Genomic DNA, 49,603 nt, shown 5'->3' with positions numbered 1-49,603 from the left:
ACGGGCTTCAAAGCCCTTGGATGAAGCGGTCTCCCGTCCGTTACCGCACCGGACACTCTAGCCGATCCGGCGCAATCTGACTTACAAGGATGACGGATCTGGCGCGAGCTCGTCTGGGCGTGTGGAGAGAGTTCACCCCTCGCCCGCCAGCTCGAACGTCCCTTCCATCATCTGCACGCAATTGCCGCCGACATAGGCATCGAGAAGGGCGCCGCCCTCCTTTTCCACTGTCGTCCGCAGGATGCTCGGCCGGCCCATGTCAAAACCCTGGCCGATAATGAGCTTCAGCTCGCCGTCGCGAAGCGGATCGAGGGTGGCGAGCAGCGCGGCGGCGGCGACCGTTGCGCTGCCGGTGGCGGGATCCTCGGCGAAACCGCTGGTACCGCGCATGAACATCCGCGCCTGGAGGTCGCAAGGCGCCTGCGCCGCCGGGATATCGCGCGTGTAGAAATAGATCGCGAACGCGCCATCGCGCGGGAGCGTCCGGGCGAACGCCGCAGCGTCGGGCGTCGCCCGCCGCAGCGCGTCGCGCGAATGCAATTCCGCGACCACGAACGGCGTGCCGACGCCGACGACTTCCGGCACATGGCGATCGGTCCTGACGTCGTCCGCGCTCAATGAAAGGCACGCGGCGACCTCGGCGGCGGACAGCTTTGCAAGACGCGCCAGCGGCTGCGGCGCGGTCAGCTCGGCACCGACGACCTTGCCCTGCTCCCGCCAGATCTCGACCGGCACGATTCCGGCTTTCTCTTCGAACAACAATCGCGGCCAGGGCTCATTGCTGCGCCGGGCCAGCACGAAAGCAGTCCCGACATTGGGATGACCCGCGAAGGGAAGCTCCCTCACCGGCGTGAAGATGCGGACCTCCGCGTCGTGGCCGGGGTTGCGCGGCGGCAGCACGAAGGTCGTCTCGGAATAGTTGAACTCGGTCGCGATCGCCTGCATCTGCTGCGTCGACAGCCCGACGGCATCCAATACCACGGCGAGCTGGTTGCCGCCGAAGGCGCGGTCGGTGAAAACGTCGACGGTGATGTAGCGGCGCTGCATCGTCACTTCCTCATGCCAGTCGCGGCCGCGACCGGCCGCATCGCGCGGCAGTCTACAGGCCGGCAATATCGCTCGTCATTCCCCAAAATTCGGAGCACTCGGAGCAATCGCAGAAAGCGAGTCAGAAGCGGAAGAGCTGTCGCGGCGATGCGAGCACCTGTGCGCGCTCGCGTTCATCGACGATGAGTGTTTCGAGAAACCGCCTGTTTTTCGCGCTTCGAAGGCCCTACCCCAGTTGAAACACCGCTACCTTCTGCTCGTAGCCGCGTACCGCGACCTCGCCGAGCGCGACTGCGTCCTCACCGTCGTCGCCGAGCGCCTCGCGGACGGACGCGGAGATCAGGAGCTGCGAGCCGAACTCCTTGTTGAGTGCCTCCAGCCGCGAGGCGAAGTTCACGGTGTCGCCGATCACCGTGTACTCCTTGCGCCGGGGCGAGCCGATATTGCCGGCGACGACCTCGCCGAAATGGATGCCGATGCCGATCCGCAGCGGCCAGCTCGTTTGCGCGTTGATGCGGTCCATCGCGGTCAGCATCTCGCGGCCCGCGGCAACCGCGCGATGCGCGGCATCCGAGGCCTCCAGCGGCGCACCGAACAGGGCGAGGAAGCCATCGCCCAAAAACTTGTTCACGATGCCGCCCTGACGGTCGAGGATGTCGACCAGCACGGCGAAGGCGCCGTCGAGCCGATTGACCACCTCCTGCGGTGTGCGCGTCTGCGCGCCGGCGGTGAAGCCGCGGAAATCGACGAACATCACCGCGACGCGGCGTAGGTCGCCGCCCGCGCTGGGTCCCGCCGCCATCAACCGTTCCACCACCTGCGGGGAGACGTGCTGGCCGAACAGGTTGGTGACGCGATCACGCGCAGTGGCGGCCGCGATGCTCGCGGCAAATTGCCGCCGCAGCCGCGCGCCGACGGAGCCGGCGAGCACGCCGCAGATCAGGATGACGGTGCTGCGTACGGCGTGAAAGTAGATCAGCGGTTCGCCAGCTTCGCTGGCCGAATTGTAGTACAGCGCGACGGCCAGGAGTTCGGCTGCGGCCACAAACCCCGTGAAGGTGGACAGCCAGAAATCGAGCCGCAGCGTCGAAAGAATGATGAAGATGAAATAGGCCAGTGGCAGCACGAAACCGAGCGCGGGCCCAGCGCCCATGCTGCGAATCTGGAGGATCAGGATGATCGTCGGCAGCGACGTTTCGATGAGGGCGCTGATGTATCGCCTGATCACCGGCAGGTCGCGATCGAGCTTGAGGTTTCGCCTGATCTGTCTGTGGACCCAGACCTCGAAGAGGATGAAGCCCGCCAAGAGGATGTATTCCCGAACCAGGCCCCCGGTCCCGCGCCAGACCCGGTTCACGATGGCAGGGTCGATCAGGTAGGTTGCCGTGAGGAACAGGATCATGACGCAGCCCGTCGTGATCAGCGCCCTCACCCGCAATAGCTCGGTGCGCAGCACTTCTCGAGTCAGCTCGCGCTCGAACTGCTCCGACATCCCGGCATGCTGCCGGGCCTTCCTGCTGGCAAACCTGACCATTTCTCCCCTCGATTCCGGGGGCAGTCTGCCTCAATCCAGCGTGCGGCGGAAGCGCGTCACGGCAATGGTCATGGCAAGCAGCATCAGGACCGCCAGCGCCAGCGCGTCGAAGCGCAGATTCTGCATGGTCGCGCCCTTCAGCATGATGGCGCGGACGATGCGCAAATAATGGGTCAGCGGCAGGCATTCGCCGAAATATTGCGCCCAGGCCGGCATGCCCGCGAACGGAAACATGAAGCCGGAGAGAAGGATGCTCGGCAGGAAGAACATCATCGACATCTGCATGGCCTGGAGCTGGTTCTGCACCAGCGTCGAGATCGTGTAGCCGATCGACAGATTGGTGGTGATGAACAGGGTCGAGAGCAGCGCCAGCAGGAACAGATTGCCGAGCACCGGCACGCCGAACAAGCCGACACCGATGCCGATGATGAGGAAGGCCTGGACGAAGCCAACCAGCACGTAAGGGATGATCTTGCCGAACATCACCTCGACCGGCTTGATCGGCATCGACAGCAGGCTCTCCATGGTACCCCGCTCGACCTCGCGCGTGACCGAGAGCGCGGTGAAGATCAGCATGGTCATGGTGAGGATGGTGCCGACGAGGCCCGGCACGATATTGAGGCTGGAGGCGGCGGCCGGGTTGTAGCGGGCATGCGCGCGGATTTCGAACGGCATCTCCGGGGGATCGCCGATGTAGAGATCGTGCTTGAGCGCTGTCTGCACGACCATGCCGAGCGAGCCGATCGCGGCGCTCGCCGCGACCGGATCGGTGGCGTCGGCCGCAACCAGCAGCGCCGGCCTGTCGCCGCGCCGCACCGCCCGTTCGAAGCCGCGCGGGATCTCGACACCGAACAGCACCTTGCCGGATTTCAGGAGATTGTCGAAATCATCGACGTCGTGCACTTCGTAGAGGAAACGGAAATAGGCGGTGTTCTCCAGCGCCTTCAGGATCGAGCGGGCGAGATCGGAGTCCTCCTGGAGCAGCACGGCGCTCGGCAAATTGTGCGGCGTGGTGTTGATGGCATAGCCGAACAGCATGAGCTGCATCACCGGCAGCATCACGATCATCGCGAACGAGACGCGATCGCGCTTGAGCTGGATGAACTCCTTGATCAGCATCGCGTACGAGCGCTTCCAGAAGCCGAAGCGCTCGCGGATCTCCTGGAATGGCGCGAGACGATCGACGGTGCTCATTGGAAATTATCCTTGGAGCGGCTCATCAGCTCGATGAACACGTCTTCCAGCGACGGCGACGATTTGTGCCACTGCAGGCCGCTCTTGTCGCGCCACGGCGCGATGCTGGCTTCGAGCGCGGCGACGTCGCGCCCCGAAACGTGCAGCGAAGTGCCGAACGGCGCGACCATGTCAATGCCAGGCTTGCCGGTGAGCGCGGCCGTGAGCTCGTTCAGGTCGTCGCCAGTCACGGTGTAGGTCGACAGCGCGGATCCCGCGATCACCTCCTCCACCGTGCCATGCGTCAGCAAATGGCCGTAGGCGATGTAGGCGATCTCGTGACAGCGCTCGGCTTCGTCCATGTAGTGGGTGGACACAAGCACAGTGAGACCATCAGCCGCGAGCGCGTGGATCTCGTTCCAGAAATCGCGCCGCGCCTTCGGGTCGACGCCCGCGGTGGGCTCGTCCAGCAGCAGCAGTTTTGGACTGGGCAGCGTGCAGGCCCCCAACGCAAGGCGCTGCTTCCAGCCACCGGAGAGCTCGCCCGCAAGCTGCTCCTCGCGTCCCGACAGGCCGAGCCGCTTGATCATGTCGCGCGCGGCCCCGCGCGCGTCGGCCAAGCCATAGAGCCGCGCGACGAATTCGAGGTTCTCGCGCACCGACAGATCCTGGTAGAGGCTGAAGCGCTGGGTCATGTAGCCGACCTGGCGCTTGATCTTTTCGGCATCGCGCCGGATGTCGAAGCCGAGGCAGGTGCCCTCGCCGCTGTCGGGTGTGAGCAGGCCGCAGAGGATGCGGATGGTGGTGGTCTTGCCCGAGCCGTTGGGCCCGAGGAAGCCGTAGATCGAGCCGCGTTTCACCTGCATCGACAGATCGTGCACGACCTCGCGGCCGCCGAACGATTTCGTCAGGCCCTTGACGTCGATCGCGATGCCGTTGCCGCCGTTCATCGCTTGTCTGCCACCGGTGTTTTTGGATTGAGATAGACGTCGATCGGCTGCCCGACCCGCAAAGCGTCGGGCCGCGATGGCCGCGCCTGGATCAAATAGACGAGCTTGTTGCGCTCATCGAGACTGTAGATGACAGGCGGGGTGTATTCGGCCGAGGTCGCGATGAAATAGATCTTTGCGGTGAGATCGGCAGCGCAATTGTCGCAGGCGACCCGCACCGTGTCGCCGATCGCGAGCTTCGGCAGCTCGGTCTCGGGCACGAAGAAGCGCAGCTTCATGTTGCCGGGCGGCATGATCGAGAGCACCGGCCGCTGCGCCGCCACCATCTCGCCCTCGCGGAAGTAGATCTGCTGGATGGTGCCGGCAACCGGCGCAAAGCCCTTGCGCCGCGCCATCCGCGTCTCCGACGTCGCCAACCGCGCCTCGGCAACGCGCAAGGCCGACACAGCGGAGTCGAGATTGGCCTGCGTGCCCGAGCCGGTCTTGTTCAGCGAGGCCGCGCGATCATAGGTCTGCTGCGCGTTCGCCAGCGTCGCCTTGTTCTGGTTGAGATCGGCGAGCTGGAGATCGTCGTCGACGGAATAGAGGGCATCGCCGACCTTCACCTCGTCGCCTTCACGGACGTTGAGCTTCGTCACCCTGCCCGCTTCGTCGGGGCTGACGAAGATCATGTCGGCCTCGACCCAGCCCTGGAAGCCGGGATCGCGCTTCTCGTTGCAGCCGGCAAGGCCAGTTGCGAGTACAGCGATCAATGCAAATACAGAAATTGCTTGCGACGACCTCATGTCGTCCTCCGTTCACCAAAAATCAAATCGAGATGAACGCGCAGCATCTCCTGCGCATCCAGCGGCGCGTGCCGCGCAAACAGGCTCTGCCAGATCACCGCGATCATCGCGGGCGCAACCAGGATCTGGGGAAAGCGCGCGAGGTTCTTCTGGTGGATTTCGCCGCGGGCGATGCCGAGCTCGATCAGCGCGCGCATGCCGGCGATCCCGCGCGAGACGACCTCGCGATAGTAGAAGTCAGCCACGGCGGGGAAGCGCGGCCCCTCCGCTACGATCAGGCGCACGAGATCGCCGCGCCTCGTGTTCGCGACCTCCTTGAGGAAGTTGCTGGCAAAGGCCTCGACCAGATCGCGCACCGAGCCGGTCGGCGGCGGCAGCGCCGTGAGCTTCTCCACTACCGGCACGATCACGATGCGGACCAGCTCCTCGAACATCGATTCCTTGTCCTTGAAGTGCAGGTAGATCGTGCCCTTGGCGACGCCCGCGCGCTTGGCGATGTCGTCGAGCCGCGTCGCTGCGAAGCCGCGCGCGATGAATTCCTCCAGCGCCGCCTCCACGATCGCCGCGCGGCGCTCCGCCGCGCGCGCCGCGCGGTTCGAAGCGGCAGCGACGGGGTCTCCGCCTCCTGCGAGCGCACGGCCTTTTGCAGTCGAGCGGATGTCCGGCGGCGCAGAAATGTTGATTGGCTTCTTCGTCATGGGGCAATTATGACTGACTGGTCAGTCATAGTCAAATGAAAGCGTGAACGACCCGACAGACCAAAATAAATTAGCCTTGACTAATGCATTAGTATTTACTAATTGATCTACCATGATCGAAGCCGCCCAAAACCCCGTCACTACCGTGATGCGCGCCCTCGCCGATCCGACCCGCCGCGCCGTGTTCGAGCGCGTGTTCGAGAGCAAGGAGATCAGCGTCGCCGAGCTGACCCGCGGCAGTGGCGTCACCCAGGGCGCGATCTCGCAGCACCTCAAATCCCTCAAGCAGGCCGGCCTCGTCGCCGAGCGCGCCGAGGGCCGCAACGTCTACTACCGCGCCGCGCCTGAAGGCCTCGAGCCGCTGGTCACCTGGATGGACCATTACGGCGTGTTCTGGCGGGAGCGCTTCCAGAACCTGCGTGACCTCTTGAAGGAGATCGATCCGTGAGTGCAGCCGAGTTGAAAGCCGAGACAAAAGACATCGTCATCGACGAGGTCTTCCCTCACGCGCCCGAGACGATCTGGAAGGCGCTGACCAGCGCGCAACTGATCGCGCGCTGGCTGATGCAGCCGACTGGCTTCGAAGCCGTCGAAGGCAGGGCCTTCACGTTCCAGACTACCCCGGGCGGCAACTGGGACGGCGTGATCCATTGCCGGGTTCTGGAGGTCGTGGCTAACCGGCGCCTCGTCTACGCCTGGAAGGGCGGCGATGAGCGCAACACCGGTTACGGCGCGCCGCTCGACACCGTCGTGACGTGGTCACTCACCGCGGTCGAAGCCGGCACGCGGATCCGCCTCGTTCATGCGGGCTTCGTCCTGCCAAGGAACGAGTCGGCCTACACGGTCATGAGCGGCGGCTGGAAGAAGGTCGTCAGACAGCTCGACGAAATCAGTGGCGAAGAGTGAGGAGATATCGCGATGACCAGGCCCTTTACCGGCGGCTGCGCCTGCGGCGCGATCCGCTATTCGATTGCCGATGAGCCCCTGTTCAGCAATCACTGCCAGTGCCGGGACTGTCAGCGTGAAAGCGGCAGCGGCCACGGCTCGTACATGACCTTCGCGCGCGCCGGCGTCACGGTGACTGGCGAAGCAAAACACTGGGACATGGTCGGCGACAGCGGCAATGTGAAGACGCGCGGTTTCTGCACGCAGTGCGGTTTGCCGGTTTACATGACCTTCGCAGCGATGCCCGACATCTTCACCATCCGCGCAGCAAGCCTCGACGAGCCCGCCCGCTACAAGCCGCAGGTGGTGACTTACGCCGCGCGCGGGCATGACTGGGATCGTCTCGATCCCGACCTGCCGAAATTCGCGGGCATGCCGCCGGCGTGAAGCGCTAGCCAAAGTCCAGCACCATGCGGCCGTCGATCTTGCCGGCCTTCATCCGGTCGAAGACGTCGTTGATTTGCGCGAGCGGCACCTTGGCGACTTCGGCCTTCACCTTGCCGTCCGCGGCGAAGGCGATGGCTTCAGCGAGATCGCGTCGTGTGCCGACGATGGAGCCACGCACGGTGATGCGCTTGAGCACGACATCGAAGATCGGCGTCGGGAATTCACCCGGCGGCAGGCCGACGAGACTGACGGTGCCCTTCCGGCGCACCATCTTCAGGGCCTGCGCGAACGCGGCGGTCGACACCGCCGTCACCAGCACGCCATGCGCCCCGCCTCCGGTCGCCGCCAAGACCTTCTCCACCGCATCGGCCGCGAGCGCATTGACCGCGAGATCGGCACCGGTCTCGCTTGCGAGCGCAAGCTTGTCCTCAGCGATATCGATCGCCGCGACCTTGAACCCCATCGCCTTGGCGTACTGGATCGCGACATGGCCGAGGCCGCCGACGCCTGAGATCGCGACCCACTCGCCGGGCCGCGCGTCGGTCTCCTTCAATCCCTTGTAGGTGGTGACGCCCGCACACAGGATCGGCGCAATGGCGGCGAAATCGATCGTCGCCGGCAGTTTTGCCGCGAAGGCGGCCGAGGCGACGACATATTCGGCAAAGCCGCCGTTCACGCTGTAGCCGGTGTTGTGCTGGTGCTCGCACAGCGTCTCCCAGCCGGTCTCGCAATATTCGCAAGCCATGCACGCATCGTGCAGCCAGGCGACGCCGACGGCATCGCCCACCTTCAGGTTCTTCACGCCGGGCCCGAGCGCGGCGACGATGCCGGCAGCCTCGTGACCGGGAATGAAGGGCGGAACCGGCTTCACCGGCCAATCGCCGGAAGCTGCGTGCAGATCGGTGTGGCAGACACCGCAGGCTTTCACCTTGACCAGGACCTCGCCGGAACCGGGCTGCGGCACCGGCACGTCCTCGATCACCAGCGGCTTGCCGAATTGTCTGACGACGGCGGCTTTCATTGTCGGCATGTGTCTGCTCCATTGCAATACGCAGAGCAGACTAACGACGCCGGGCGGCGCTCCCTTGATCGGCGTCAAGGAATGCAAATCTATCGATGGCGGGAACCATCACGACGCGACGATGACGGGCGCACCTCAGCCATGGAACTTGAGGCCGTCGACGATCTTGTCGATCACCTTGCGCTCGGCGCGCATCGCGATGCCCACCAGATTGAGATCGTTGCGCGCGACCACCCTCACCGCTTCGCGATTGGCGGCATCGTGCGTGGTCTTGAACATGTCCTCGGTATAGACCGCCGGCTTCACGTTGCGCGTCAGCGCACGATCGAGCGCGCGTGACAGCGCCGGACCATCGGCGCCGTAGATCAGGATCGGCTGGCCGATCAGCGCGTGATATGTCGTGCCCGAGGCGTCTTCATAGGCTTCGCCGATGCATTCGGGAAAGGCCGCGGCAATGCCGCTGGTGAGAAAGGACGCGACGTTGAGCTTCTGCCAGGCCTGAAGGTCAGTACGGATCACGACGGCGATCTTGGTGTCGAACTGCATGCAACTCCCCAACTGTCATTCCGGGGCGCGCCACTTGGCGCGAGCCCCGATGCGCAATTGCGCATCGAGATTTCATACTCCCGATGGTGGTTATGGATTCCGGGCTCGATGCTACGCATCGCCCCGGAATGACAGCAAGAGGAAACAACGCCCGAAAATTCAGCCCTTGGCGTCGCAGGCCCAGGCGCGGATCACGCATTCCTTGCCGCCGTACTTGTAGCACTCGCGCGTGGCGGCATTGAGCGAGGCGGCGATCTTCGGCTTGACGGCATAGCCATAGGCGCCGCAAGGGTTCGACAGATCGACCGACATCGCAGCGCAGGCGCGCTTCATCGTCACCGTCGTGCAATCGCCCTTGCACTGCTTCTGCGCTGCGGCGCGGGCCTCGTGCTCCGCGCCGTAATCAAAAGCCTGGCCATAGGCGCCGCACTTGCCGACCGCAAACGCGCCGGCGGCATGGGCTTCAGTGATATAGCGGGCGCCGGCAACACAAACCGACAGCGCAAAGAAAAACATCGCGCAACGGCGCGCGACGACGTTCGAAGCCATGGAAAAACCCCTCCCCCCAAGGCAGGTGGAGCGGACTCTAATCGGTGGTCGTTTCCAGATGGTGAACGGAGGGTTGAAATCGGACTATTGGAAGGTGCGGTAGAGTGGGCAAAGCGAAGCGTGCCCACGAATTGCAGATCGCGATAGAAAGATAGTGGGCACGGCGCTGCGCGCCCTTGCCAACCCTCCGGCAGCGTCATCCGCGTCTTGCTGCTTCCAGCGCCTGCGGCGTGTCGATGTCGAGGAAGGCGCTCTCGCCATCCACGGGGACTTCCGCAACGGCTTCCGTATGTTTGGCGATCAGGTGCCGTGCGCCGACGTCGCCGTCGAGCGTCATCAGCTCCTTGAAGAAGCGGCGCGACCACAGCACGGGATTGCCGCGGCGCCCGTCGCTGACGGGCACCACGATGAGGTTGCCGCGGTCCGGCGCAAAGCCGTCGATGAGACGGTCGATCAGGCCGGCATCGATCAGCGGCATGTCGCCCAAACAGACCACGGCGCCGTCGCAAGCCTCAGGTACGGCCGCGATGCCGGCCTTGACCGAGCTCGCGATGCCGCCGGCGAAATCCGGGTTACGGACGAATTTCACCTTCAAGCCTTGCAGCGCCTGCTCGACCAGCTCGGTCTGGTGGCCGGTGACGACGATCACCTCGGAGGCCTTCGAGGCCAGCGCCTGCTCGGTCGCGATCCGCACCAGCTTCTTGCCGTCGAGCTCGGCGAGCAGCTTGTTCGGTCCGCCCATCCGTGTCGAGCGGCCCGCCGCGAGCACGATGGCCGCGACCTGGCTGTTGCCCTCGGTCTCGGGCTGTGCGCGTGGCTGCGGCCGCGTGACGATCTCCATCAGGAGGCCGCCGACGCCCATGCCCATCAGCTCCGCGCGCGTCACCTTGATGCCGGCGAGCAGCCGCATCAGCACCCAGTCAAAACCGTTCTCGACCGGCGATCGCGCGCAGCCGGGCGCGCCCAGCACCGGCACCCCGCCGGCCCGCGCGATCAGCAGCAAATTGCCGGGATCGACCGGCATGCCGAAATGCTCGATCTCGCCGCCGATCCCGGTGACGGCCGCCGGAATGACGTCGCGGCGGTCGGCGATCGCGGAGGCCCCGAACACGATGACAAGCTCGGCGCCGAGGCCGAGCAATTCCTTGATCGCGGCCGACAGCGCCCGCTCCTCGTGCTGCACCCGCCGCTCGGCAATGATGCTGGCGCCGGCCGGCGCGAGCCGCTCGGCGGTGACGCGCAGCGTCTTGTCGATCACCTTCGACGAGAGGCCCGGCAGCAGCGTCGAGACGACGCCGACGCGCTTGATGACGTAGGGCGCGATCTTCAGCACGTCGCGGCCTGCCGCCTTCACCGCGGCATCGCGCAAATTGCCTTCGACGCCGAACGGGATGATCTTGACGGTGCCGACCATCTCGCCCTCGACCACCGGCTTGTAGGCGGAGAGCGTCGCGAAGGTGATGGCCTCGTCGATGTTGTTGATGCGGTCGACCGCTGCGCGGTCGATCACCAGCACGCCCGGGCGTGCGGCGAACAGATTGGCGCGGCCGGTGAAGGCGCGCTCGACATGAATGCCCTCGCCGCCGACGGCCAGCGCGATACTGGCGGCGGCGACATCCTCGGAGACGTCGTCCTCCTCCATGCGCACCACCACGACGTCCTTGATGCCGGCGCGCGTCAACGCCTCGACTTCGGCCGGGCCGATCGTCGTGCCTTTCTTCAGCACCAGCGGACCCTGGCGCAGGGTGTGGACGGTCACCCCGCCGATCGCATCCTTGGGGCTCGCCGGTCCGAATTTCATGCCGCTTCTTCTTTTTCTTTGGGAGGCAGGCGCAGCACCGCCGTGATCTCGGCCATGATCGACACCGCGATCTCGGACGGCGAGACCGCGCCGATCGCAAGGCCAATGGGCGCGTGGATGCGCGCGATGTCAGTATCCCTGGCGCCCTGCGCGCGCAGCCGGTCGCCGCGCTTGGCATGCGTCTTTCGCGAACCGAGCGCACCGATATAGAAGCAGTTGCGCTCGAAGGCGTGCAGCAGCGCGGGATCGTCGATCTTCGGATCGTGCGTCACCGCGACGAAAGCCGTGTAGGCATCGACATTGAGCGGCGGCAACGCGGTGTCGGGCCATTCGGCGACCAAGGGAATGTCGGGGAAGCGCTCGGGGCTCGCAAAGGCCGTGCGGGGATCGACGACGGTGACGTCGTAACCGAGCGAGCGCGCCAGCGGCGCCAAGGCCTGGCTGATATGGACCGCGCCGACGATGACGAGCTTTGCGGTCGGCGCGTAGACGTTGAGGAACAGCTTCTTGCCGCCGGCTTCGACATTGGCGCTCTTGCCCATGCGAAGCTGCTTGTCCAGCTCGGCGCGCAGCGGATCTTTTGCGAAATCGGCAGCCTTGACCAGACGCTGCTCGCCGTTCTCGGTGTCGGTCACCAGAATCGCCGCCCGGCGCGCGGCGCGCTCGGCATTGAGTTCGTGCAGGATCTCGAGCTTCACGGCTAGCCGACCTTCTCGACGAAGACGCGGATGGTGCCGCCGCAGGACAGTCCGACATTCCAGGCCGTCTCATCGGCAACGCCGAACTCCAGCATGCGCGGTTTGCCGCTCTGGATCACGTCCATGGCCTCGGTGACCACGGCGCCCTCGACGCAGCCGCCGGAGACTGAGCCCAGGAACGTGCCCTCATCGTTGATGACGAGGCTCGAGCCCGCCGGGCGCGGCGCCGAGCCCCAGGTCTCGACAACGGTGGCCAGCGCGACGCCACGGCCGGCCTTCTGCCAGTCCTCCGCCGCCTTCAGAATATCCTCGTCGCGATCGAGCATGGGTGGACCTCTCAGGCTGCGGAGCGGATCAGGCTGCGGTGATGGGGCGGCAGCGGCCGGGAGAGCGTGGTGATCAGCTCCTGGATCGAACTCAAATTATGCACGGGGCGGAATTCGTCAACGTGCGGAAGCATCATTTTGATGCCCTGGGCCTTGGCCTCGAAGCCGCCGAACCGCAGAAGCGGGTTGAGCCAGATCAGCCGCCGGCAGGACCGGTGCAGCCGGTCCATCTCGAAGGCGAGCCTGGAATCAGCTTCCCGCTCCAGTCCGTCGGAGATCAGCAGCACGATGGCGCCCTGGCTCAGCACGCGCCGCGCCCACAATTTGTTGAAGTTGTGCAGCGAGGCCGAAATCCGGGTGCCGCCGGCCCAGTCCTCGACCGAGGCCGAGCAGCTCGCCAGCGCCTCATCGGGGTCGCGCTGACGCAGCGCCCGGGTGACGTTGGTCAGCCGGGTGCCGAACAGGAACACCGAGACGCGCTTTCGCGCGTCCCCGATGGCATGCAGGAAATGCAGGAACAGGCGGGTGTACTCGCTCATCGAGCCCGAGATATCGAGCAGCGCGACGATCGGCGCCGGCTTCTCGAGGCGCCCGAGGCGATGGATGTCGACGATGTCACCGCCGGTGCGCAAGGACGCGCGTAGCGTGCGGCGCAGGTCGAGGCGAAGCCCGCGCGGATCGGGCCGGTGCCGGCGCGTGAGAAGCTCGGCCTGCGGCAACTGCATCCGCTCGATGGCATGCAGCGCCTCGGTAATTTCCGCCGCGCTCATCTGCGCGAAATCCTTCTTCTGAAGGATTTCCTTGTCGGAGACCGACAGGCGCAGATCCTGCTCCTGGTGCTGCGGCGTCTCCGTCATCCGCGGCTGCGACATCGCCTCCTGCACGCGGCGGGATCCGGCCTGCGGCTTCTTCTTGGCCTGCTCCGGCAACGGCACCGAATCCAGCATGTGCTTCCACTCTTCCGAGGCGCGGAAGAACAGGTTGAAGGCCTGCCTGAAGATCAGCGCATGCTCGTGGCGCTTGACGAAGATCGCTTCCAGCGTGGTGAAGACGTCGGCGCGGTTGCCGATGTCGATCACCTGGAGCGCGCTCATGGCATCGATCACCGCCCCCGGCCCGACCGGCATGCTGGCTGCACGCAACGCGCGGGCGAAGCCGACGATGTTGTCGGCGAACTGCTCGGTCTGCTCGGGCGCAAGGTGGTTGATGGCCATGGTCTCGTATCCATCCCCTCGTCATTCCGGGGCGCGCCACTTGGCACGAGCCGGGAATCCATACTCCCGATCGTGGTTATGGATTCCGGGCTCGACGCTGCGCGTCGCCCCGGAATGACGGGAGTACTAGTAACGCTAGATCAATTCTCGCTCGTCGCTTCCTTCAACACCTTCTGCAAGGTATCGCCCTGCATCCGGGTGATATCGTCCTGGTACTTGAGCAGCGCACCCAGCGTGTCGCCGACCACTTGCGGGGTCAGCGAGCGGGCGTCGAGCTCCGACAGCGCGGTGGCCCAGTCGATGGTCTCGGCGACACCCGGCGACTTGTAGAAGTCCTGGTTGCGCAACGCCTGGACGAAGCGCACGACCTGTTGCGACAATTTTGCGGAGATACCGGGCACGCGCGTCTTGACGATCGCGAGCTCGCGCTCGGCGGCGGGATAGTCGACCCAGTGATAGAGACAGCGCCGCTTCAGCGCGTCGTGGATCTCGCGGGTGCGGTTGGAGGTGATGATGACGATCGGCGGCCTCGGCGCCTTCACGGTGCCGAACTCGGGGATGGTCACCTGGAAGTCGCTGAGGATTTCGAGCAGGTACGCCTCGAACGCCTCGTCGGCGCGGTCGAGCTCGTCGATCAACAGCACCGGCGGGCCGGCAACATCAGGCTCCAGCGCCTGAAGCAGCGGCCGCTTGATCATGTAACGGTCGGCGAAGATGTCGCTCGAGAGCTGCTCGCGATCGGTGTCGCCGGCGGCTTCCGCCATCCGGATCGCGATCATCTGAGCGGCGCTGTTCCACTCGTAGACGGCGGAGGAGACGTCGAGGCCTTCGTAGCACTGCAGGCGGATCAGCTTCCGCCCCAGCGCCGCCGACAGCACCTTTGCGATCTCGGTCTTGCCGACGCCGGCCTCGCCTTCGAGAAACAGCGGCCGGCCCATGCGCAGCGACAGATAAGTCACCGTGGCCAGCGATCGCTCCGCGAGATAACCGCGCGAAGTGAGAAGTTCGAGCATCGCATCGACCGATGCCGGCAGGGCCGTGAGAGTCATGAAAAAGCCAGTCTCGCTACGCCCTCACCGGGGACAAGTTTGGGCCTAGGCGTGAGGTTCACTCACTCCTTGGCGTTGGCGGCGTCGAGGGCGCGCCGCGTCAGCACCCCGATGAGGTGCGCGCGGTATTCGGCGCTGCCATGGATGTCGCTGTTGAGGCCGTCCGCCGGCACCTCGATGCCATCAAGCGCCTTCGCGGCGAAGCGCTTCTTCAGCGCATCCTCGAACGCGGTGACGCGGAATACGCCTTCGGAGCCGGCACCGGTGACGGCAACGCGCACGTCCGAAGGACGCCGCGCCACGAACACCCCGACCAGTGCATAGCGCGAGGCCTGGTTGCGGAACTTGATGTACGCCGCCTTCTTCGGCAGCGGGAACATCACCTTGGTGATGATCTCGTCGGCTTCGAGCGCCGTCGTGAAGAGGCCCTGGAAGTACTCTTCCGCCTTCAGGCGGCGCTTGTTGGTGACGATGGTGGCGCCGAGCGCGAGCACGGCGGCCGGATAGTCCGCGGTCGGATCGTTGTTGGCGAGCGAGCCACCGATCGTCCCCTTGTGGCGCACGGCCGGGTCGCCGATCTGGCCGGCAAGATTGGCCAGCGCCGGAATCGCTTCACCGACGATCGCGGAGCTTGCGACCTCGGCGTGCCTGGCGGTGGCGCCGATCACGAGCGCGCGGCCCTTCATCTCGATCGTGTCGAGCCCCTCGATATGGGAGAGGTCGACCAGATGCGGCGGGCTGGCCAGGCGCTGCTTCATGACCGGAATCAGCGTGTGGCCGCCGGCGATCACCTTGGCGTCTTCGTTCTTCACCAGGAGGTTGGCGGCCTGCCGCACGGTCCCGGGGCGATGATATTTGAATTCGTACATCTGAATGTCCTGATCGCGGGATGCGTGCGCGGGTTAGGCGAGATCGGATTTCGCCATCGCCTTGGCGCCGGCGGAGATCGAGGCGACGATGTTCTGGTAGCCGGTGCAGCGGCAGAGATTGCCTTCCAGTTCTTCCCGGATCGTATGGTCGTCGAGCTCGTTGCCCTTGCGGTGAACGATGTCGATCGCGGTCATGATCATGCCCGGCGTGCAAAAGCCGCACTGCAGGCCATGGTGCTCGCGGAAGGCCTCCTGCATCGGATGCAGCGGCGCACCATCGGCGGCCAGTCCCTCGATCGTCTTGACCTCGTGGCCGTCGGCCATCACGGCCAGCGTGGTGCAGGACTTCACGGCCTTGCCGTCGAGATGCACGACACAGGCGCCGCACTGCGAGGTGTCGCAGCCGACATGGGTGCCGGTCAGGCGCAGATTCTCGCGCAGGAACTGCACCAGCAGGGTGCGGGGATCGACGTTGGCCGTGACAGGATTGCCGTTCACGATGAGGGAGATTTTTGCCATAAGCACTCTCTATCAGCGCCCCGACGGGTCCCGTCGAAGCGGTTCTTATAATTATTCCAACCCATCATATGGGCCATTATGCCCCGGGGCAACATCGCCCGGGGCGCAAGCGGCCATGCCAAAAGGCGCTACGTGGTAATGGGCCTCAGCCCTGTACCGCTTTGGCGAAGTTCGCGAAAAATTCGTCGGCCAGTTTCTTGGCGGTGCCGTTGATCAGGCGCTGGCCGAGCTGCGCCAACTTGCCGCCGATCTGCGCCTCGACGTCGTAGGACAAAAGCGTGCCGCCGTCCTTCTCCGCCAGCTTGACCACGGCGCCGCCCTTGGCGAAGCCGGCCACCCCGCCCTCGCCTTCACCGGAGATCTTGTAGCCGTTCGGCGGGTCGAGATCGCTCAGCATGACCTTGCCCTTGAAGCGCGCCGACACCGGCCCGACCTTCATTTTAGCCGTCGCGCGAAAACCGCCGTCGTCGGTCTTCTCCAGCTCCTCGCAGCCGGGGATGCAGGCCTTCAGCACCTCGGGATTGTTGAGCTTCTCCCACACAGCCTCGCGCGGCGCCGCAAGCTGGACTTCGCCGTTCATCGTCATGGCCATGGGGGTACCTCCCGAGATCGCAATACTATAATGCTGCTCAAGTAACGCACGGAGGCCCCAAAGGAAAGGGTGGCCCCCGGTCACGTGCAATGCATATTCGCAACTGCAAAAAGTCTTGTGCGGACGATCAAGGATTGGCACAGCCGGGGCATGGTGATTAGGTCGCTACCCAGGACTTGCGCAACATGAGCACAGCCCTCGCCCCCCTGCTCGCGCCGATGCTGTCGAGCGCGGCCATGCGCGCCGTCTGCGACGACCGGTCGACCCTCCAGAACATGCTCGATTTCGAGGCAGCTTTGGCTCGGGCTGAGGTCGCCACCGGCGTGATTCCCGCATCCGCGGTGGGACCGATCGAAGCGGCCTGCAAGGCTGATGCCTTCGATATGGCCGCACTGGCCGAGGCCGCGACGCGATCCGGTAATCTCGCGATTCCCCTGGTCAAGGCGTTGACCGCCAATGTCGGCGAGGCCGACGCGGAGGCCGCGCGCTACGTGCATTGGGGCGCGACGAGCCAGGATGTCATCGACACTGCGACCATGCTCACGCTTCGCGCCGGCATCGATGCACTCGATGCCGATCTCAGCCGCGCCATCAAGGGCTTTGCCGCGCTGGCGCGCAGCCATCGCAACACCGCGATGGTGGCACGGACCTGGCTCCAGCACGCGCTGCCGATGCCGTTCGGCCTGAAGGCTGCCGAATACGCATCAAGCCTCGCCCGCGCCCGCTGCCGCCTGCGGCGGCTCTCCCGCGAGGGCCTTGCGCTGCAATTCGGCGGCGCGGCCGGCACGCTCGCGGCCCTCGGCGACAAGGGGCTTCCGGTCGCCGAACGGCTGGCACAGGAGCTGAACCTGCCGCTGCCGGAGGCGCCGTGGCACACCCATCGCGACCGGATCGCGGAAGCCGCATCGTGCTTTGCGATTCTCGCTGGAAGCTGCGGCAAGATCGCCCGCGACGTCTCACTGATGATGCAGACCGATGTTGGCGAAGCGTTCGAGCCCGCTGGCGAAGGCCGCGGTGGCTCCTCGACCATGCCGCACAAGCGCAACCCGGTTGCGGCCGCGAGCGCGCTGGGCTGCGCAACCATGGCCCCTCAGCTCGCCGCGACGATTTTTGCAGCCCAAGTGCAGGACCATGAGCGCAGCGCCGGCCCCTGGCACGCGGAATGGCCGACGCTGCCGCAACTGATGCTGGTCGCCTCCGGCGCGCTGGCCGCCATGGTCGACATCGCCGAAGGGCTCGACGTCGATGCTGCGCGCATGCGCAGCAATCTCGATGCGACGCACGGCCTGATCATGGCCGAAGCGGTCACGTTCGCGCTGGCCGACAAGATCGGCAAGAGCGATGCGCATCATCTGATCGAGACCGCAAGCAAGCGGGCAGTCGCCGAGAAGAAGCATCTGCGCGAGGTTCTCGCGGCCGACTCGCAGGTCACCGCGCATCTCGCACCGGAAAAAATTGCGGCATTGTTCGAGCCGATGGCCTATCAAGGGGCCTCCCAGGCCCTGATCGACCGGCTGCTCGACAGCCTCGACCGCGACTAAAAACTGCCAAACACGACGGAGACGCCGCATGCCCATGATCGATGCCGACGGTTGCCTGATCAACGTCTCCGTCGAGGGCCGCGACGGCGGGCCGACGCTGATGCTGTCCAATTCGCTCGGCTGTACGCTTCAGATGTGGGAGCCGCAGATGAAGGCGTTGACGCAGGTGTTCCGCGTCATCCGCTACGACCGCCGCGGCCACGGCAAGTCCAACGTCCCGCCCGCCCCCTATACGATGGAGCGCTTCGGCCGCGACGTGCTGGCGATCCTCGACGACCTCAACATCGAGAAGGTGCATTGGTGCGGCCTGTCGATGGGCGGCATGGTCGGGCAATGGCTGGGCGCGAACGCCCCGGAGCGCTTCGGCAAGCTCATCCTCGCCAACACCTCCTGTTACTATGCCGAGCCGACCAAATGGCTGGAGCGCATCGACGCGGTGAAGAAGGGCGGCATCGCCGCGGTGGCCGATGCCGTGATCGCGGGCTGGCTAACGCAGGATTTCCGCGAGCGCGAGCCCGACATCACCGCCAAGATGAAATCGATGCTGCTTGCGACCCCGGTCGAGGGGTATCTGGCCTGCTGCGAGGCGCTATCGACGCTCGACCAGCGCGCGCTGCTGCCGAAGATCAAGAGCCCGACCTTGGTGATCGCCGGCCGCCACGACATGGCAACCCCGATCTCGGCGGGCGAGCTGATCCGCTCGAGCATTCCCGGCGCCAGCATGACCATCATCGACGCCGCCCACATTTCAAATGTCGAGCAGCCGCACGCGTTCACCGACGCTGTGGTTGGATTCTTGACCCAGCGCTAACCACGACCGTCATTGCGAGGAGCGTAGCGACGAAGCAATCCAGACCATCGCCGCGGAGGGATACTGGATTGCTTCGCTACGCTCGCAATGACGGAGAGGAGGAAACAACATGGACGACCAGAAGCGCCGCGATGCCGGCATGAATGTGCGCCGGAAGGTGCTGGGCAATACCTGGGTCGACAAGTCGATCGCGGGCCGCAATGCCTTCAACACCGACTTCCAGGACATGATCACCCGCTATGCCTGGGGCGAGATCTGGACGCGGCCGCATTTCGACGAGCGCACGCGGCGCGTGCTGGTGATCGGCACCATGGTCGCGCTCGGGCAATGGGACGAATTCCGCCTGCACGTGCGCGCGGCGCTCGCCGAGGGCGGCTTCACCCCCGACGACATCAAGGAAATCCTGCTTCAGCAGGCAATCTATTGCGGCGTGCCGGCGGTGAACCACGCCGTCAAGGAAGCCTCAGCGATTGTGCAGGAGCTCGGCCTGCTCAAGACCTAGCGGCGCGGCGGTCTCGACGGTCTCCTGAACGATCTTGGGCGCCGCCGCGGGCCGTTCGATCAGCACCACGATGGCGGCGCCGAGCAGCAGCAGGAGTTCGGTGGCATGCAGCCTGAGCGCGGCCATCTCGCCGACCTTCGAGGCCATCAACATGCTCGTAAACGAGATGAGGCTGCCGATCGCAAGCGCAATGCCGAGTGCCTCGTCGCTGCCGCCGTTCTTGCGGACGCGGGGGATGCACAGAAGCGCGAGATAGATGGCAAGGAACGCCACCACCGTCAGCCGGCCCAGGGCCAGCAGCCAGGCGGCACGCACCGTGCTCATCCCCGCCATCTGAAGATGGTCACTGAGGAACAGCGCCACCGCGACATTCGGCCGCTCGTAAAGGCCGTGTACCGGTGCCACCATGATGTTGAAGGCCACAAGCGTCCAGGCCGGGATGAAATAGGCCGCCAGCAGGGCGCCGTTGACCGAACCGATCCGCCAATTCCTGAACATGCCGCTTCCCGCTTCGCTCGCTACGCGCCTTCAATGGGAAGGCTTTGCGGGGAGCTAACTCGCATCAGACTGTGGCGGCAATTTAAACCCTTTGTTTACCTTAACCGGCCCGCCAGGCGGCGCGACCAAAGAAAAGGGCCCCGCCTTTCGGCGGGGCCTCGCTTCACCCTGCGCTCTCAAATCTACCTGTTGTCCTGACCGTGCTGACCGCCCTGCTGCTGGCCGGGTTTCTCGCCCTGGCGCTGCGGATCCTGCTGCTGCTGACCGGGTTTCTGGCCGCCGCCCTGCTGCTGACCGGGGCGCTGGCCGGGGTTCTGAGTCTGCTGGCCCGGATTCTGGTTCTGCTGCTTCGTCATTGGGGAAAACTCCCTTGTTGGACGTCAGAACGGAGACAACGGCCCCCATCCGATTTGGTTGCCTTGCGGAACCCGGTTCCTCGCACCTGCGGAACCGAGATGACAGCCGTAACGAAATGACCTCTGTACAAGCCTTTGCGCCGAGGCATGGCCAGTTGCAGCCGCCAGTTCCCTCCTGTTACAAAACGGGAAGAATGCTTAGGGGCTGCCGGGGCCCGAGAAGAAACTCGCAGAAACTCTCTCTCGAAACAGCTCCTTTGAGCCGCGTCAGGTTTGGTAACGGCAGCGCATGGATTATTTCGCCCAGCAGCTCATCAACGGACTCGTTCTGGGCTCGATCTACGGCCTGATCGCCATCGGCTATACGATGGTCTACGGCATCGTCGGCATGATCAATTTCGCCCACGGCGATGTCTTCATGATCGGCGGCTTCATCGCCCTGATCACCTTCCTGATCCTGGTCTCGCTCGGCCTGACCGCGATCCCGGTGATCCTGCTGGTGGTGCTGCTGGTGTCGATGGCGATCACCGCGCTCTATGGCTGGACCATCGAGCGGATTGCCTACCGGCCGCTGCGTCATTCCTTCCGCCTCGCCCCGATGCTGTCGGCGATCGGCATGTCCTTCGTGCTGACGAATTACTCGCAGGTGGCGCAGGGCGCGCGCGTCAAGCCGATCCCGCCCTTCATCACCGGCGGCTACACACTGCATGAGAGCACGGACGGCTTCGTCATCCAGCTCTCCAACATCCAGATCATGGTGGTCGTGACCACCATCGTGCTGCTCGCGCTCTTCACCTGGCTGGTCTCGCGCACCCGGCTCGGGCGCGACATGCGCGCCTGCGAGCAGGATCAGACCATGGCGGCGCTGCTCGGCGTCAACGTCGACCGCACCATCTCCATGACCTTCGTGATCGGCGCCGCGCTCGCCGCGGTCGCGGGCCTGATGTACCTGCTCTATTACGGCCTGGTGGATTTCTTCATGGGCTTCGTCGCCGGCATCAAGGCGTTCACCGCGGCCGTGCTCGGCGGCATCGGCTCGCTGCCCGGCGCCATGCTGGGCGGCCTCGCGATCGGCCTGATCGAGACGTTCTGGTCGGCCTATTTCTCGGTCGAGTACAAGGACGTCGCGGCGTTCTCGATCCTGATCGTCGTGCTGATCTTCATGCCGACCGGCCTGCTCGGCCGTCCCGAAGTCGAAAAAGTCTGACGGTCGCGCGTGATAGTTTCCTCGACCAATACGGCCAAACCTGCAACGGGCATCCCCGCTCTCCTGAAGACGGCCTTCGTCAACGCCCTGATCGCGCTGGTGCTCTTCTCGCTGATGGTCGGCATCCGCACCGAAGCGGGTTCCGACGGCCAGCTCACCTATTGGACGCGCTTCGGCGAGGTCGCCTCCCTCGTCGCCGCCGTGTTCGGCGGCTCGATCGTGATCGGGCTCTTGCGACAGTGGATCGGTCCAAACGGCACCGACAAGCTGGTGCCGCCGGCTGTACGCAGCGGCATGTCGTTTCTGGGCCGCTACCTGGCGCCCGTTCTTCTGATCTTCACGGTGCTTGTGCCGGTGATCTTCTACGACCAGCGCTATATCCTCGATCTCGCGATCCTCGTGCTCACCTATGTGATGCTGGGCTGGGGGCTGAACGTCGTGGTCGGGCTCGCCGGCCTGCTCGATCTCGGCTACGTCGCCTTCTACGCGGTGGGCGCCTATTCCTACGCGCTGCTTGCCACCAATTTCGGCTGGTCGTTCTGGGTCTGCCTGCCGCTCGCCGGCATCCTCGCCGCGTTCTGGGGCGTGCTGCTCGGCTTCCCCGTGCTGCGGCTGCGCGGCGACTATCTCGCCATCGTGACGCTCGCCTTCGGCGAAATCATCCGCCTCGTCATCATCAACTGGCAGAGCCTCACCGGCGGCCCCAACGGCGTCTCCAGCATTCCCCGCCCCTCCTTCTTCGGCATCCCGCTGGACAACAGCGACAACGGGCTCGCGGCCAGGCTCGGCATCGAATATTCGCCGACCCACCGCATCGTCTTCCTGTTCTATCTGATCCTGGCGCTTGCGCTGCTCACCAACTGGGTGACGATCCGGCTGCGCCGCCTGCCGATCGGCCGCGCCTGGGAGGCCTTGCGCGAGGACGAGGTCGCCTGCCGCGCGCTCGGCATCAACACCACGACCACCAAGCTCACGGCGTTCGCGACCGGCGCCATGTTCGGCGGCTTTGCCGGTGCGTTCTTCGCGACGCGCCAGGGCTTCATCAGTCCGGAATCCTTCACCTTCCAGGAATCGGCGCTGGTGCTCGCCATCGTCGTGCTCGGCGGCATGGGCTCGCAGCTCGGCGTCGCGCTCGCCGCGCTCGCCATGATCGGCGGCTTCGAGCTGTTCCGCGGCCTCGAGACCTACCGCATGCTGGTGTTCGGTATGGCCATGGTACTGATCATGATCTGGCGGCCGCGCGGCCTGATCGGCCATCGCGCGCCGACCGTGTATCTGACCAAGGCGCAGGCGATCTCCTCCGACCTCGTCAAGGAAGGGCACGGATGAGCGGCGACGAGATTCTCGGTGTGGACCGGCTGACCATGCGCTTCGGTGGCATCGTCGCCGTGCAGGACCTGTCGTTTGCGGCCGAGCGGAAGAAGATCACCGCGCTGATCGGGCCGAACGGCGCCGGCAAGACCACCGTGTTCAACTGCATCACCGGCTTCTACAAGCCGAGCGGCGGCGCCATTCGCCTCACCCATGACGACGGCAAGGTGATTGCGCTGGAGCGGCTGAACGATTTCCGCATCGCCAAGCAGGCCAAGGTGGCGCGCACCTTCCAGAACATCCGCCTGTTTCCCGGCATGACCGCGCTGGAAAACCTCATGGTGGCACAGCACAACGCGTTGATGCGCGCCTCCGGCTTCACCTTCCTCGGCCTTATCGGCGCCCCCGTTTACCGGGACGCCGAAAAGCACGCGATCGATCTCGCCACCGACTGGCTCAAGCGGGTCAATCTGCTCGATCGGGCCGATGATGCCGCCGGTAATTTCTCCTATGGCGACCAGCGCCGGCTCGAGATTGCGCGCGCGATGTGCACCGAGCCCGCGCTCTTGTGCCTGGACGAGCCCGCCGCGGGTCTCAACGCGCGCGAGAGCGCAGCCTTGAGCGAGCTTCTGCTCTCGATCCGCAACGAGCTCGGCACTTCGATCCTGCTGATCGAGCACGACATGTCGGTCGTCATGGAGATATCCGACCACATCGTGGTGATGGACCACGGCGTCAAGATCGCGGAAGGCTCTCCGCGCGAGATCCGCGACGATCCCAAGGTGATCGCGGCCTATCTCGGCACCGACGAGGAAGAGGCCGTGGCCGTGATGGAGAGCGGGTCGTGACGTCGGCGTCCACTCCCCTGCTCTCGATCCGGGGCCTGCGCGCCGCCTACGGCAAGATCGAGGCGCTGAAGGGCGTCGATGTCGAGATCAGCGCCGGCGAGATCGTGGCCCTGATCGGCGCCAACGGCGCCGGCAAGTCGACACTGATGATGACGATCTTCGGCAAGCCGCGCGCCCGCGCCGGCCAGATCCTGTACGAAGGCCGCGACATCACCGACGTTCCCACCCATGAGATCGCCCATTTGCGCATCGCGCAATCGCCGGAAGGCCGCCGCATCTTCCCGCGCATGAGCGTGGCGGAAAACCTGCAGATGGGGGCGGATGCCACCGGATGCACGGACGCGGAACGCGAGGCCACGCTCCAACGCGTGTTCACGCTGTTTCCGCGCCTGAAGGAGCGCTACGCCCAGCGCGGTGGAACGCTGTCCGGCGGCGAGCAGCAGATGCTGGCAATCGGCCGCGCCCTGATGAGCCGCCCCCGCCTGCTTCTGCTCGACGAGCCCTCGCTCGGGCTGGCGCCGCTGATCGCGCGCCAGATTTTCGATGCGATCCGCACCCTGAACCGGCAGGACGGCCTGACCGTGCTGATCGTCGAGCAGAATGCCAACCATGCGCTGAAGCTCGCCCATCGCGGTTACGTCATGGTCAACGGCCTGATCACGCTGGCCGGGACGGGCACCGAGTTGTTGCAGCGCCCCGAGATTCGCGCCGCCTACCTGGAAGGCGGCCGGCACGGCTGAGGCTGCCCGACGGCGGCGCACCGTGCGGCCGAATGTGGCGAGATATCTCCGCCATTGCCCGTATTTTGCCGGTGACTTCTCCCGAGATTCATTCGAGAATGGCGCTGGTTTGAACCGGGCATACCCGGCAACTTCCACAGGCGACCACCCGCGAGGTATCTCATGAAATCACTGAAGCTCATCGGTCTGGCATTCGGCGCATCGATCGCGCTATCGAGCGCGGCGTTCGCGCAGGATGTCACCGTCGCAGTCGCAGGCCCGATGACCGGCGGCGAGTCCGCCTTCGGCCGCCAGATGAAGAACGGCGCCGAGATGGCCGTGGCTGACATCAACGCCGCCGGCGGCGTCAACGGCAAGAAGCTCGCGCTCACTGTCGAGGACGACGCCTGCGATCCGAAGCAGGCGCGCTCGATCGCCGAGAAGATCGCCGGCGCGAAAATCCCGTTCGTGGCCGGGCACTATTGCTCGTCGTCGTCGATCCCCGCCTCCGAAGCCTATGCCGACGGCAACGTGCTCCAGATTACCCCCGCCTCGACCAATCCGAAGTTCACCGATAGCGGACTCTGGAACGTGGCACGCGTCTGCGGCCGTGACGACCAGCAGGGCCTTGTCGCGGCGCAGTACATCGCCAAGAACTTCAAGGGCAAGAACATCGCGATCCTCAACGACAAGACCACCTACGGCAAGGGTCTCGCCGATGAAACCAAGAAGGCGCTCAACAAGGCCGGCATCACCGAGAAGATGTACGAGTCCTACAACAAGGGCGACAAGGACTTCAACGCGATCGTCTCGCGCCTGAAGCGCGACAACATCGATCTCGTCTATGTCGGCGGCTACCATCAGGAGAGCGGCCTGATCCTGCGCCAGATGCGTGACCAGGGCCTCAAGACGATCCTGATGGCCGGCGATGCGCTCGCCGACAAGGAGTACGCCTCCATCACCGGCCCGGCCGGCGAAGGCACGCTGTTCACCTTCGGTCCCGATCCGCGCAACAAGCCGACCGCGAAGAAGATCGTCGACGCCTTCAAGGCCAAGAACATCGATCCCGAGGGCTATACGCTCTACACCTACGCGGCGATGCAAGTCTGGTCGCAGGCGGCGAAGAAGGCCGCCACCACTGACGCCAAGAAGGTCATGGCGGCGATCAAGGCCGGCAAGTGGGACACCGTGATCGGCCCGATCGAGTATGACGCCAAGGGCGACATCAAGCAGCTCGACTATGTCGTCTACAAGTGGGACGCCAAGGGCGGCTACGCCGAAATCAAGGGCAATGGCACCTAAGACAGGATACCTGACCTTTTAGCCAGATCGATCCCAACGCCCCGGTTCGCCGGGGCGTTTTCTTTTGCCGTACGGTCAGACAGCGGCGGAGAGCTCGCCGCCCGCCGCAGCCTGGGCCTTGCGGAGCGCTTGCAGGAGATCGTTCGGTCGAAACGGCTTTTGCAGGCATACCACGTCGGCCAGACCGGGCGCCTCGTCCATGAAATCCAGCGCGGTCATGCCGGAGACCGCAACGATCGGGAACCCGGGAACTCGCTCCCGAAGAGCCACCATGACGTCGACGCCGCTGGTGTCGGCCAGGAAAATATCGACAATCGCCGCATCGAAAGCCCCCTCTTTGAAGGCTTTCAGTCCCGCTGCGCCGCTCTCGGCCTCGACCACATCAAAATGGTTGACCCGAAGCACGATCGCGACCATGGCGCGGACCTCCTTCTGGTCGTCGACAACGAGGACACGGGGCATGGGAACAACTTCCGGATTCGTATCATTATTTGGTTCAATTCACCGCAAGAGGCCGGCAAGGCAGTATGAGTCCGTCCGGTAAAGCACCTCTTACCAGTTACCCGTTCCGAGTCCCCCGCCACGTTAAGTAAGCTGTAACCTTCGGTTGAGTCGCGAGCGCTTTCTGTCAGGATGCGCGCCCGGAGCGGGCTACCATGACGGTAGCGGCTTCCCGGCCGGAAGAGATTGACTAGGAGGTCATCATGCCGGCGTTCGAGAGCTCGACGTGCTAGCACCCAACGACCGAAGCACGTTCCTGTCGACCTTGCCGGCTACGCGGAGCGATCGCAGGGCGGCATTGGCGATCGTCGGCATCTCCGCGATCCTGTTCGCGCTGGCCGTACCGTTTGCGGGCTTGCCGCTGGTGCAGGTGCCGGCCTTCGTGGCGAGCTACCAGTCGGCGCTCGCGGTCAGCGACATCATCACTGCCGTTTTGCTGCTGTCGCAGTTCGCCGTGCTGCGCAGCCGCGCGCTGCTGCTGCTGTCGACCGGCTATCTGTTCACGGCGGGCGCCGCGGTGACCCACGCCCTCACCTTCCCCGGGCTGTTCGCCCCGGCCGGATTGCTCGGTGCAGGCTCGCAGACCACCGTCTGGCTCTACATGATCTGGCACGGCGGTTTCCCGCTGTTCGTGCTGGCCTATGCCTGGCTCAAGGACGGCAACGGCGGCAACGGGATTGCGGGCTCGTCAGCTCCCGCGATAGCACTCTCCGTCGCCGGCGTGTTCGTCGCGTTGACCGTCTTCGCCTGGCTGGTGACTGCGCAGCACGGCCTGCTGCCGGTCCTGCTCAAGGACGGCCACTACACCACCACCATGATCGGCGTGGTGTCGTTCGTGTGGTCCCTGAGCTTCGCGGCGCTGGTCACGCTGTGGTTTCGCAAGCCGCACACGGTGATCGACGTCTGGCTCATGGTCACGATGTGCGCCTGGCTGTTCGACATCGCGCTGTCCGCGATCGTCAACGTCGCGCGTTTCGATCTCGGCTTCTATACTGGCCGGGTCTACGGCCTCTTTGCATCGAGTTTCGTGCTCGCGGTTCTGCTCATCGAGAACGTGCGTCTCCAGGCGAACACGGCAGGCATGGTCGGCGCGCTACAGCGGCAGTCGAGCTCGGAGCGGAACTATTATGCCGAGCGCGAGCGGCTGTTCAGCGCCGTCGTCGAATCCTCCAACGACGCCATCATCACGAAGTCGCTCGACGGCACCATCACGTCCTGGAACAATGCGGCCGAGCGCGTCTTCGGCTACTCCGCCAACGAGGCGATCGGCCGCCAGGTCGATATCATCATGCCCGAGGGGCAGCGCGAGGAAGTCGCCGAAATGCTGGCCCGCACCCGCAACGGCGAGGTCATCGACCAGCACGAGACCGTGCGGCTGCACAAGAACGGCCAGCCGATCGACGTCCTGCTGAGCCAGGTCCCGCTGCGATCGACCGACGGCAAGATCATCGGCGCCTCCAAGGTCGCCCGCGACATCACCGAGCGGAAGCGGGCGGAATCCGCTCTCAACCGCGAGATCGAGGAGCGCCAGCGCATCTTCGAGACCTCGCAGGACCTGATCCTCGTGACGGACGGTTACGGCAATTTCATCCAGATCAGCCCGAGCGTGAAGGACATTCTCGGGTACAAGCCGGAGGACATGATCGGCCACAGCGCCACCGAGTTCATTCACCCTGACGATCTCGACAAGACGCGGGGCGAGATGCGCGCGGCGCGGCGTGGCGCGGTCAAGCGCAGCTTCGAGGCGCGCTACTACCACTACGACGGTCACGAGGTGACGCTGAACTGGATGGGGACCTGGTCGGAGCCGGTGAAGCGCCATTTCTTCATCGGCCGCGACCTCACCGAGAAGCAGGCCGCGGAAGCCCAGCTCAGGCAGGTCCAGAAAATGGACTCCATCGGCCAGCTGACCGGCGGCGTCGCCCACGATTTCAACAACGTGCTGACCGTCATCACCGGCACGATCGGCATCCTCGCGGATGCGGTGGCCGACCGCCCCGAGCTCGCCGCCATCACCAAGCTGATCGACGACGCCGCCGAACGCGGCGCGCAACTGACCAAGCACCTGCTCGCCTTTGCCCGCAAGCAGCCGCTCCAGCCGCGCGAGATCGACGTCAATGCGCTGGCGCTCGACGCCGCCAAGCTGCTGCACCCGACCCTCGGCGAGCAGATCACCATCACGCCGCAGCTCACCGAGGATGCCTGGCCGGCGATGGTCGACCCGGGCCAGCTCTCCACCGCGATCCTCAATCTCGCGCTGAACGCGCGTGACGCCATGCCGGACGGCGGCACACTGGTGCTGGAGACCCGCAACATCTTCCTAGACGACGGCTATGCCAGCATGAATCCCGACGTCGTCGCCGGCAGCTATGTGATGATCGCGGTCAGCGACACCGGCACCGGCATTCCGCCGGACCTGATCGAGCGGGTGTTCGACCCGTTCTTCACCACCAAGGAGGTCGGCAAGGGCACCGGGCTCGGGCTCAGCATGGTGTTCGGTTTCGTCAAGCAGTCCGGCGGCCACATCAAGATCTACAGCGAGGAAGGCCACGGCACGAGCGTGAAGATCTACCTGCCGCGCTCGAGCGGCGTGCAGGAGACCGAGTTCGAGGCACTCCAGAACGTGCCCATCACCGGCGGCGACGAGAAGATCCTGATCGTCGAGGACGACGCGCTGGTACGGCAATATGTCGTGACCCAGATCAAGAGCCTCGGCTATGCCGCGCTCGAGGCCGCCAACGCGGCCGAAGCGCTCACCATCATCGATGCCGACAAGGGCATCGACCTGCTCTTCACCGACATCATCATGCCGGGTCACATGAACGGCCGCCAGCTCGCGGACGAGGCGGTGCGGCGGCGTCCCGACCTGAAGACGCTGTTCACCTCGGGCTACACCGAGAACGCCATCGTCCATCACGGTCGGCTCGATTCCGGCGTGCTGCTGCTGGCCAAGCCCTACCGCAAATCCGAGCTTGCCAAGATGCTCAGGACGGCGCTGGCGAGTTGAGCAGACGGCACCGGTGCGCTATCGCTGATGGCGAACTGCCTTGAGCCGACGGAGCCGCCTTGAAAAATCTCCTCACCGATATCGCCGGCGTCCGGGTCGGCCACGCCGAGGATGCGAAAGTCGCCTCGGGCACGACAGCGATCATCTTCGATGCCCCGGCGGTCGCGGCGATCGACGTCCGCGGCGGCGGCCCCGGCACGCGCGAGGATGCGTTGCTCGATCTTGCCAGCACACAAGAACGGGTCGATGCGATCGCGCTGTCCGGCGGCTCCGCCTTCGGGATCGAGGCCGGCGGCGGCGTGCAAGCCTGGCTCGCGGAACACGGCCGCGGTCTCAATATCCGCGGCGCCGTGATCCCGCTGGTGCCGGGTGCGATCATGTTCGACCTGCTCAACGGCGGCGACAAGGCCTGGGGGCGCTTCGGGCCCTATCGCGATCTCGGTTACGCCGCAGCTGTGGCCGCAGGCCACGACTTCGCGCTGGGCAGCGTCGGCGCCGGCCTCGGGGCCACCACCGCGACCTTCAAGGGCGGGCTCGGCTCGGCCTCGGCGGTCCTCGCCAACGGCATCAAGGTCGCCGCCATCATGGTCGTCAACGCCGTCGGCAGCGCAACCGTCGGCGAGGGACCGTGGTTCTGGGCGGCGCCGTTCGAGGAGAATGGCGAGTTCGGCGGGCGCGGCCTGCCGCCCAAATTCACGCCGGACATGCTTACGATGCGCATCAAGGGCGGCCCCGCCGCGAGCGCGCGTGAGAACACCACGATCGGCCTCGTCGTCACCGACGCCACGCTGACCAAGGCCCAGGCCAAGCGGCTTGCGATGATCGCGCACACCGGATTTGCCCGCGCCATCTATCCGGTCCATGCACCGACCGACGGCGACGTGCTGTTTGCGGCTGCGACCTGCGAGAAGCCGATCGAGCCGCTGGTCGGCCTCACCGAGCTCGGCACGGTCGCCGCCAACGTGGTCGCCCGCGCGATCGCGCGCGGCGTCTACCATGCAACCGCGCTGCCGTTTGCGGGAGCATTACCGGCGTGGAAAGACCGCTTCGGCGCGTAAGGGGCACGCGCCTCTTGTATTACCTCTTCGGTCCTGGCGCAGACGACCCCAAGGGCGCTGCCGACGATCCGCAGCCTGAATTCGACGACTGATCGACCAGCACGTGAACTTTCCCGCTGTCGGATTCGACCCGTGAAACGCCCGTGGTCATGTCCACCAGGAGACGCGTGCCGCGGAGAACGTTCCTGCACTGGGTGAGCACCACGCCACCGGCTACAGTGATCAGATTGGCCCTGGTGTCAAAAATCGCGGTCTCGCCGTTGACGACCTGATCTTTTTGCACCACGACGACACTGCCCCGCGCTTCCAGCCGACGGATCGACGAACTTCCGCCCGGACCGGGCGTGGCCGACTGCAACGGAGCGGACTTTGCGGGCTTCGCGTTCGCCGGTGGCGAGCTCGAATCGTAGAACACGACCAACGCCTTGGACGTCATGGTGGTGTCGCCCTGCACCACCTTCACCTTGCCCGAGAACGTCGCTTCCTTTTTCTTGTCGCGCATCTCGAGCGATGCTGCCTCGATGCTGATCGGCTGGTCGCGGTTCTGCGAAAATCCCTGGACGGCGTTGGTGCTTGAACTCTGCGCGGCGACGTCTCGAAAGGTGGCGCAAGAGACGAGAACAAAGATCATCGGCACCGCGAGATACGCGGCGCATTGGCGAATATTGTTAGGCGCACCCGCCAGATATCTGAGCATGCGCCATCATTACGAAGAATTCGATCTGATGGGAATGGGATTGGTTGCTTTGGCCGCGCTGGACTGGTTCGGGCCGGTCAAGCTTGCACACGCCCCGAGTCGAGAAGGCTACCGCTTAGACGCTCATCGACATGGACGAGCCGGCAGTCGCCGAGGCGCCTTGCCCCTGCCCGCCTTGCCGCTGCATCAACTGCGCGAACAGATCATAGGCCGAATTGGCGGAGGAGCTGGAGGCGCCGGGGACCGTCGTCGACATCTTGAAGCCGTCGGCATAGGTGACGGTGGTGGTGGTCGAGCCGTCGGCGGCGGTCGTCGTGGTCGAGGTCGAGCCACCGCTGGACTGCAACGACGAATCCGATCCATTGCCCAAACCGTCCGTACCCTGCGCGTGGTGGTGGCCGCCATGGCCGCTCTTCAGCGCTTTCGACATCTCGTCGAGGCTTACGCTGCCGTCGGAATTCGTATCCATCTTCGAGAACACGTCGTCGGCCTGCGCGAGGTTGGTGCCGCCGGCCCCCAGCGCGCTCTCGAATTCGGACTTGGTGATGTTGCCGTCGCCGTCCCCGTCGATCTGCGAGAACAGGTCCTTCAGCGCGGCATCCCGGCTCGTCGAGGACGTGGAACTCGATGTCGATGCACTGGTCGCACCGCTCGTGTTGTCCGTCGACTGACTCTGCGCGGCGAACAACGCGTTCATCGTCTCCGGCGAGATCTGCGGATATTTGCCCGCATTGACCGACGAGGCCGCGCCGCTGGTCGTGCTGCTGCTGCCGCTGTCGATCGCAAACGGATTGGTCGGCGCGCTTTGTGAAGATCCCGTCTTCTGGGTCGACGAGGACGATTTCGAATTCGTCAGCGACTGGATCGCGTCGAGCGCACTCGATACGGCACCAAGGGCAAACAACATTGCACAACTCCAACCGATGCGGCATGCCGCGGTCAATGCTCTGGAGGTGAAGTCAGCAAGCGCCGTGCCAGCGCAAAAAGCTCAATGAAATCCGCATTCGCCGTGCTTTGTGGGCCTCGGGAACAACGGCAATTCATGCCGGTCGCGGCAGAAATTTCCGCCCACAGGAAGCACGCCTCCCCTGCATTGCCCGCCACGGAGGCCCATGTTAGGCGAGGCCCATTCGTCGTTCGGCCGCCACGGGAAACCGCGCCATGACCCAAGCCTTCGCCCCCCGCCCCCTGGCCATCGCGCCCTCGATCCTGGCCTCGGACTTCTCCAGGCTCGGCGAAGAGGTACGCGCGGTGGACGCCGCCGGTGCCGACTGGATCCATCTCGACGTGATGGACGGTCATTTCGTTCCCAACATCTCCTACGGCCCGGACGTCATCAAGGCGATGCGCCCGCACACCAAAAAGATCTTCGACGCGCATCTGATGATCTCGCCCTGCGACCCCTATCTCGAGGCCTTCGCCAAAGCCGGCTGCGACCACATCACCGTGCATGCGGAAGCCGGTCCGCACCTGCACCGCTCGCTCCAGGCGATTCGCGCACTCGGCAAGAAGGCCGGCGTCTCGCTCAATCCGGGCACCCCGATCAGCGTGCTCGAATACGTCATCGACCTCGTCGACCTCGTGCTGGTGATGTCGGTCAATCCCGGATTTGGCGGCCAGGCCTTCATCCCCTCCGCGATCGGCAAGATCCGCGACATCCGCGCGATGACGGCGGGACGTCCGATCGACATCGAAGTCGATGGCGGCGTCGGCCCTGATGTCGCAGGCCCGCTGGCCGCGGCCGGCGCCAACGCTTTCGTCGCCGGCACCTCCGTGTTCAGGGGCGGCACGCAGGACGCGTACAAAACCAACATCGCCGCGATCCGCAACGCGGCGGCAACGGCGCGCGGCGAGGCCATCTGACGGCCATTCGCGGTCCGAACCGGCCTTGTGGCCGCTGCGACCAATGCGAATGGATGAAATCCGCGCCACGCTGTTTTCCGCAGGCCTGCGGCGCCTGCTCGTCGAGGCCCTGCAGGACGGCGAGCAGGTGATCTGGCAGGGCCAGCCCGACGGCGTCGCCCGCATGATCATGTGGCGATTTCTGTGGTGGATCGGATTCCCCTGGCTGTTGCTGACCGTCATCGCCATCAGAAGCGATTGGATCGACCGAGCGGCCCAACCTCTCGTGATGCTCGGAGTTGCGATGGTTGCGGCTCCGTTGGTGATGCTGCTGCAAGACCTGCAGACGCTCTATGTGATCACCGATCGCCGCGCGCTGATCTTGCGAACGGCCTGGGGCCGACGGACGGCGAGCCAGACGTCGTTCGAGGCGATGGACGCGGTCCTTGAAATCCTGGACATCGGCGGTGGCGCCGGCCACCTCAACTTCGCGTCAGGACGATCGACCCGTTCGCCCGATGCCGACTACACCGGCCGCTATGGATTTCGCTGTGTTCGAGACGCTCCGCGCGTCCGGGATATCCTCGAAGGCGCGCGCGCCGGCACGATGCGGCGGTCGCACACGCAAAAAGCTGCGGCTCTTGCGAGTGCTGCGACGCGCAATGCCTAAAATTGCAATCTTGATCCGTACTCCTCCGGACTTCCCTGATTCGTGCAAATCACCGCTAGTGATTCTTGCCTGTTTTCGCGGGAGCACATCATGACGACGACCCTGGTCTGGACTGGCGTGGCGTTGTGGCTTGGTTTCAGTGCGTTTGTTGTGTTTGGCCCATCGGCCGGACCGGTGAAGGTCCCGGCACGTTCGGCCCGCATCGTCCGCCGCGACTGGTACCGGGCCTGAGCCCATGCAGATCGCGCTCGTGAAGCGTCAGCTGAAGCGCAGGTGCCGCATCCCGCGGCGCCCGCATCCTGACCTCGACTATTTCTTCGGTCGGCTCGAACGCACCGAAGGCGAGATGCGCGACGACACCGGGCCCGATACGGCGGACCTGGATCACCCACTCCGGTCACCGCGCCGGCATTGAATTGTATTCTGGACTAAGCCCGATGAAGCCGCACTGCCCGAACTGCCTGAAGGAAATGACCAAGGCATCCGCGTCGCGTAACCTCTTCAACTGCGAGCCCTGCCGCGAGATCATCCAGTATTTTGGCGGTAGCGCGGATCACGGCGAGCCCGGCCCGCAATTCTGCTGGCCGATCCGCCGCAAGCGCTCCGTCCACGCCGCCCACGCGGCGTGATCTTCCCTAGCCCCACACCACTCCGGCGTCTGGCTTCGCCGCAGCCATCCGCGGCGGCCGCACCACGGTGACGGTGCAGGCCGCCTCCGAGGCCACCTTGGCCGAGACGCTGCCGAGCAGCGTGCGGCGGAACGAGCTCTGCCGCGCGCCGATGATGACGTGGTCGACCTGATTGACCTCGGCGAATTCCAGCAGCGCCGCGGCGGGATCAACGGCTTCCAGCACATGAACCGACAGCCGGCTCTCATCCAGCTTGAGCGGCGTCGCCCAATGCCGGAGCGCGACCAGACGGTCGATATGCTTGTTGGAGCCCTGCTCGTCGAGCGTCCGGTCGATCGCGATGCGGTTGAGCTTGAGCACGTTGACGCAGGCGAGCCGCGCCGACGGCAGCGTCGCGAGAATGCGCTCGGTCGTCACGCGCAGCGCCTCGTTCAGCTCGCCCGCGCCTTCCACAGTGTCGAGCGCGACCGCGAGGATCGGGCTGGAGGCGATTTGCGCGGCGACGTCCGATTTCGCGCGCGGCGCCATGACGCCCTGGTTGAAGCGCCGCCGCCAGGCGACGCCGAGCGGATCGCGCTTCAGCCGTTCCGAACGCGCGGTGAGCTTGACCTGGTCCGGATGGGCGAGATCGAAGGCGAGCTGGGACGCGGTCGGATAGCGCCACACCGGCTCGATCTCGAGACAGCGCAGCACCACCTCCTGAAGCCAGGGCGGATAGTCGCTGCGCAATTTGCGCGGCGGATGCGGATCGCGCCACAGCCGGTGACGCATCGCGCGTAGCGTCTCGCCCTCGCCGAACGGCCGCTCGCCGGTGGTGAAGAAATACAGCAGCACGCCCAGCGAAAACAGATCGCTGCGCGGATCGTCGCGCACACCCAGCAGCCGCTCGGGCGCCATATAGGGTGCGGTGCCGTAAGGCAGGCGGAACTCCTCCTGCAACAGATCCGGCAAATGATTGTGGTGCGACAGGCCGTAGTCGATCAGCACGGCTTCTCCGCTATCGCGGAACATGATGCTGCTCGGCTTGATGTCGTGATGGATCACGTTCTGCCGGTGCAGATCGGCGAGCGCGGTCGCTATCTTCGCGACGAGCTGCCGCGCCTCGTCATAAGGCAGCGGCAGGTCGGGCAGCCGCTTGTAGAGGGTGGTCCCGGGAATGCGCTCGATCACAGCGTAGGCCTGGTGCGCGAAGTCGCCAGTGCCGAAACACGACGGCACGTGCGGCCCGGCGAGCCGCGGCAGGATCATCATCTCCATCTCGAACGAGACGATCGCAGCGGGATCCTCGCCCTCCGACACCCGCGGGATCTTCATCAGCAGCGGCACGTCGATGCCGGGATGGGTGACGGTCCACAGCGTCGCCATGCCGCCGGCATGGACGCATTCACCGATCGTATAGCCGTCGATCTCGGCGCCCGATTTGACCAGGGATTGCGGCATCGGCCTCTATCGTCCCTGCGACAGCCGGTCGGCGAGCCAGGGCGGCAGGCCGTTCTCGCGAATCTTGTTCGCCGCGCTCGCGATGTCATAGGGCGCGCGGCAATAGGTGATCTGGCACGATACGGTGTCGAACAGCACGAAGGCTGCGGATGGATCGCCATCGCGAGGCTGGCCGACCGAGCCGAGCACGGCAAGCCATTGCCGCCCGCGCAGGAGCGGCACGGAAACGTCGGTCTTGGGCACGAGGCCGGTCATCTTCGCCGTCACCGACATCGAATAGAGCGCCGGGCGATGGATGTGCCCGCAGAAGGTGACATGGGCGGGCGTCGATATCAGGCTCCTGGCGGCATCCGCCGTCGAACGGACATAGTGCCAGCGATGCGGGTGAGAGGCTTCCGAATGCACGAACAAGCGGTCGGTGTCCTCAACCAGCATCGGCAGCTCTGCGAGGAACCGCCGCTGCGCCACGTCGAGCCGCCCGCGCGTCCATTCGATCGCGATCTGCGCCTCCGCATTCATGCTCTCGGTCGTGGTGTTGACCGCCTCGTCATGATTGCCGCGAACGGCGATGGCGCCCTCCTGGACCAGACCCATCGCGGTATCCACGACCCATTCCGGATCGGCGCCATAGCCGACGAAATCGCCGAGCAGGACGAACCGCTCCGCGCCCTTCGCGCGGGCAGCCTTCAGGCAGGCCTCGAACGCCTGCCGGTTGCCGTGGATATCCGAGAAGACAGCGAGAAGCACGCACCCTCCACCCCAAAGGTCTTATCGGAAGCCGATAAGGCCAAATTGAGGGACGTCAAGAAGATGCGCCAGTGCGTGTCCGTTTTCCAGCGTGCCGCTGCGGCGATGGTGAGGGCCTATTGCTCGTCCTTCGGAGGCATCCGGGGCGGCGGGATCGGGGTGAACACCGCACCTTGCGCGCCGGCCGGAGGTGGGAGGAATTCGCCGGTCGAGGAATCGCCGCCGGTGGTCTCCAAAATGGTCTTCGGCGTCACATATTCCCGGACCATGTCAATGAGACTGCCATCGCCGCCACCGAAATCGGCGGCACGGCCGCCTTGCGGATGTCCCAACGCGATCTCGTTCTCCGCCGCATGGGTCTTGTCGGCCAGCCTGTCATTGTAGGGCACACGAAAGGCGCGCGGGATGCCGCTCGGGCGATTATCCTCGTCCAGCTGCTCGACCCAGAGATAGATCGAGCCGGGATCGCCTTCCAGTGAATGCGGCTCGACGATGCGGGCCTTCAGCAGCTTGAAGGAGGTTGGCAGCCGGTCGGCGCTGGCCCAGCCGAGCAACCCTCGCATTTCGGTGAAGCTGACGACATAGAAGGCGCTGGTCACGACCACCGCGACCGCCTTCAGCGACCAGTGCAGCCGCGCATAGACCAGCACGACCAGCAGCAGCGCGCCGATGACGGCGTAGGCGACCGACAGCGTGAGGATCACTGTCTGCAGGCTAGTCACGGCGCACCCTCGTAGCGTTCTTGCTCACACCGGTCCTCGGGTCGAGATCGGCGCCGTTGCGCCAGCCGGTGCGAAAGGTCTCCAGCAGCGATTTCGGCCGCTGGTCCACATTGACCACTTTGCCCTCGGCATCGAGCCGGAACCGCACTGCGGTCTTCTCGTCGCCGGTGTGGTCGAGCGTGAATTTGTTGTCGAACACCACCTGCGCGGTTGGATTGAGCTTCTGCACCTTCACATTAGCCTGGACCGGTTCGCCGGTCGTTGCCACGAAATGCGAGACGTTGACGGTGTATTCGCCGGCGACGATGCCGCGCACTGTGACGATCTCCTCGCGGATCGGCGAGGCGATCTTCTTGCCGTTGACCATGATGAAATCGTTGGCCCCGCCGCGGTCGTCGCGGTCGAGCGTGAGGAAGCCGGCCTCGCGGTGGCGATACCAGGCGATATTGCCGGCGGGATCCTGCACGAACAGGTCGAGATCGTCGGGATGATTGTCCGGCCAGTCCAGCGTGATCATGAACTCGGCCTTGGAGTCGATCTTGCCGTCCTTGGCATCCGGAGACACCGCGAGGAGCGCAAGGAAGAACAGGAAGGCGATCACCTGGAGCGCCTTGAACAGCATCACGCCCAGCGGATCGAACGGCTCCTCGCGCGGATAGAGACCAAAGTCATCCATCATGACGCGGTTCCAGCGCCTTTGCGTTCCAGCACCGGCGTCACATAGGTCTCGGTCAGCACCACCGCATCCGAGAACACCCGCTGGGTCGCGGCATCCAGCATGTAATACTGGATGCGGACCAGGATCGAGCCGACGAGGCCCGCCAGCGTGGTGTACATCGCGACCGCCATGCCGTCGCTCATCAGCCCCATCGAGGAACGCATCGCGACCTTGTCGGCGGCATCCAGCCCCGCGATCGGCGCCAGCATGATGATGAAGCCGATGATGGTGCCGAGCAGGCCGAGCTTCATCAGCGTGTCCGAGACGAAGGCACCGAACCCGTTGGAGCCGCGCAGGCGGTCGGCCAGCGTGCGCAGCAGCAGCGTCTGGTCGACCGCCCGGTAGTCCTGCGCTGACGCTTTCGTCACGAGGCTCTCGATGTGGTCCCGCACCAGCCCGCGTGGCAGCGCAGCTGCGCTGCCGTCGAGCACCTTGCTGCCCCCGGGGGCCGCGAGCACCGCCCGGCAGCGCCGCGCCGCCGCGCCTTCACGGGCGATCGCCCGCGTCCGCAGGAAGCAGTGGCCGCAGGTGACGACATAGAGCAGCGCGATCACGCTGGAAATGTAGGTGCGGTCCGAGGTCAGCATCAGACGGATCAGGCCGAACCGCCACAGCAGCACGACGGCGAAGATCGACAGCCCGGTGAAGATCATCCAGAACAGGAGCGCACTGCGCTCGGATGGGTCGGCAGCAGACCCCGCGATCGGTCCAATCGTCATCGAACTCATGCTGCACCGCTCCTGGCTTGCAAGGACTGGCTTGCAAGGACTGCCCTGCAACGATTCCCCGCTGATTAGATCAAAGCCGCCGCGCCCGGTCCAAAGAGCCATGCCCAATCCGGCTTGGGAAAATTGCCCGAGCAGCAAATCCTGCCGTTCCCCGCAATTGGCAAGGCGCGGCGGCGTTGTTAGGCTGACCTTACCAAACGTTGGGGGTGATCGCATGCGCCTCGTGCTTCAGCTTGTCGCCCGTCTGCTTCTCATCGTCGCGCTCTGCCTTGGCGCCGCGACCGTCTGGGCCACGTTCGACGCCTATCGCAGCGTCGACCGGGCGACTGCGGCCTCGGCGCAGCGGGTCGCGCAGGCGCTTCAGGCGCTGTACTGGCACGAGTTCTTGTTGCGCAGCAGCAGAACGCGCGAGCAGCTCTTGCCGGTTCCGGAGTGGCGCACGCTGGAAACGATGAAGCTGATCTCGCCCGGCGTCTGCGTCGAGTTCCAGCCGGCCATCGCATTCGAAAGGCCGCTCTGCGGCCAGAGCGTGGGGCTCGGCAAGACGCCGCCGCACTGGTTCACCGCAATCGTACCCATCTTCCTCGGCAGCCACGCCGAAGTGATAAGGCCCGTCAGTCCCCGCGCGGCAGCCGCCGGCACGGTCGTCGCGACGCCCGATGCCGCAGCGGCCATCTCGCTTGCCTGGGAGTACCTTCTCAACGTGGTCGATGTCGCGCTTCTGATGGCGGCGGCGATCGCGCTCCTGGCGTCGCTCGCCATCGCGCACGCGCTGGCGCCGGCGCGCACCATCGTCACCGCGCTCCAGCGCATGGCGCGGGGCCAGTATCGCACCAAACTGCCGCGCTTCCGCTCCATGGAGCTGGCAATGATCGGCAGCGCCGTCGGCGAGCTCGGCGGTCGGCTGGAGGAAGCCACCGAACAGCGCGCGGCGCTGACAAGGCGGCTGATCGAGATCCGTGACGACGAACGCCGCGCGCTCGCCCGCGAGCTGCACGACGAGTTCGGCCAAAATCTCTCCGCCATCCTCGCCTTCGCCAACACGATCGAGACTGCCAGCGCGAAGGAAAGCAAGGAAGGCGGCATCGCTCAGGACGCGCGCATGATCTCGCAGGCCACCCATCATCTGATGGCCTCGCTGCGCGATGCGCTCAAACGCCTGCGCAATCCCCTGCCCGAGGAGCTTGGGCTGGAGGCCAGCCTCGTCAATCTGGTGGATAGCTGGCGCTCGCAAAGCACAGCGCAGCCGACCATCCGGCTCGATCTCAAGGGCAACCTCACCGACATCAGCGGTCCGGCCGCCACCACCGCCTATCGCGTGGCGCAGGAATGCCTGACCAACGCACTGCGCCACAGCTCGGCGCGCGAGATCTCCTTACGCATCGAGCGGCGCGCCGGTGACGACGACGCGTTGCTGATCCGTGTCGAGGACGACGGCGGCGGCAATGCGGCACGCGTTGCGCAGTCGGCCGGCTTCGGCCTCACCGGCATCCGCGAGCGGGTCGCGGCGGCCGGCGGATCATTGTCGATCCTGCCCGCCAGTCGCGGCCTCAGCGTCGCCGCCACCATTCCGCTCGCCGCATGAGGCCGACATGAGCGGGGTTGCGGCAACAGGCATCTCCGTGCTGCTGGTCGACGACCATCCGATCGTGCGGCAAGGGTATCGGCGCGTGCTGGAGAGCCAGGGCGATCTCCATGTCGTGGCGGAAGCCGACAACGCGGCGGACGCCTACGGTGCCTTCAAGGCGCACGATCCCGATGTGGTCCTGCTTGATATCTCGATGCCAGGGGCGAGCGGGCTGGAGGCGATCCGCAACATCCGCGCGCGCAGCCCGCGGGCGCGCATCCTCGTCTTCACCATGCACAATGAAGCCGTGCTGGTGAAAGCCGCCTTCGGCGCCGGCGCCAGCGGCTTCGTCACCAAGAGCAGCGAGCCCTCCGCGGTCGTCACCGCGATCCGCAGCGTCGCCCGCGGCGAGCGCGCCATGAGCGACGACATCGCGCATATCTTGGCCGAGGACAGCCTGTCGGCCGGCTCGGCGCTGGATCAACTGGGTGAGCGCGAGATCGAGATCCTGCGCCAATTCGCCGGCGGCGCGACGACCGAGCAGATTGCTTCGCATCTCAATCTCAGCGTCAAGACGGTGCAGAACTATCACTACCTGATCAAGACCAAGACCGGCGCGCGCACGGATGCGCAACTGGTGCGGCTGGCGGCGAGCCGTGGGCTGACGAGGATCTAGAGCTTGGCGGCTGGACGCCTATCTGGTTCCGGCCGCTTCAACGAAGATCTCCAGTCGCGCTCAGATTGTGCTAGGCTCGGTCGTCTTCGAAGCCGCCCTCGTTCCCTCGTTGTATGCTTTGCACGACAACAGGAGACGCTTCCATGACCATCAGGGACAGTCTTCTTGCCGTACTGATCGCCTTCAGCGTTGTCGCGACCGGAACCACCGAAAACGCAGCAGCCGAGGCGAACGACCAGATCACCATTCTTTATGATGCCTTCGGCACAAATGACGCGATGACAAAAGACTGGGGCTTTTCCGCCCTTGTCGAAATCGCGGGAAAACGCATCTTGTTCGACACGGGTAACGACCCCGAAATCTTCGCCGCAAACGTGAAGGCCAAGAGTGTCAACCTCTCGAACCTCGACTTTGTCGTTCTTTCGCACCGCCACTCCGATCATATGGCGGGCTTGTCCTACGTCCTGAGCGTCAATCCGACCGTCAAGATCTACGCGCCCAGGGAAGGATTTGGCATCTACGGCTCTTCGCTGCCTTCCGGCTTCTACCGGAAAGACGAGGCCCTGCCGCCTGAGATGCGGTACTATGGAGGCAAGCCCCCCGCGGTGATGAAGTTCGGCTCGGCATGGGCCAATGCAAACTTCGAACTGATCGATCAAACGACCGAGATTGCTCCAGGCATCACGCTGATTTCGCTGATCTCCGACGCGCCCGGGACAAGAGAACTCAAGGAGCTGTCGTTGGCCGTCAACACCGCAGAAGGCGTAGTCCTTCTGGTCGGTTGTTCGCACCCCGGCATCGAGCGCATTGTCGAAGCGGCGACCGGTATCAATCCCAGGATTCATCTCATTGCCGGCGGATTTCATCTGGTCGTCGCGCCTGACGAGGCAATCGCGAAAGTCGTTACCGCTCTGAAGGACAGGTTCAAAGTCGACGCCGTCGCACCGGGACATTGCAGCGGTGAGCCGACTTTTGCCGCGCTCAAGACGGCGTTCGGCGACAACTATCTCTATGCCGGCCTCGGCACGTCGATTTCGGTTGGAAGGAATGGCAATGCCAGACGCGGGGAAGGTCCGACACCTGACGACCTTGCGACGTATCGGAAACTGGCCGGGCGCGAAGACCCGTTCGGCATATTGCGGTCGCGCGGTTTGCGGTCAGGATCCGCGCTGTAGCGCGCCGACTCGCAGTTCGCACCTTTATCCAGCGCTTGAGGCGAGCGGGATGGAACCGACACCGTCGCGCTTTGGTTAGCAGCAGAGTGAAGGAGTTGCGCCATGAGTAAGGCTATGCACCGAACCCTCGTCGATCCTCCGCTCCTCACCGTGGGCGAACTCATCGACGAACTCTGCCGCTTGCCGGATACGGCCGTCGTCCACTTCCGCTGCCCCGCACTCGATCAGGAGCTCACATTCTACCGCCTTCGGAAGCGGTCAAAGGACGCTGTCGAAATCGCAGTGAATACGTATCCGGAGAGCCCGCCGGTTGTCCCATCCTCCAACGCCGCTCTTCACGCGCGCAGACATTCGCCCCCCTCGTCTTCCGTTCGCGAGGAGGCCCTTCTGCGCAAAGCGAAAGGCTGAATCTGCTTTTACGGGCTTTGGAGGGAGCGTGTCGGTCTAGGCCGCCTTCAACCCGCGGAGCACCAGCGCCAGGGTCGCATCGACGCGCGCCGGCAGATCGGCATCCTTCCACTCGTCGGCATGGGCTGGATGGTGGAAGCGGACGGTGGCATCGAAGATGGCGCGGGCTGTCGCCTTGACGTCGCCCACCTCGAACACGCCCTGCTTCACGCCATCGGTCAGGATCGACGCGATCTGGTCGATCATGGTGTCCTTGTGGCACTTGACCGCTGCGCAAGCCTCGCGCGCCAGGGTCAGATAGGTCTCGAACATCTCGGGATCGTCGAGCACGCGCGAGCGCTTGGCGGCAAACAGCGTGCGCAGCCAGCGGTCGAGCCTGACGGGCGCCGGCCCCTGCTCCTCGACGATCGCCAGCAGCGGCGCGTCGATGCGATCGAGCCAGCGTTTGGCAACGGCCTCGCGCAGCGAGGCCTTGCTCGGGAAATGGCGATAGACGCTGCCGTGGCTCACATCGAGCGCACGGGCAACGTCGACCACAGTGGCCTTGGCAAGTCCGTAGCGCCGCAGAACGTCCTCGGTGACTTCGAGGATCCGCTCCGGCGTCAAGATCACGGCTTCATTCATGCCAGCACCATGTTCCCGTTGAGGGCTCAGTTACCCGGCGATGGAGCTGCTTCCGAAGCGCCCGTGCCGGTCGTTTCGGAAAGCTCTCGCCTTAATGAGGCAGTTTTGCAGCCTGCGCCGCGATCTGGCGCGCGACCAGTAAATTGAGCCAATGCCCAATCGTCCCGGTGAAGTTGATGATTTCGGTCGTCATTGTCTTAAGTCTCCATTCGTCCACGGTCCCCGCTCTTCAATTCGCCCTTCGATCCGACCTTGTTTCGGATATCGGGCTGGGGGGTCCCGCGGGACGCCCAACAGGAGCGTCCGAGAACGGATATACACGTCTCGCTGACAGATTTCAATATCTGTCAGTCAATGATCCGTGATTGACAGTTAATTTTTGTGGGCGGATCTCGCTCGGCGACCCCGCTCCTCGGGCCCAGATCGCTTGTTTCGCCCTCCCTGCTCTGCCAAATCACGGCGAAAAGGGCATCTTGGCGGGTCGTGCCATCTCGGGCCACCCGCCCACCTTCTTTGATCTGGTTCGAGATCGAGGCGCATCCGGCCGACGCGCTGGCCGAACTCGGGACCGTCCCCAAGGAGGCCGCCAAGACGGTCCGGGCGAAGGCCAGGGACGCGACTTTCGACGTCCGCACGCATCGGCGAGATCGGGCGCGAGACCAAGCACGATGTCGTCGCCTTTCGAGACCGGGTTAGCCTTGTGGCTGCGCGAAGCGCAGTCCGCTGGGCATAACTCATCTCTTTCGCGTCCACGGAGACAAACAGTGGTGGGTTACGCTACGCTAACCCACCCTACGAACAAGAAACGGATTCCCTCATGCCCATCGTCAACCGCGTTGCCGCCCTCTCCGACGAAATGGCCGCCTGGCGCCATGACTTCCATGAGAATCCGGAGCTGCTCTACGAGGTCCACCGCACCGCCGGCATCGTCGCCGATCGCTTGCGCGAATTCGGCTGCGACGAGGTGGTGACGGGCATCGGCCGCACCGGCGTCGTCGGCGTGATCCGCGGCCGCAAGTCCGCCTCCGGCAAGACCATTGGCCTGCGCGCCGACATGGACGCGCTGCCGATCATGGAGACGTCGGGCGTCGCCTACGCCTCCAAGGTCCCCGGCAAGATGCACGCCTGTGGCCATGACGGCCACACCGCCATGCTGCTCGGCGCCGCCAAATACCTCTCCGAGACGCGCAATTTCGACGGCACCGCGATCATGATCTTCCAGCCCGCCGAGGAAGGCGGCGGCGGCGGCAAGGCCATGGTCGAGGATGGGCTGATGACGCGCTGGAACATCCAGGAGGTCTACGGAATGCACAACATGCCGGGCCTGCCCGAGGGCCATTTCGCAACCACCCCCGGCGCGATGCTCGCCTCCTCCGACAACATCCAGATCATCGTCCACGGCAAGGGGGGCCACGCCGGCGCCGGTCCGCACAAATCCGTCGACAGCGTGCTGATCGGCTCGCAGATCGTCAACGCGCTGCAGTCGATCGTCGCGCGCAACGTCGATCCGCTGAAGTCCGCCGTCATCTCGATCACGCAATTCCACTCCGGCACGGCCTTCAACATCATCCCGGAGGTCGCCGAGCTCAGCGGCACCGTGCGCACGCTCGATCCCGAAGTGCGCGATCTCGTCGAACGCCGCATCAGCGAGGTCGCCGAGAGCGTCGCCCGTGCCTATGGCGGCTCGGCCGAGACCAAGTACACGCGGATGTATCCGGTGACGATGAACCATGCGCGCGAGGCCGGCCTTGCCGCCGACGTCGCCCGCGACATCGTCGGCGCGGAGCGCGTCAACGACAAGTTCATTCCGATGATGGGCGCCGAGGATTTCTCCTTCATGCTGGAAGCACGTCCCGGCGCGATGGTCCTGGTCGGGATGGGCGACGGCAACGAGTGCCACCACCCGGCCTATGTCTTCAACGACAACATTTTGGGTCACGGCGCGTCGTTCTGGGCGCGACTGGTCGAAACACGGATGCCGGCGGGCTAGCGCCGCTTCGCATACGCGGCGTTCGTCATTGAGCCGCAGAGCGTAGACCCATTGGCTCATCCGCCCTCATCAGGCGGGATGCGGTCTGGTCTGACGCGAGAGGCAGGGTGAACTGGAAGACGGCGCCGCGAGGCTCGTTTGCACCGGCCCACATCCGTCCGCCATGCGCCTCGATGATCGAGCGGCAGATGGCGAGGCCCATCCCCATACCTGTGGGCTTGGTGGTGTAGAAGGCTTCGAACAGGCGGTCCACGTTCTTCGGATCCAGCCCCGGACCGGAATCCCGCAAGGTGACATGGACGCCGTCCGATGCATCCAGACCGGTGCTGATCAGCAACTCGCGTCCTCCCTCGCCGACCGCGGCCATCGCCTCGATGGCGTTGACGATCAGGTTGAGCACCACTTGCTGAAGTTGAACCCGATCTGCCTGAATGGGCGGCAAGCCCTCGGCAAATTGCGTTCGCACCGAGACGCCGCTCTTGAACGCTTCGCTGCGCGTCAGCGCGATGACCTCAAGCACCGCCTGGTTGATCTCCAGATTCTCCTTTTGCGGGGGAGCGTTCCTGATCAGCGCCCGAATCCGGCCGATGATGGCGCCAGCTCGCATGCCGTCACCGGTGATCCAGCCGAACGTCTGTCGAACCCGCTCCAGATTTGGCGGTTGAGCCTCCAGCCAATTCAGCCCGGCCTCGGCGTTCGCCACGATCGCGGCGATCGGCTGGTTGACTTCATGGGCGATCGAAGCGGTGAGTTGCCCCATCGTGGTGACGCGATTTGCGTGCGCGAGCTCCATCAGCGCTTCACGGTAGCGCCGCTCGTGTTCGCGGCTTTCGGCTTCCGCCCGCTTGAGCGCCGTCAGATCAAGGACGAAGCCGACGCCATTATCCGTACCTGCTCCGAACATGGTCCCGCCGATCAGCACCGGCACACGGGTTCCGTCCTTCCGCACATATTCCTTCTCGAATGGCAGGGCCGTCCCGGCCCGCTTCAGTTCTGCAACGGTATGCAAGTCGCGGTCGCGCCACTCCGGCGGCGTGAGGTCGGCCCGATGCAGGCGCCCTGCGGTGAGATCGTCCCGATCGTATCCCACGATGCGCAGGAATGCATCGTTAGCCTCAAGAATGCGCCCCTCGACTTCCCAGATGATGATGCCGATGATGTTGGCATCGAACAGGCTACTGATCTTGATATCCCGTGCTGCAACATCGCTCTGGAGCTGGATGTTCTCCTCGGTCGCCTCTGTCCGTCGTTTCGCTTCGAGCCGCGCCAGCGCCAGCGCCGCTCCGGCCAGCGCGACGACGAGGAAAACCGCGCCGGCGATCAGCCAGGTCCAGCGTTGCTCGAATGCTTCGGCGCGCGCCTCCCGGTCGGCGAGCCGAAAGCGCTCGTGATCCACCATCTGGTCGATCTGCGAGCGGATCTCGTCCATGCTGCGGATCATCGCCAGCGCGGCCAGCCCGGACGTGCCGGCGGTCTTCAGCAGTTCGTCGATCTCGCGCAGCGTAGCTGTGACGGTCAGCGCCAGATGTCCGGCTCGGAGGCCCTGCAACGGGTCATCCGCGACCAGCGTCTGCAGCGCCTGAGCCTCCCGCCGTACACTTTCGTCAGAGACGCCGTATGCCTTGAGATAGGCGGGGTCGCGGGTCATGAGATACCCGCGTCTTTCGGTCTCCAGTTCCGCGATGATCGCCCGCAGCCGATCGAGCGTTTCGAGGACCTGGCGGCTATGCTCGATGAAGTGATGAGCTGCTTGGCGCTCCTGCCAATATTGCAGGCCGAGGAGGCCGGTCGCGGCAAACAAGGACAGAAGCACTGCGACCGCAAAGATCAGCGGACGAGCAAACCATCGCAGAGGCAGGGCCCGAACAGGAACGGACATTGGCCGTGGGTCTTCGATGCTCGTGTGACCGCGCGTGTTCTGGTGCCGACGCCAGAGCATGATGAGATAATAGCACGGAAAGGGAGGTCGGGAACCCGACATCATCGGATACGCCAAGGGTAAGGGCCGCGATGTCGCAGGGTGCGGCCCCGTGCGCGTGCTATGGTTGAACGCCCTTGGTTGATTCAAGGAGCATCAGCATGGCACAGGGTGAAAACTCACTGAGCCATCCGGCAAGCCGACGCAGTTTCATCAAGGGATTGGGGGCGGCTGGCGCCGGCCTGCCGGTTCTGACTGCGCTGCCGCGCTGGAGCTTTGCCCAGGATTCCGCTGCGGCTTACGCCAACGCCGCGATCGACTGGAAGCAATTTGCAGGACAGACGATCGCGCTTTCGGGCGCGATCCATCCGTGGTCGAATGCGATCACGCCGCTGTTGCCGGAGTTCACCATACTCACCGGCATCAACGTCGCCATCGATTTCCAACTGGAAACCACCTATCTCGGCGCGCTGCCGATCAGGCTCGCCCGCGGCAGCAGCACGCCCGACGTCTTCATGTTCACGACCTATGGCCAGGGCATCTCGAACGGATGGCTGGAGCCACTGAACGGCTACTATTCCAACCGGTCGCTGACCGACCCCGCCTGGTATGACGAGAGCGATCTGCTCAAGACGGCCCGAGCCTTCCCGCTGTGGCCGGACGGCGAACGGTACGCCGTCCCCATCACCTCAGAGGCGATGACCCTGTTCATCAACAGGGATGCGCTGGCAGCCAAGGACCAGCCGATTCCCGAAACTTTCGAACAGCTCCTTGCCACCGCCAAGATGGTCAAGGCCAACGGGATGTCGGGGATCACCATGCGGGCCCAAGCGGGCGGCAATTCCTCCCCACCCGCCATGGGCTTCGTGTTCTCGTACGGTGGGGCCATGGTCGAGCACAACAGGGTCGCGTTCGCGAGCCCGGAGGCAATCGCGGCCGTCGAGATGTACGGACAGCTGCTCAGTCAGGCCGGGCCTGCCGGCGTCGGCAGCTACGAATGGTACCATGTGCTGGACGACTTCCTGCAGGGGCGGACGGCCATGGCAATCGACAGCAGCAACTTCGCGACCGACATCTCCAATCCAGCGAAAAGCCGTGTCACCAAGCAGGCCGGGTTTGCAACCTTTCCGCACCTCGCCGGTCGCGGACCGGTCCCCTTCATGTCGCACTGGCAGGCGTGCATCAATTCCAAATCTCGAAACAAGCGGGCGGCTTTCCTGTTCCTGCTGTGGGCGACGAGCAAGGCGACCTCGCTGCGAACTGCCGCTGCGGGGCTGGCGACGACACGTGTGTCGGCCTGGTCGAGCGAGGACTTCAAGAAGGCGTTCGGCCCGCAGGCCGCCGAGGCGGCGCTGACCAACTTGCAAAATGCCGACGTCGACCGCGCCAAGGCGATCCTTTTCCATCCGCAATCGCGACCGATCCTCGACGCCTTCATGATCGGCGTGAATGAAGTGGTCAACGGGGCGAAGCCGGCGAAGGATGCGATGACGGGCGCAGCCGAAAGGGCCAATGCGGCGATCCGCGGGTAGCGGCGGGGCGGCATCCAATCGGAAGAGCCGGCCACCGCGGACAAGTCGCCGATTCCCCTTGCGCGGCGCTCATCCCTGATATTGCAGCACGTGCATGCCGGCGTTCCAGTCGGAGACGAACATCAGCCCGTCCGGCCGCACATAGGCATCGCAGGTCTTGGCTGCGAGCGCGACGTTCGGGCGGGGGTCGATGAGCTTTTTCGGTGCCGGCGGCACCCAGTACGCGATCTCCTTTGGCGCAAACGCGTCCCTGACGTCGAACACCCTGACGCCGGCGTTGTTGTAGGTCGCGAAGATCGTCTCCTCGCTCTGGAACGAGCCCGGCCGGTTCTCGTGCAGATTATGCGGACCGAAAGTGCCGTCCGTGCAGAAATCGCGGTCGCGCGGCGTCGGCAGGGTTGCGATCGGCACCGGGTTTTCCGGCGCGCGCACGTCGAGAACGAATGTGTGGAACAGGCCCTTGGCGCATTTCTCCGCATTCGCCTCATCCGCGACGATCGCGAGCTGTCGCTTCGGCAGCGGCAGCGGCGTATGCGTGCCGCCGGCGAAGGGCGGCGACCAGTTGATGTGCGACAGCAGCTTCGGATTCGTGGGATCGCTGATATCATGGATGGTGAAGCCGCCATCGCGCCAGGCAGCGTAGCCGCGATCACCCGCCGTGATCATGTGATGGAGCGCAAAGCGCTTGCCCTTTGGCGTCGCCGGCTCACCGGCCGCGCGGTTCATGCCCGGCAGCCACCATTTCGCGACGATCTCCGGCTTCGTGATGGTCTTGAGATCGACCACGCAAAGGATGTGGTCGGTGAAGCCGTCAAGATGCGCCGACACATAGGCATAGCGGCCGCCCGGCCACCACAGCCGGTTGATGCCGAAGCCGGGCATTTCGAGGAAGGCGATCTCGCGCATCTCGTTCGGTTTCGAGATGTCGTGGATCGAGAGACCGGAGCGGAATTTCTTGGCCTTGGTGATGCTGTCGACCAGCGTGTTCTCGAAATAGCCGCGCATGTTGTCGTAAGACTGCATCGCGACGATATTGGCGCCGTTCGCGAGCAGCAGCAGGTCTTCCGCCACCTGGAGATGGTGGGTGCGGGTGTACTGTCCCGCGGTGAAGAAATTGACCGGCTTGAGCGCACGCGGATCGGAGGCGTCGAGGATC

53 protein-coding genes and 1 pseudogene (1 of these 54 running past the window's edge) are annotated in these 49,603 nt (G+C 64.9%); 24 read left to right on the top strand and 30 right to left on the bottom strand.

All coding sequences use genetic code 11. The annotated features are described in order from the left end of the window. Positions 1-132: 132 nt before the first annotated feature. The 6 genes from JQ627_RS27920 to JQ627_RS27895 form a co-directional block, all read right to left on the bottom strand. On the bottom strand, positions 133-1,047 hold the full coding sequence (locus tag JQ627_RS27920) for a PhzF family phenazine biosynthesis protein (protein ID WP_212487482.1): 915 nt from the start codon (positions 1,045-1,047) through the stop codon (positions 133-135). Positions 1,048-1,273: 226 nt separating this feature from the next. Next, positions 1,274-2,581: an adenylate/guanylate cyclase domain-containing protein gene (locus JQ627_RS27915; RefSeq protein ID WP_212487468.1), complete on the bottom strand. Its 1,308-nt coding sequence runs from the start codon at positions 2,579-2,581 to the stop codon at positions 1,274-1,276. 30 nt (positions 2,582-2,611) lie between these two features. Next, a complete protein-coding gene (locus tag JQ627_RS27910) occupies positions 2,612-3,775 on the bottom strand; it encodes an ABC transporter permease (protein WP_212487466.1) in 1,164 nt (387 codons plus the stop codon). Continuing rightward, positions 3,772-4,704, bottom strand: a complete 933-nt coding sequence (locus JQ627_RS27905; RefSeq protein ID WP_212487464.1) for an ABC transporter ATP-binding protein — start codon at positions 4,702-4,704, stop codon at positions 3,772-3,774. Before JQ627_RS27905 ends, JQ627_RS27910 begins: the two co-directional genes overlap by 4 nt. Further along, entirely contained in the window at positions 4,701-5,489 is a 789-nt protein-coding gene (locus JQ627_RS27900; protein WP_212487463.1) for an HlyD family secretion protein, read from the bottom strand. Before JQ627_RS27900 ends, JQ627_RS27905 begins: the two co-directional genes overlap by 4 nt. Further along, the gene (locus JQ627_RS27895) at positions 5,486-6,187 is read right to left on the bottom strand and encodes a TetR/AcrR family transcriptional regulator (RefSeq protein ID WP_249143421.1); all 702 of its coding nucleotides are present in this window, start codon (positions 6,185-6,187) and stop codon (positions 5,486-5,488) included. The genes JQ627_RS27900 and JQ627_RS27895 overlap by 4 nt, the downstream gene beginning before the upstream one ends. A 112-nt stretch (positions 6,188-6,299) precedes the next feature. Between JQ627_RS27895 and JQ627_RS27890 the strand changes: the two genes are divergently transcribed. From JQ627_RS27890 to JQ627_RS27880, 3 genes are read left to right on the top strand one after another with little or no spacing between them, the layout of a single operon-like run. Then, a complete protein-coding gene (locus tag JQ627_RS27890; RefSeq protein WP_212487461.1) occupies positions 6,300-6,635 on the top strand; it encodes a metalloregulator ArsR/SmtB family transcription factor in 336 nt (111 codons plus the stop codon). Then, positions 6,632-7,093, top strand: coding sequence for an SRPBCC domain-containing protein (locus JQ627_RS27885; RefSeq protein WP_212487459.1), 462 nt, complete (start codon positions 6,632-6,634; stop codon positions 7,091-7,093). Before JQ627_RS27890 ends, JQ627_RS27885 begins: the two co-directional genes overlap by 4 nt. 12 nt (positions 7,094-7,105) lie before the next feature. Beyond that, on the top strand, positions 7,106-7,519 hold the full coding sequence (locus JQ627_RS27880) for a GFA family protein (RefSeq protein ID WP_212487458.1): 414 nt from the start codon (positions 7,106-7,108) through the stop codon (positions 7,517-7,519). A gap of 4 nt (positions 7,520-7,523) precedes the next feature. On the opposite strand, the gene adhP is transcribed toward JQ627_RS27880, so the two are convergent. The 11 genes from adhP to JQ627_RS27825 form a co-directional block, all read right to left on the bottom strand. After that, entirely contained in the window at positions 7,524-8,549 is a 1,026-nt protein-coding gene (gene adhP / locus JQ627_RS27875) for an alcohol dehydrogenase AdhP (RefSeq protein ID WP_212487456.1), read from the bottom strand. A 126-nt stretch (positions 8,550-8,675) separates the two neighbouring features. Next, positions 8,676-9,086 (bottom strand): DUF2000 family protein, encoded by a 411-nt coding sequence (locus JQ627_RS27870; protein WP_212487454.1) that lies wholly within the window; start codon positions 9,084-9,086, stop codon positions 8,676-8,678. 159 nt (positions 9,087-9,245) lie between these two features. After that, the gene (locus tag JQ627_RS27865) at positions 9,246-9,635 is read right to left on the bottom strand and encodes a DUF4189 domain-containing protein (RefSeq protein WP_212487452.1); all 390 of its coding nucleotides are present in this window, start codon (positions 9,633-9,635) and stop codon (positions 9,246-9,248) included. A 196-nt stretch (positions 9,636-9,831) separates the two neighbouring features. Beyond that, the gene (locus tag JQ627_RS27860; RefSeq protein WP_212487450.1) at positions 9,832-11,436 is read right to left on the bottom strand and encodes an NTP transferase domain-containing protein; all 1,605 of its coding nucleotides are present in this window, start codon (positions 11,434-11,436) and stop codon (positions 9,832-9,834) included. Continuing rightward, entirely contained in the window at positions 11,433-12,134 is a 702-nt protein-coding gene (locus JQ627_RS27855; RefSeq protein WP_212487449.1) for an XdhC family protein, read from the bottom strand. The genes JQ627_RS27860 and JQ627_RS27855 overlap by 4 nt, the downstream gene beginning before the upstream one ends. Before the next feature lie 2 nt (positions 12,135-12,136). Beyond that, complete coding sequence (locus tag JQ627_RS27850; RefSeq protein ID WP_007602422.1) at positions 12,137-12,460, bottom strand: XdhC family protein; 324 nt, start codon at positions 12,458-12,460, stop codon at positions 12,137-12,139. Positions 12,461-12,471: 11 nt separating this feature from the next. Further along, the gene (locus JQ627_RS27845; RefSeq protein ID WP_212487447.1) at positions 12,472-13,674 is read right to left on the bottom strand and encodes a VWA domain-containing protein; all 1,203 of its coding nucleotides are present in this window, start codon (positions 13,672-13,674) and stop codon (positions 12,472-12,474) included. 140 nt (positions 13,675-13,814) lie between these two features. After that, a complete protein-coding gene (locus JQ627_RS27840; RefSeq protein WP_212487446.1) occupies positions 13,815-14,723 on the bottom strand; it encodes a MoxR family ATPase in 909 nt (302 codons plus the stop codon). 62 nt (positions 14,724-14,785) lie between these two features. After that, positions 14,786-15,592, bottom strand: a complete 807-nt coding sequence (locus JQ627_RS27835; RefSeq protein WP_212487444.1) for a xanthine dehydrogenase family protein subunit M — start codon at positions 15,590-15,592, stop codon at positions 14,786-14,788. Positions 15,593-15,625: 33 nt separating this feature from the next. Beyond that, the gene (locus tag JQ627_RS27830; RefSeq protein WP_008137528.1) at positions 15,626-16,111 is read right to left on the bottom strand and encodes a (2Fe-2S)-binding protein; all 486 of its coding nucleotides are present in this window, start codon (positions 16,109-16,111) and stop codon (positions 15,626-15,628) included. Positions 16,112-16,256: 145 nt separating this feature from the next. Beyond that, positions 16,257-16,703, bottom strand: coding sequence for a carbon monoxide dehydrogenase subunit G (locus JQ627_RS27825; protein WP_212487442.1), 447 nt, complete (start codon positions 16,701-16,703; stop codon positions 16,257-16,259). Between the two features lie 185 nt (positions 16,704-16,888). Between JQ627_RS27825 and JQ627_RS27820 the strand changes: the two genes are divergently transcribed. The 3 genes from JQ627_RS27820 to JQ627_RS27810 all read left to right on the top strand — a co-directional run bounded on the left by JQ627_RS27820 (position 16,889) and on the right by JQ627_RS27810 (position 19,557). Beyond that, a complete protein-coding gene (locus JQ627_RS27820; RefSeq protein WP_212487439.1) occupies positions 16,889-18,244 on the top strand; it encodes a 3-carboxy-cis,cis-muconate cycloisomerase in 1,356 nt (451 codons plus the stop codon). Positions 18,245-18,272: 28 nt separating this feature from the next. Beyond that, positions 18,273-19,055: a 3-oxoadipate enol-lactonase gene (gene pcaD, locus JQ627_RS27815; RefSeq protein ID WP_212487437.1), complete on the top strand. Its 783-nt coding sequence runs from the start codon at positions 18,273-18,275 to the stop codon at positions 19,053-19,055. Between the two features lie 109 nt (positions 19,056-19,164). Beyond that, the gene (locus JQ627_RS27810) at positions 19,165-19,557 is read left to right on the top strand and encodes a carboxymuconolactone decarboxylase family protein (protein WP_212487434.1); all 393 of its coding nucleotides are present in this window, start codon (positions 19,165-19,167) and stop codon (positions 19,555-19,557) included. Here JQ627_RS27810 and JQ627_RS27805 read toward each other — a convergent pair. Then, positions 19,519-20,055, bottom strand: coding sequence for a hypothetical protein (locus JQ627_RS27805; protein ID WP_212487432.1), 537 nt, complete (start codon positions 20,053-20,055; stop codon positions 19,519-19,521). The genes JQ627_RS27810 and JQ627_RS27805 overlap by 39 nt on opposite strands. A 182-nt stretch (positions 20,056-20,237) precedes the next feature. Further along, the gene (locus tag JQ627_RS27800; protein WP_212487430.1) at positions 20,238-20,411 is read right to left on the bottom strand and encodes a hypothetical protein; all 174 of its coding nucleotides are present in this window, start codon (positions 20,409-20,411) and stop codon (positions 20,238-20,240) included. Between the two features lie 289 nt (positions 20,412-20,700). On the opposite strand from JQ627_RS27800, the gene JQ627_RS27795 reads away from it, so the two are divergent. The 5 genes from JQ627_RS27795 to JQ627_RS27775 all read left to right on the top strand — a co-directional run bounded on the left by JQ627_RS27795 (position 20,701) and on the right by JQ627_RS27775 (position 25,798). Beyond that, positions 20,701-21,618 (top strand): ABC transporter permease subunit, encoded by a 918-nt coding sequence (locus tag JQ627_RS27795; RefSeq protein ID WP_212487428.1) that lies wholly within the window; start codon positions 20,701-20,703, stop codon positions 21,616-21,618. 9 nt (positions 21,619-21,627) lie between these two features. Next, complete coding sequence (livM, locus tag JQ627_RS27790; RefSeq protein WP_212487426.1) at positions 21,628-22,947, top strand: high-affinity branched-chain amino acid ABC transporter permease LivM; 1,320 nt, start codon at positions 21,628-21,630, stop codon at positions 22,945-22,947. Then, complete coding sequence (locus tag JQ627_RS27785; RefSeq protein WP_212487423.1) at positions 22,944-23,777, top strand: ABC transporter ATP-binding protein; 834 nt, start codon at positions 22,944-22,946, stop codon at positions 23,775-23,777. The genes livM and JQ627_RS27785 overlap by 4 nt, the downstream gene beginning before the upstream one ends. Next, complete coding sequence (locus JQ627_RS27780; RefSeq protein WP_212487421.1) at positions 23,774-24,517, top strand: ABC transporter ATP-binding protein; 744 nt, start codon at positions 23,774-23,776, stop codon at positions 24,515-24,517. The genes JQ627_RS27785 and JQ627_RS27780 overlap by 4 nt, the downstream gene beginning before the upstream one ends. A gap of 162 nt (positions 24,518-24,679) precedes the next feature. Next, positions 24,680-25,798 carry a branched-chain amino acid ABC transporter substrate-binding protein gene (locus JQ627_RS27775; RefSeq protein ID WP_212487419.1) on the top strand — a complete coding sequence of 373 codons (1,119 nt, stop codon included), beginning with the start codon at positions 24,680-24,682 and terminating at the stop codon, positions 25,796-25,798. A 75-nt stretch (positions 25,799-25,873) separates the two neighbouring features. On the opposite strand, the gene JQ627_RS27770 is transcribed toward JQ627_RS27775, so the two are convergent. Continuing rightward, positions 25,874-26,260, bottom strand: a complete 387-nt coding sequence (locus JQ627_RS27770; RefSeq protein WP_212487416.1) for a response regulator — start codon at positions 26,258-26,260, stop codon at positions 25,874-25,876. Positions 26,261-26,525: 265 nt separating this feature from the next. On the opposite strand from JQ627_RS27770, the gene JQ627_RS27765 reads away from it, so the two are divergent. Then, the gene (locus tag JQ627_RS27765; protein ID WP_212487414.1) at positions 26,526-29,306 is read left to right on the top strand and encodes a PAS domain S-box protein; all 2,781 of its coding nucleotides are present in this window, start codon (positions 26,526-26,528) and stop codon (positions 29,304-29,306) included. A 59-nt stretch (positions 29,307-29,365) separates the two neighbouring features. Continuing rightward, positions 29,366-30,364, top strand: coding sequence for a P1 family peptidase (locus JQ627_RS27760; protein WP_212487412.1), 999 nt, complete (start codon positions 29,366-29,368; stop codon positions 30,362-30,364). A gap of 19 nt (positions 30,365-30,383) precedes the next feature. On the opposite strand, the gene JQ627_RS27755 is transcribed toward JQ627_RS27760, so the two are convergent. Together JQ627_RS27755 and JQ627_RS27750 are read right to left on the bottom strand one after the other, a co-directional pair. After that, complete coding sequence (locus tag JQ627_RS27755; protein WP_212487411.1) at positions 30,384-31,061, bottom strand: LptA/OstA family protein; 678 nt, start codon at positions 31,059-31,061, stop codon at positions 30,384-30,386. Positions 31,062-31,176: 115 nt separating this feature from the next. Further along, positions 31,177-31,968, bottom strand: a complete 792-nt coding sequence (locus JQ627_RS27750; protein WP_212487408.1) for an EF-hand domain-containing protein — start codon at positions 31,966-31,968, stop codon at positions 31,177-31,179. A gap of 254 nt (positions 31,969-32,222) precedes the next feature. Between JQ627_RS27750 and rpe the strand changes: the two genes are divergently transcribed. From rpe to JQ627_RS27725, 5 genes are all read left to right on the top strand, one after another. Then, the gene (rpe, locus tag JQ627_RS27745) at positions 32,223-32,924 is read left to right on the top strand and encodes a ribulose-phosphate 3-epimerase (RefSeq protein WP_129268524.1); all 702 of its coding nucleotides are present in this window, start codon (positions 32,223-32,225) and stop codon (positions 32,922-32,924) included. A gap of 49 nt (positions 32,925-32,973) precedes the next feature. Next, a complete protein-coding gene (locus JQ627_RS27740; RefSeq protein WP_212487406.1) occupies positions 32,974-33,573 on the top strand; it encodes a hypothetical protein in 600 nt (199 codons plus the stop codon). Between the two features lie 90 nt (positions 33,574-33,663). Continuing rightward, entirely contained in the window at positions 33,664-33,804 is a 141-nt protein-coding gene (locus JQ627_RS27735; protein WP_167541699.1) for a hypothetical protein, read from the top strand. Positions 33,805-33,808: 4 nt separating this feature from the next. Next, complete coding sequence (locus JQ627_RS27730; protein WP_212487405.1) at positions 33,809-33,988, top strand: hypothetical protein; 180 nt, start codon at positions 33,809-33,811, stop codon at positions 33,986-33,988. A gap of 22 nt (positions 33,989-34,010) precedes the next feature. Further along, the gene (locus JQ627_RS27725; RefSeq protein ID WP_212487404.1) at positions 34,011-34,202 is read left to right on the top strand and encodes a hypothetical protein; all 192 of its coding nucleotides are present in this window, start codon (positions 34,011-34,013) and stop codon (positions 34,200-34,202) included. 6 nt (positions 34,203-34,208) lie between these two features. On the opposite strand, the gene JQ627_RS27720 is transcribed toward JQ627_RS27725, so the two are convergent. The 5 genes from JQ627_RS27720 to JQ627_RS27700 all read right to left on the bottom strand — a co-directional run bounded on the left by JQ627_RS27720 (position 34,209) and on the right by JQ627_RS27700 (position 38,557). Next, a complete protein-coding gene (locus JQ627_RS27720) occupies positions 34,209-35,642 on the bottom strand; it encodes a bifunctional serine/threonine-protein kinase/universal stress protein (RefSeq protein ID WP_212487403.1) in 1,434 nt (477 codons plus the stop codon). A gap of 6 nt (positions 35,643-35,648) precedes the next feature. Beyond that, entirely contained in the window at positions 35,649-36,389 is a 741-nt protein-coding gene (locus tag JQ627_RS27715; protein WP_212487402.1) for a metallophosphoesterase, read from the bottom strand. 116 nt (positions 36,390-36,505) lie between these two features. Next, complete coding sequence (locus tag JQ627_RS27710) at positions 36,506-37,111, bottom strand: hypothetical protein (RefSeq protein ID WP_212487401.1); 606 nt, start codon at positions 37,109-37,111, stop codon at positions 36,506-36,508. Next, complete coding sequence (locus JQ627_RS27705; protein ID WP_212487400.1) at positions 37,104-37,790, bottom strand: hypothetical protein; 687 nt, start codon at positions 37,788-37,790, stop codon at positions 37,104-37,106. Before JQ627_RS27705 ends, JQ627_RS27710 begins: the two co-directional genes overlap by 8 nt. Next, positions 37,787-38,557 (bottom strand): MotA/TolQ/ExbB proton channel family protein, encoded by a 771-nt coding sequence (locus tag JQ627_RS27700; protein ID WP_212487398.1) that lies wholly within the window; start codon positions 38,555-38,557, stop codon positions 37,787-37,789. Before JQ627_RS27700 ends, JQ627_RS27705 begins: the two co-directional genes overlap by 4 nt. A gap of 214 nt (positions 38,558-38,771) precedes the next feature. Here JQ627_RS27700 and JQ627_RS27695 point away from each other — a divergent pair, with 214 nt between their 5' ends. From JQ627_RS27695 to JQ627_RS27685, 3 genes are all read left to right on the top strand, one after another. Further along, a complete protein-coding gene (locus JQ627_RS27695; RefSeq protein WP_212487396.1) occupies positions 38,772-40,142 on the top strand; it encodes a sensor histidine kinase in 1,371 nt (456 codons plus the stop codon). A gap of 7 nt (positions 40,143-40,149) precedes the next feature. Then, complete coding sequence (locus tag JQ627_RS27690; RefSeq protein WP_212487395.1) at positions 40,150-40,800, top strand: response regulator transcription factor; 651 nt, start codon at positions 40,150-40,152, stop codon at positions 40,798-40,800. A gap of 143 nt (positions 40,801-40,943) precedes the next feature. After that, the gene (locus JQ627_RS27685) at positions 40,944-41,975 is read left to right on the top strand and encodes an MBL fold metallo-hydrolase (protein ID WP_212487394.1); all 1,032 of its coding nucleotides are present in this window, start codon (positions 40,944-40,946) and stop codon (positions 41,973-41,975) included. A gap of 444 nt (positions 41,976-42,419) precedes the next feature. Here JQ627_RS27685 and JQ627_RS27680 read toward each other — a convergent pair whose 3' ends face one another. Further along, on the bottom strand, positions 42,420-43,007 hold the full coding sequence (locus JQ627_RS27680) for a TetR family transcriptional regulator (RefSeq protein WP_212487393.1): 588 nt from the start codon (positions 43,005-43,007) through the stop codon (positions 42,420-42,422). Between the two features lie 483 nt (positions 43,008-43,490). Between JQ627_RS27680 and JQ627_RS39200 the strand changes: the two are divergent. Together JQ627_RS39200 and JQ627_RS27675 are read left to right on the top strand one after the other, a co-directional pair. Next, positions 43,491-43,725 (top strand): annotated as a pseudogene (locus JQ627_RS39200) (hypothetical protein); the annotation flags it as partial. A gap of 99 nt (positions 43,726-43,824) precedes the next feature. Beyond that, positions 43,825-44,997, top strand: coding sequence for a M20 aminoacylase family protein (locus tag JQ627_RS27675; protein ID WP_212487392.1), 1,173 nt, complete (start codon positions 43,825-43,827; stop codon positions 44,995-44,997). Between the two features lie 25 nt (positions 44,998-45,022). Here JQ627_RS27675 and JQ627_RS27670 read toward each other — a convergent pair whose 3' ends face one another. Further along, positions 45,023-46,876 (bottom strand): ATP-binding protein, encoded by a 1,854-nt coding sequence (locus JQ627_RS27670; RefSeq protein WP_212487391.1) that lies wholly within the window; start codon positions 46,874-46,876, stop codon positions 45,023-45,025. 200 nt (positions 46,877-47,076) lie between these two features. On the opposite strand from JQ627_RS27670, the gene JQ627_RS27665 reads away from it, so the two are divergent. Next, the gene (locus tag JQ627_RS27665) at positions 47,077-48,447 is read left to right on the top strand and encodes an ABC transporter substrate-binding protein (RefSeq protein ID WP_212487389.1); all 1,371 of its coding nucleotides are present in this window, start codon (positions 47,077-47,079) and stop codon (positions 48,445-48,447) included. 69 nt (positions 48,448-48,516) lie between these two features. On the opposite strand, the gene JQ627_RS27660 is transcribed toward JQ627_RS27665, so the two are convergent. After that, on the bottom strand, positions 48,517-49,603 hold the 3' portion of the coding sequence (locus tag JQ627_RS27660; RefSeq protein ID WP_212487387.1) for an LVIVD repeat-containing protein. It continues 239 nt past the right edge of the window; the window shows 1,087 of its 1,326 coding nt (coding positions 240-1,326); the start codon falls outside the window, past its right edge; it ends in the stop codon at positions 48,517-48,519.

The organism is Bradyrhizobium liaoningense, assembly GCF_018130785.1.
Classification (GTDB): domain Bacteria; phylum Pseudomonadota; class Alphaproteobacteria; order Rhizobiales; family Xanthobacteraceae; genus Bradyrhizobium; species Bradyrhizobium liaoningense_A.
This window is presented reverse-complemented; position numbering and strand designations above follow the sequence as displayed.

What these genes read in the sequence shown, in the direction of transcription:
- JQ627_RS27920 (WP_212487482.1), bottom strand. Translation starts at nt 1,047, where the DNA reads ATGCAGCGCCGCTACATCACCGTCGACGTTTTCACCGACCGCGCCTTC.
- JQ627_RS27915 (WP_212487468.1), bottom strand. Translation starts at nt 2,581, where the DNA reads ATGGTCAGGTTTGCCAGCAGGAAGGCCCGGCAGCATGCCGGGATGTCG.
- JQ627_RS27910 (WP_212487466.1), bottom strand. Translation starts at nt 3,775, where the DNA reads ATGAGCACCGTCGATCGTCTCGCGCCATTCCAGGAGATCCGCGAGCGC.
- JQ627_RS27905 (WP_212487464.1), bottom strand. Translation starts at nt 4,704, where the DNA reads ATGAACGGCGGCAACGGCATCGCGATCGACGTCAAGGGCCTGACGAAA.
- JQ627_RS27900 (WP_212487463.1), bottom strand. Translation starts at nt 5,489, where the DNA reads ATGAGGTCGTCGCAAGCAATTTCTGTATTTGCATTGATCGCTGTACTC.
- JQ627_RS27895 (WP_249143421.1), bottom strand. Translation starts at nt 6,187, where the DNA reads ATGACGAAGAAGCCAATCAACATTTCTGCGCCGCCGGACATCCGCTCG.
- JQ627_RS27890 (WP_212487461.1), top strand. Translation starts at nt 6,300, where the DNA reads ATGATCGAAGCCGCCCAAAACCCCGTCACTACCGTGATGCGCGCCCTC.
- JQ627_RS27880 (WP_212487458.1), top strand. Translation starts at nt 7,106, where the DNA reads ATGACCAGGCCCTTTACCGGCGGCTGCGCCTGCGGCGCGATCCGCTAT.
- adhP (WP_212487456.1), bottom strand. Translation starts at nt 8,549, where the DNA reads ATGCCGACAATGAAAGCCGCCGTCGTCAGACAATTCGGCAAGCCGCTG.
- JQ627_RS27870 (WP_212487454.1), bottom strand. Translation starts at nt 9,086, where the DNA reads ATGCAGTTCGACACCAAGATCGCCGTCGTGATCCGTACTGACCTTCAG.
- JQ627_RS27865 (WP_212487452.1), bottom strand. Translation starts at nt 9,635, where the DNA reads ATGGCTTCGAACGTCGTCGCGCGCCGTTGCGCGATGTTTTTCTTTGCG.
- JQ627_RS27860 (WP_212487450.1), bottom strand. Translation starts at nt 11,436, where the DNA reads ATGAAATTCGGACCGGCGAGCCCCAAGGATGCGATCGGCGGGGTGACC.
- JQ627_RS27850 (WP_007602422.1), bottom strand. Translation starts at nt 12,460, where the DNA reads ATGCTCGATCGCGACGAGGATATTCTGAAGGCGGCGGAGGACTGGCAG.
- JQ627_RS27845 (WP_212487447.1), bottom strand. Translation starts at nt 13,674, where the DNA reads ATGGCCATCAACCACCTTGCGCCCGAGCAGACCGAGCAGTTCGCCGAC.
- JQ627_RS27840 (WP_212487446.1), bottom strand. Translation starts at nt 14,723, where the DNA reads ATGACTCTCACGGCCCTGCCGGCATCGGTCGATGCGATGCTCGAACTT.
- JQ627_RS27835 (WP_212487444.1), bottom strand. Translation starts at nt 15,592, where the DNA reads ATGTACGAATTCAAATATCATCGCCCCGGGACCGTGCGGCAGGCCGCC.
- JQ627_RS27830 (WP_008137528.1), bottom strand. Translation starts at nt 16,111, where the DNA reads ATGGCAAAAATCTCCCTCATCGTGAACGGCAATCCTGTCACGGCCAAC.
- JQ627_RS27825 (WP_212487442.1), bottom strand. Translation starts at nt 16,703, where the DNA reads ATGGCCATGACGATGAACGGCGAAGTCCAGCTTGCGGCGCCGCGCGAG.
- JQ627_RS27820 (WP_212487439.1), top strand. Translation starts at nt 16,889, where the DNA reads ATGAGCACAGCCCTCGCCCCCCTGCTCGCGCCGATGCTGTCGAGCGCG.
- pcaD (WP_212487437.1), top strand. Translation starts at nt 18,273, where the DNA reads ATGCCCATGATCGATGCCGACGGTTGCCTGATCAACGTCTCCGTCGAG.
- JQ627_RS27810 (WP_212487434.1), top strand. Translation starts at nt 19,165, where the DNA reads ATGGACGACCAGAAGCGCCGCGATGCCGGCATGAATGTGCGCCGGAAG.
- JQ627_RS27805 (WP_212487432.1), bottom strand. Translation starts at nt 20,055, where the DNA reads ATGTTCAGGAATTGGCGGATCGGTTCGGTCAACGGCGCCCTGCTGGCG.
- JQ627_RS27800 (WP_212487430.1), bottom strand. Translation starts at nt 20,411, where the DNA reads ATGACGAAGCAGCAGAACCAGAATCCGGGCCAGCAGACTCAGAACCCC.
- JQ627_RS27795 (WP_212487428.1), top strand. Translation starts at nt 20,701, where the DNA reads ATGGATTATTTCGCCCAGCAGCTCATCAACGGACTCGTTCTGGGCTCG.
- JQ627_RS27785 (WP_212487423.1), top strand. Translation starts at nt 22,944, where the DNA reads ATGAGCGGCGACGAGATTCTCGGTGTGGACCGGCTGACCATGCGCTTC.
- JQ627_RS27775 (WP_212487419.1), top strand. Translation starts at nt 24,680, where the DNA reads ATGAAATCACTGAAGCTCATCGGTCTGGCATTCGGCGCATCGATCGCG.
- JQ627_RS27770 (WP_212487416.1), bottom strand. Translation starts at nt 26,260, where the DNA reads ATGCCCCGTGTCCTCGTTGTCGACGACCAGAAGGAGGTCCGCGCCATG.
- JQ627_RS27755 (WP_212487411.1), bottom strand. Translation starts at nt 31,061, where the DNA reads ATGCTCAGATATCTGGCGGGTGCGCCTAACAATATTCGCCAATGCGCC.
- JQ627_RS27750 (WP_212487408.1), bottom strand. Translation starts at nt 31,968, where the DNA reads ATGTTGTTTGCCCTTGGTGCCGTATCGAGTGCGCTCGACGCGATCCAG.
- rpe (WP_129268524.1), top strand. Translation starts at nt 32,223, where the DNA reads ATGACCCAAGCCTTCGCCCCCCGCCCCCTGGCCATCGCGCCCTCGATC.
- JQ627_RS27740 (WP_212487406.1), top strand. Translation starts at nt 32,974, where the DNA reads ATGGATGAAATCCGCGCCACGCTGTTTTCCGCAGGCCTGCGGCGCCTG.
- JQ627_RS27735 (WP_167541699.1), top strand. Translation starts at nt 33,664, where the DNA reads ATGACGACGACCCTGGTCTGGACTGGCGTGGCGTTGTGGCTTGGTTTC.
- JQ627_RS27730 (WP_212487405.1), top strand. Translation starts at nt 33,809, where the DNA reads ATGCAGATCGCGCTCGTGAAGCGTCAGCTGAAGCGCAGGTGCCGCATC.
- JQ627_RS27725 (WP_212487404.1), top strand. Translation starts at nt 34,011, where the DNA reads ATGAAGCCGCACTGCCCGAACTGCCTGAAGGAAATGACCAAGGCATCC.
- JQ627_RS27720 (WP_212487403.1), bottom strand. Translation starts at nt 35,642, where the DNA reads ATGCCGCAATCCCTGGTCAAATCGGGCGCCGAGATCGACGGCTATACG.
- JQ627_RS27705 (WP_212487400.1), bottom strand. Translation starts at nt 37,790, where the DNA reads ATGATGGATGACTTTGGTCTCTATCCGCGCGAGGAGCCGTTCGATCCG.
- JQ627_RS27700 (WP_212487398.1), bottom strand. Translation starts at nt 38,557, where the DNA reads ATGAGTTCGATGACGATTGGACCGATCGCGGGGTCTGCTGCCGACCCA.
- JQ627_RS27695 (WP_212487396.1), top strand. Translation starts at nt 38,772, where the DNA reads ATGCGCCTCGTGCTTCAGCTTGTCGCCCGTCTGCTTCTCATCGTCGCG.
- JQ627_RS27690 (WP_212487395.1), top strand. Translation starts at nt 40,150, where the DNA reads ATGAGCGGGGTTGCGGCAACAGGCATCTCCGTGCTGCTGGTCGACGAC.
- JQ627_RS27685 (WP_212487394.1), top strand. Translation starts at nt 40,944, where the DNA reads ATGACCATCAGGGACAGTCTTCTTGCCGTACTGATCGCCTTCAGCGTT.
- JQ627_RS27680 (WP_212487393.1), bottom strand. Translation starts at nt 43,007, where the DNA reads ATGAATGAAGCCGTGATCTTGACGCCGGAGCGGATCCTCGAAGTCACC.
- JQ627_RS27675 (WP_212487392.1), top strand. Translation starts at nt 43,825, where the DNA reads ATGCCCATCGTCAACCGCGTTGCCGCCCTCTCCGACGAAATGGCCGCC.
- JQ627_RS27670 (WP_212487391.1), bottom strand. Translation starts at nt 46,876, where the DNA reads ATGTCCGTTCCTGTTCGGGCCCTGCCTCTGCGATGGTTTGCTCGTCCG.
- JQ627_RS27665 (WP_212487389.1), top strand. Translation starts at nt 47,077, where the DNA reads ATGGCACAGGGTGAAAACTCACTGAGCCATCCGGCAAGCCGACGCAGT.